Raw genomic sequence first — 57671 nt, 5'->3', positions numbered from 1 at the left:
AACGACCGGCTCCGCGACGCGGTGCGCGGTGGCGGCCCGTTCGACGGCAACCCGCGGATCCAGGGCTTCGCGTCCGGGCTCCTCACCGACCCGAACGGGGACGACGTCAACGGGTCGGCCGCCGAGCAGAAGGCGCGGCTGCTGCACCAGCAGGACCTCATCAAGGTGGGGCTGACCGGCAACCTGCGCGGCTACCGGTTCACCGACTCGTCCGGCCGGCCGGTCACCGGCGCGCAGGTCGACTACAACGGCTCGCCGGCCGGCTACACCGCGGCGCCGGGCGAGGCGGTCACCTACGTCGACGCGCACGACAACGAGATCCTGTACGACGCGCTCGCGTACAAGCTGCCGCAGGGGACCTCGGCGCAGGACCGTGCGCGGATGCAGGTGCTCGCCCTGAGCACCGTGGTGATGGGGCAGGGGACCGGGTTCGTGACGGCCGGCTCGGAGCGGCTGCGCTCCAAGTCGCTGGACCGCAACTCGTTCAACTCCGGTGACTGGTTCAACCAGATCCGCTGGGACTGCGGCCAGGGCAACGGCTTCGGCGCCGGCCTGCCACCCGAGCAGGACAACGAGGACAAGTGGCCGTACGCGAAGCCGCTGCTGGCCGACCCGAAGCTGGTGCCGGACTGCGCCGCGATCGACCTGGCCGACGCCCGGTACGCGGAACTGCTGACCATCCGGCGTTCCTCCCCGGTCTTCGGGCTGACCACGGCCGACCAGGTGCAGAAGCGGGTCGCCTTCCCGCTCTCCGGCGACCGGGAGACCCCGGGCGTGATCACCATGACCCTGGACGCCCGCGGGCTGGGCGGACAGTGGAAGTCGGTCACCGTGGTCTTCAACGCCACCCCGGAGACGGCGACGCAGACCGTCACCGGCCTGCGCGGGGCGAACGTGGCACTGCACCCGGTGCTGAAGAACTCCGCCGACCCGGTGCTCCGGACGGCGTCCTTCAACCGGGCCGGTGGCACGTTCACCGTGCCGGCGCGCAGCGTGGCGGTCTTCGTCCAGAGCTGACCCGACACCGGTCCGGCCCCCTGCCACCTCGGTGGCAGGGGGCCGGACGCTTGTGTCGAGCCGTTGCGTTGACCGTGGGTCAGTTGAAGCAGTCCTTGACGGTGCCGGCGCAGTTGGTCGGGTCGTTGTTGCTGACGGTGGACTTGTCGTCGAGCTTGACCTTGCCCTCGTTGTTGAGGATGCCGCCGGCGACGCGGTGGAGCTTGGCGGTGTCGGTGGCGGTGTTCTTGGTGACGTGGGTGTTGGTCAGGGTGACCTTGCCCTTGTTGTTGAAGATGCCGCCGCCGTTGAGGGCGGTGTTGCCCTTGACCTCGCTGTCCCGCAGCGTCAGGGTGGCGTTGTCGTCCTCGCCGTCCTCGTGGTCTTCCTTGAAGCCGTCCTTGAGCTTGACGTCGGTGTCGCCGTTGAAGATGCCGCCGCCGAAGCGGTTGGCGGTGTTGTCGACGATCTCGCTGTCGGAGATGGTGGCGGTGGCCTCCGACTCCTTGTTGTCGCGCTCCCTGTTGTCGCCGCCGTTGGAGGACCAGTCCTTCTTCTTGTCCTCGCCGCCGGTGTTGACGATGCCGCCGCCGTCCTTGTCGGCGTGGTTCTTGGCGACGACGACCTTGTCGAGCTTGAGGTCGGTGTCGACGGCGTAGATGCCGCCGCCGCTGTCGCAGGCGGTGTTGTTCTTGATCACGGTGAGGGTGATCGTGACGGTGCCGCCGGAGCTGAACAGGCCACCGCCGTTCTTGCCGGCCTTGTTGTCCTCGATGACGCTCTTGACCTCGTCCTTGCCGTGGTCGGAGCCGGTGATCTCGACGGTGCCGCCCTCGTCGCGGTCCTTGCGGTCCTTGTCGTGGCCGTCCTTGTCGTAGCTGCTGTTGCCGTAGCCGTCGTTCTCGTGGCCGTTCTTGTCGTGGTCGTCCTTCTTGCCCTTGCCGTTGGCGATGCCGCCGCCGTTGCCGCCGGCGGTGTTGTTGCTGATCTGGGTGTCCTTGACCTTGAGGATGCCCTCGTTGAAGATGCCGCCGCCGTCCTTCTGGGCGTGGTTGTTCTCGACCTTGCTGTCTTCGAGGTCGACCCGGCCGAAGTTGGCGATCGCACCGCCGTTGTTCTCGGCGTTGTTGCCGGTCAGCTTCACGTCCTTGAGGTGGGCGCTGCCGCCACGCTCGACCAGCAGGCCGCCGCCGTCGCCCTCGCCCTCGTCCTTCTTGCGGTCGTCCTGCTTGTCCTTGTCGCCCGACCACGAACCCGAGCCCGAGCCCTGTGCGCCCGGTCCGTTCTGCGCGGCCGGCGCGGCCAGTGCCACCGGCGCGGCCTGCACGGCCACTCCGGTCTGGGCGGCGGGCGCCATCTGCATGCCTGGCCCGCCCTGTGCGGCCGGGGCAGCCGCGGCGCCCGGCACGCCACCAGGCGCGCCCGCGGCACCCGGCGCACCGCCTGGCGCGCCACCGGGCGCCCCCGCGGCACCCGGCGCACCGCCCGGTGCGCCCTGCGAGCCGGAGCCCTGCCAGCCGGAGCCCGAGCCGGAGTCCGACCCCGAGCCGTACTTGAACTCGGCGGCATTGCCGTCCTTGATGGTGAGGTCCTTCAGCTTCAGGTCACCACCGTCGGCGACCCGGAAGATCCGGAACGCGTCCTCGGAGTCCCGCTTGATCGTCGAGCCGTTGCCCTTGATCGTGATGTCCTGCTCGATCGTCGGCAGACCGGTACCCGACTTCTTGTCGGCGAAGCTCAGCTCGTAGGTGCAGCGCTCGGCCAGCTTCAGCGTGCCGCCGTGATCCCGGTTCGCCAGATCGACCGCCTCGACCAGCTCCTCGTCGTCACACGGCACCTCCCGGACCTTCCCGTGATCCTCGCCGTCCGGGTCCCACTCACCCCGGTCCCGGCCCTCCTCACCCTTGTCCCGGTCCTTGTCCTTGTCCTTGTCGTCACGGCCCTTCTCGCCGTCGTCACTGGTGAGCTGGGCGGTCGACCACTTCACGTCGGCGAGCCGGTGCGGGCCCGTGACCCCGGTGGTCGCGTACGCCACGCCCGCGAGGCTGACCGCTCCAGTCAGGCCCACGACGCCGGTGGCGAGCCACAGCCGGCGGCGCCGGAGCGGGGAGATCGTCTCACGGGAGGCGTCATCGTTATTGCGAAGGTAGTTGGACATCGGAGCTCTCTGCCCTCTCCTTGTACCCGACAAGGTCGCTTCGCCACAGCGAGGCGGCCTCCGCTACAAATCGGTTGTAGCTGCTGAAGACCAACGTATGAGAAGGTTCTTCACCTCGTGCCCATATACGAAAAAAACCCGCAAACGGGGTGGGTCGGGCGGCGGGGGGTGCAGAGGGAACCGCAGGTGCGGGAGGGCGCCGGTCGGCGAAGGAGGCTCGGTGCAGGCGTAAGGCCGCCGGACGCTATGGAGGGCCCGTACGGGACGGGAGCACGACGAACCACCCGGTGGTGACGCGGGGGGCAGGGGAGCCCCTCCCCGCCGTGGCGCGGCGGAAAGGGACTCCCCGGGTTATGTGGTGGTTCAGTTGAAGCAGTCTTCGACGGTGTTGGCGCAGTTGGTGGGGTCGTTGTTGGTGATGGTGGACTTGTCGTCGAGCTTGACCTTGCCCTCGTTGTTGAGGACGCCGCCGGCGACGCGGTGGAGCTTGGCGGTGTCGGTGGCGGTGTTCTTGGTGACGTGGGTCTTGGTCAGGGTGACCTTGCCCTTGTTGTTGAAGATGCCGCCGCCGTTGAGGGCGGTGTTGTTCTTGATTTCGGTGTCGCGCAGGGTGAGGGTGGCGTTGTCGTCCTTCTGGTCGTGGCGCTCGGTGAAGCCGTCTTCGACCTTGACGAGCCATTCGCCGTTGAAGATGCCGCCGCCGAAGCGGTTGGCGGTGTTGTCGACGATGGTGCTGTCGGAGATGGTGGCGGTGGCGTCTTCCTTGTCGTTGGGGTAGCCCCAGTGCTTGCCGCCGGTGTTGACGATGCCGCCGCCGTTGCCGTCGGCGTGGTTCTTGGCGACGAGGACGTGGTCGAGCTTGAGGACGGTGTTCTCGGCGTAGATGCCGCCGCCGTTCTCGCAGGCGGTGTTGCCGGTGATGGCGGTGAAGCTGATGGTGACGAAGCCGCCGGAGCTGAACAGGCCGCCGCCGCTCTTGCCGGCGCGGTTGTCCGACAGGGTGCTCTTGACGGCGTCCTTGCCGTGGTCGGAGCCGACGATTTCGACGGTGCCCTCGTCGTGCTCGTCCTTGTTCTTGTCGTAGGGGTTCTCGATGCTGTTCTGGCCGTACGGGTCGTGCTTGGTGTTGTCGCCCTTGCCGTTGGCGATGCCGCCGCCGTTGCCGCCGGCGGTGTTGTTGTCGATGTGGGATTCCTCGACCTTGAGCACGCCGCGGTTGAAGATGCCGCCGCCGTCCTTCTGGGCGTGGTTGTTGGTGACCTTGCTGTCTTCGAGGTGGACGCGGCCGAAGTTGGCGATGGCGCCGCCGTTCTCCTCGGCGTTGTTGTCGGTCAGCTTCACCTTGATCAGGTTGGCGCTGCCACCCCGCTCGACCAGCAGGGCGCCACCGTCACCCTCGCCCTGCTTGTCCTTGTCCTTGTCCTTGTCCTTGTCCTTGCCGTTGTCCGACGACCCCGAACCCTGGGAGCCGGAGTCCTGGCCCACCGGAGCACCCTGGCCCACCGGAGCACCCTGGGCGACCGGCGCCCCCATGACGACCGGCGCCCCCATGACGGCCGGCGCGTCCATGACGGCCGGCCCGCCGGGAACCTGCGGTCCGCCGCCGCCGTACTTGAAGGCGGTGGCGTTGCCGCCCTTGACCGTGAGGTCCTTCAGGGTCAGGTCGCCGCCGTCGACCACCCGGAAGATCCGGAAGGTGTCCTCGGAGTCCCGCTTGATCGTCGAGCCGTTGCCCTTGATCGTGATGTCCTGCTTGATCTCCGGCAGGGCCGCGCCGAACTTGCGGTCCTTCTCGCCCAGCTCGTAGGTGCAGTTCTCGGCCAGCTTCAGCGTGCCGCCGTGATCCCGGTTCGCCAGATCGAGCGCCTCGACCAGCTCGTCGTCGTCACACGGCACCTCCCGGACCTTCCCGTGATCCCCGCCGTCCGCGTCCCACTCACCGCGGTCCCGGCCGTCCTTGCCCTTGTCCCCGTCCTTGCCGTCCTCGTGGTCGCCCTTGTCGGCGTCGGAGGCGTGCTGCGGCGCGGCCACGCGGTTCTCGGCCACGCGGTTCGGAGTGCCGGACTTGTCGTTGTCGCGGGCCGCGAGGCCACCGAGTGCCGCCAGCCCGACGACGCCGGTCAGTCCGGCCACGCCGGTGGCGACCAGGAGGGCCCGCCGCCTGTTCGTCGACGGGGTCATCGGGGCCCCGCCGTCGCTGTTCGTTACGTCGTTGGACATCAGAGCCTTCCGCCCTTTCGGTCTACCTAAAGGGGTCGCACCGCCCCAGGTCGAGCGACCAGCTACAAATCGGTTGCAGCCTCTGATTGCCACCGTATGAGAAGGATCCTCGCGACGCGGACGGATCCGAAGAAATCGCGCATTTGACTCACATCCGGCTGCGTGGCCTCAGCGGGGGGCGTAGCGACACCGGGCGGCCGTGAGGGGCGCAAACGACGACGGGCCCGGCACCGGCGTCGTTACCGCGAGAAACCTCGCAGACGCCGGCGGCGGGCCCGCCGGGGGTCGTGCCTGTCGGTCAGCCGGGCAGGCGGGGGCCGGCCTCGCGCTGCTCGGCCAGCCAGGTCTCCACCTCGTCGGATCGGCGCGGCAGGCCGGCCGAGAGGTTCACCGGGCCGTCGGCCGTGACCAGGATGTCGTCCTCGATGCGTACGCCGATGCCGCGCAGCTCCTCGGGGACCAGCTCGTCCTCGGGCTGGAAGTAGAGCCCCGGCTCGACGGTGAGCACGTAGCCCTCGCCGAGCGGCCCGTCCCGGTAGGTCTCCTTGCGGGCGTTGGCGCAGTCGTGCACGTCGATGCCGAGCATGTGGCTGGTGCCGTGCAGCGTCCAGCGGCGGTAGACCGTCGACGCCGGGTCCATGGCCTCGTCGACGCTCACCGGCAGCAGGCCGAGGTCCTTCAGCGCCTCGGCGAGCACCCGCATGGCGGTGAGGTGCACCTCGCGGAACGCCACGCCCGGCTTGATCACGTCGATACCGGCCTGCTGGGCGGCGTAGACGGCGTCGTAGACCTGGCGCTGGAGCGGGGTGAACCGGCCGTCGACCGGGAACACCCGGGTGACGTCGGCGGTGTAGAGGTTGCGGTTCTCCACGCCCATGTCCATGAGCAGCAGCTCGCCCGGGCGGGTCGCGCCGTGGTTGTGCACCCAGTGCAGGATCGTGGCGTGCTCGCCGGCCCCGACGATCGAGCCGTAGCCCACGTCGTTGCCGTCGTGGCGGGCGCGCAGCGCGAAGACGCCCTCGAGGAGCCGCTCGGAGACCGCCCGGTCGGCCGGGAGCGCCCGGGCCACGTCCTCGAAGCCGCGGACGGTGGCGTCGCACGCCTCCTGGAGCTGGGCGATCTCCCACTCGTCCTTGACCAGCTTCAGCTCGGAGATCGCGATGGCGAGCTCCCGGTCGCGGCCCGGCTGCCCCTCGGCCCGCGCCCCGTCGTACGGCCGCACCGCACCGTCCACCCGGGCGTCGAAGCCGCGCAGCACCCGGGTGCGGCCCGGCGCCAGCTCGGCCAGCGCCGCGTCCAGCTCGGTCAGGTCGGCCGTCGGCAGCCCCAGCTCGGTCGACTTCTCCTTCAGCGTCGGCCGCCGGCCCACCCACAGCTCGCCGTGCCGGCTGCGGAAGAACTCGTCGGTCGCGCGGGACGACCGGGGCCGCATGAACAGGGTGGCCTCGCCGCCCGGCCGGAGCACGAGCACGCTGTCCGGCTCCAGGTCGCCGGTCAGGTACGCGAAGTCGCTGCCCGGCCGGAACCGGTGGTCGGTGTCGTTGGCGCGTACCTTCTCGGTGCCGGTCGGGATGACAAGTGTCTCGCCCGGGAAGGCCTCGGCCAGCGCGGCCCGCCGCTTGGCGTGGTTGGGCACCTCCGGCCGGGGACCGACCGGCAGCTCCGTGTCCCGCCAGCCCTGCCGCATGAAGGACAGGAACGCCTCCGGAAAGTCCGGGTCGTGCGATTCGGTGCCGTCCGCCGGCTTGCCCTGCTGCTGTGCCCGCTCCTCGGCCATGATCCGCCTCCTTGCGCCTCGTCGCTGGTGCAGACGGTACCGTGCGCGTGGGAGCGGGAAGTGCCTGCGGTGCCGCGACGGTGGCTTCCGGCGCGTGGAAAGATGACCACCATGTGCGGACTCCTGGCCTTTTTCAGCGCGCGCGGTGACGCCGCCGCTCACCGCGACCACATCGCCGGAGCACTGGAGTGCCTGCATCACCGCGGCCCGGACGAGACCGGGGTCGAGGTGGTCGGCGACGCCTCCGGGAGGTACGCGGACGGGGTGTTCGCGCACAAGCGGCTGGCGATCATCGACGTGGCGCTCAGCCACGAGCCGCTGCCCTACGCGAACGAGCGTTACCTGCTCACGTTCAACGGCGAGATCTACAACTACATCGAACTGCGGGACGAGCTGATCCGCGACCACGGCGCGCAGTTCGCCACCAACGGCGACGGCGAGGTGATCGTGGCCGGCTACCACTACTGGGGTGAGCAGGTGCTCACCCGGCTGCGCGGCATGTTCGCCTTCGTGATCTGGGACCGGCAGGAGCGGCGGGCCTTCGGCGCGCGGGACTACTTCGGCATCAAGCCGCTGCACTACCTGGAGACCCAGGACGGGCTCTACCTGGCCTCGGAGAAGAAGGCGCTGCTGCCCTTCGCGCACTCGGCGTACCAGGGCGACGCGGGCATCGACGCCGCCAACCTGAGCCACTACCTGACCCTCCAGTACGTCCCGGAGCCGGGCACGCTGCACAAGGGGATCAGCCGGATCGGGTCGGGGGAGTACCTGACCTGGACGCCGGGTGGCCGGATCGAGGTGCGCCGGTGGTACCGGCCGGTGTTCCGGCCGGCCCCGGTCTCCGACGAGCAGAAGCTCTACCACGAGATCCGGGAGACGCTGCGGGAGAGCGTCCGGATGCACATGCGCTCCGACGTGCCGGTCGGCTCGTTCCTCTCCAGCGGCATCGACTCGACGGCCGTGGTGGCCCTGGCCAGGGAGTTCAACCCGAACATCCTCACCTTCACGGTCGGCTACGACGTGCCGGGCTACTCCGAGATCGACGTGGCGCAGGACTCGGCCCGGCACCTCGACGTGACCACGATCCCGACCAAGATCGGGCCGCAGGACATGATCGACGCGTTGCCGAAGATCGTCTGGCACCTGGACGACCCGGTGGCCGACCCGGCCCTGGTGCCGCTCTACTTCGTGGCGAAGAAGGCCGCCGAGCACGTCACCGTGGTGCTCTCCGGCGAGGGCGCGGACGAGTTCTTCGGCGGCTACACGATCTACCGGGAGCCGCTGTCGCTCAACGCGGTCAACAGCCTGCCGGGCGGCGTGCAGAAGGGCCTGCGGGCGGTTTCCAAGGCGATCCCCCAGGGTGTGAAGGGCAAGAGCTTCCTGGAGCGGGGCACCACCCCGATCGAGGAGCGCTACTACGGCAATGCCCGGATGTTCACCGAGGAGGAGAAGCAGCACCTGCTGCGCCGCTACGACCCCTCGGTCCGCTACACCGACGTCACCGCGCCGATCTACGCCGAGGCCACCGAGCTGGACGACGTCACCAAGATGCAGTACGTCGACCTCTACACCTGGCTGCGCGGCGACATCCTGGTCAAGGCCGACCGGATCTCGATGGCGCACTCGCTGGAGGTCCGGGTGCCCTTCCTCGACCGCGAGGTGTTCAACGTGGCGGCCGGGATCCCGGTCGACCTGAAGCTGCCGCCCCGCTCCGAGGCGACCAAGTACGCGATGCGCCAGGCCCTGCAGGGCGTGGTGCCGCCGGCCATCGTCAACCGCAAGAAGCTGGGCTTCCCGACGCCGACCCGGGTGTGGCTGCGCGGCGAGATGTACGAGTGGGCCCGGCACGTGCTGGCCACCTCCGGCGCGGGCGACCTCATCGACCTGTCGTACGCCATGCGGCTGCTGGAGGAGCACAAGCGGGAGGAGGCGGACCACTCCCGCAAGGTGTGGACCGTGCTGATCTTCTGCATCTGGCACGCCATCTTCGTGGCGAAGACCCTGGACCCGGGCATCCAGCGCAACCAGTCCGCCCTGCTCACCAAGCCGGTGGTCGGCAGCATGGTCCGTTGACGCGGATGTGACGGAAGGGCCCCCGGGGACGTGTCCCCGGGGGCCCTTCTCAGGTCCGGGTCACCGACCGGTGCAGGTGACCGTGGGCAGGGTGTTCGTGCCGGAGACGTTCGCGGTGAAGCCGAACGTGGTGGTGCCCTCCGGTGGGACGCTCCCGTTGTACGCGGCGTTGGTGACCGTCACCGCGGCCCCGCTGCCGCTCACCGTGCCGTTCCAGAGCTGGGTGATGCTCTGGCCGCTGGGCCAGGTCCAGTTCGCGGTCCAGCCGGCGTAGGTCCGGGTGCTGTGGTTCATGATCATGACCTCGCCCTGGAAGCCGCCCTGCCAGGCGCTGACCACCTTGTACACCGCCATGCAGGTGCCGGACGGCATGGTCGGGGTCGGCGTCGGGCTCGTCGGGGTCGGGGTGGGCGTCGGGGTGGTGGGCGTCGGCGTGGGCGTCGTGGGGGTCGGTGACGCCGTCCCGCCGGAGCCGATGCCGGTCACCTCGCCGTTGCCGCCGTCGAAGGTCACGTCCGAGCAGCCGAAGAAGTTCTCCTGGCTGTCCGAGCGGACCCAGCGGGAGTAGATGATGTGCCGGCCGCTCTTGTTGGCCGGCAGGTTGCCGGTGAAGTAGTAGTGCCCGTCGTTCGTGCCGGGCGAGCCGACCGACGGCGGGTTGGTCACCTGGAGGAACGGCTGCTCCTCCAGGTCGCTCCAGGCCAGCGGCCGCGTCGGGCTCCAGCTGTCCTTCGTGACGTAGAAGTAGAAGGTGCCCGGGTGGTGGGCCCAGTTGCTGTAGCGGAACTCCATGCTCCGCCCGGCCGTCAGGTGGGTGACCGGCCAGTCGGTGCGGGCCTGGTCGTAGCCGGTGAAGTTCGGGTTGCCGCCGCTGCACAGCTTGCCGTCGGGGATGAACCCGACGGTCCGGCCGCCCGCGTCGGAGCGCAGCACGCTGAACCAGTTGTAGAGCGAGTTGGTGCCGCTCTCGGCCACCGCCGCCGAGCAGGCGGGGTTGCTCGGCCTGATCTCCCCGGTCGGGGTGAGGCCGTCCTTCCAGCACAGGTAGGTCCGGGCGCCCGGGGTCATCGCCGCGCCGTGCGCGGCGGCCGGGTCGGAGCCGGTGGCCAGGGCGAACGCGCCCAGGGCCAGGGTGGCGGCCGCGGCGAGCAGCGCGGCCGTACGGGATCGGTGCACGGAATCTCCTGACTCGCGGGACGCGACCCGCACGGCCGGCCCCGCTGCGACGAGCGGATGCGACGATCGCGGTGCCACGCCCGGCGGCCGGAGTGCGGCCGGGGCCGTCGGGGGGACGCGCACCGCCTCGGTCCATGCCACGGACCGTCAGTGCCCTCGCGTCGGCTCGACCCGGCGGCGCGGCAGCCCCCGCGCCCTCCCGGCACGCGCAATCCCATCACGTCCGGTCATCCCGCGCAATAGCCATCCGTCGATGCGGGAGTCTCGTCGCGCCGGGACCCCGCCATGCGCCAGGATCGGAGGTACACCGACGGAGGGAGCCAGGATGGGGTACGCGGTGGTGCTCGGCGAGGCGCTGGTCGACCTGCTCGACGCCGAGCACGACGGGGAGCCCGTCTTCCGGCAGGCGATCGGCGGGGGGCCGTTGAACGTGGCCGTGGCGGTGGCCCGGCTCGGCGGTGACGTCCAGTTCGTCGGCTCGCTCGGTGACGACCCGCTCGCCGCGCGGATCCGCGCCTTCCTGGGCGCCGCCGGTGTGGGGCTGGACGGGGCGGTCACCGTGCCGGCGCCCACGGCGCTCGCGGTGGCCACCTTCGCCGGCCCGGAACCGGACTTCCGCTTCTACGGCGAACCCCGGTCGTACGCGCTGCTCACCGCCGACGACCTGGACGTCGCCCTGGTCGAGGGCGCGCAGGTGCTCTACTGCGGCTCGATCGTGCTGCTCGACGCGCCGGTGCTGGCCGCCGCCCGCCGGGCCTGGGCGATGGCCGGTGCGCTGCGGGTGTTCGACCCGAACGTGCGCCCGAGCCTGCTCACCGGCCCGGGCGCGCTGGACGACCTGCGTGCCGTGGTCGCCGAGTTCGCGGCGAGCGCCCACCTGGTCAAGCTGAGCGCCGCCGACGCGCGCCACCTCTACCCGCGTGAGCCGGTCGAGGGCGTCGCCGCGTACCTGCGGGAGTTGGGCGCGGGGACCGTGGTGGTCACCCTGGGCGCGGACGGCGCGCTGGTCGCCGCCGCCGACGACGTGGTACGCGTTCCCGCGCCGAAGGTCGACGCGGTGGACGCCACGGGCGCGGGCGACTCGGTGATGGGCGCGCTCGTCGCCGACCTGCTGCACGCGGGTGAGCCGGTGGACCCGACCGGCTGGCGGGACCGGGTGGCCTTCGCCCTGCGGGTGGCCGGCCTGGTCTGCGAGTCGCCCGGCGGGGCCACCGCCATGCCCACCCGGGAGGCGGTCGCCAACCGGTTCCGCTGACCCGCCGTGCGGATCAGCGGGGGCGGGCCAGGGCGAGCACGGCGGTGACGGAGAGGGCGGCCGCGGCGGCCAGCACCACGGCCATCGGCACGGCGCTGCCCTCGCCGCCGAGCCCGACCAGGGGTGCGGCGACCGCGCCGAGCACCGACTGCACGCCGCCCATCAGCGCGGCGGCGGTGCCGGCGTGCCGGGCGTGCGCGTCCAGCGCCAGCGCGGTGCTGTTCGGCGTCACCATGCCCAGCGAGCCGACGAAGGCGAACAGCGCCACCGCGACCACGGCGACGCTGCCGGCGAGCGCCCCGGTCAGCACCCCGGCCGCGGCCACCACGCCGACCACGAGCGCGGTGACCAGCAGCCGGCGTGGGCTGAACCGGTCGAGCAGCCGGGCGTTCGCCTGCCCGGTGGCCACCAGGGCGAGCGCGTTGAGGCCGAAGATCAGGCTGAACGCCACGGCGGAGACGCCGAAGACGTCCTGGAACACGAACGACGACCCGGAGATGTACGCGAACAGCCCGGCGAAGGCGAAGCCCTGGGTCAGCGCGTACCCGAGGTAGACCCGGTCGGCGACCAGCGACCGCATGGTCCGGGCGGTGGCGGCCAGGCCGCCGGTGCTGCGGCGCTCGGCCGGCAGCGTCTCGGGCAGGCGCAGGGCCACCGCGACGGACAGCAGCAGCCCGATGGCGGCCAGGGTGAGGAAGACCGCCCGCCAGTCCCCCCACCGCAGCACCAGGCTGCCCACGCTCGGCGCGGCCACCGGCGCGACGCCGAAGACCAGGGTGAGGCGGGAGAAGTACTTCGCGGCCTCGCGGCCGGCGTAGAGGTCGCGGACCACCGCCCGGGCGACCACCACCCCCATGCCGCCGGCCAGGCCCTGGACGAACCGCGCGGCGGCCAGCAGCGGCGCGTTCGGTGCCAGGGCGCAGACGAGCGCGAGCACGGTGTACGCGACGACGCCGATCAGCACCGGGCGGCGCCGCCCCCACCGGTCGCTGAGCGGGCCGGTGACGAACTGGCCGACCGCGAGGCCGATCAGGCAGGTGGTCAGCGAGAGTTGGATGCCGGCCTGGTCGGCGTTGAGGTCGCGGGTCATCGCCGGGAACGCCGGGAGGTACATGTCCAGCGAGAGCGGGCCGATCGCGGTGAGCGTGCCGAGCAGCACCAGCAGGGTCGCGCCGCCCCGTGCTTGCCGTGGATCGATGGTCGGGCGCGCGACGGTCCGCACGGTCTGGCTCACGAAGGTTCCCCCTGAAATGGACGATTCCGGGTAACCTTAACTCTGTATCCAGAACTATTGCGATGTGAAGAAGGTGACCCCGTGCCGACCGACGAGGCCGTCGCGCGCTTCGGGGCCGTGCTGGGGGAACTGCACCGGCTGGTCCGCCGCAAGGTCGTCGCCCGGGCCAACCGGGACGCCCTGCCCGAGGCGCAGGTGGAGGTGTTGCACCTGGTCCGGGGCGAGCCGGGGATCAGCGGCAAGGAGGTCGCGCGGCGGCTGGGCACCGCGCCGAACACGGTCAGCACCCTGGTCCGCGACCTCACCGACGCCGGGCTGCTGGCGCGCGACCGCGACCCCGAGGACCGCCGGGTGGTGCGGCTCACCCTCACCGAGGCCGCCAGCGTCCGGATGGCCGACTACGCGGCCCACCGCAGGGCCCTGCTCACCGAGGCCCTGGCCACCCTCGACCCGCCGGCCCGTGCGGCGATCCTCGCCGCCGCCCCGCACCTCGACGCCCTGCTCGGCGCCCTGCGCGCCCGCCCCTGACCCCGCCCCGGGCGGTCAGGCGGTGCCGTCGAGCTCGGCGTAACCGCGCCGGGCCGCGATGAGGCCCGGCCGGGCGCCGAACGGCGACTCGGCGGCCACCCGCTCGGGCGGGGCGGAACCGGTGTGGCCGGCCCGGATCAGCCACGCCTGTCGGGCGAGGTCGGCGTGCTGGGCCCGGACGAACTCCACGTCGACCGGTTCGCCGTGCCCCGGCACCACAAGCGTGGCCGGCGTGGTCAGCCGGAGCAGCGCGGCCACCGCGTCCGGCCACTGCACCGGGTACGACTCCTCGAAGGCCGGCGGGCCGCTCTGCTCCACCAGATCGCCGGCGACCAGCACGTCCGCGTCCGGGACGTGCACCACCAGGTCGGCGTCGGTGTGGCCGTGCCCGGGATGGTGCAGCACCACCCGCCGGCCGCCCACGTCGAGCACCGCCTCCCCGTGCACCGGGTGGGTCGGGGCCAGCAGCTCGGTGCGGGCCAGCTCGGCGGCGAGTTCCGGCTGCTCCGCGCGCATCTCCTCGGACGCGGCCCGGCGCAGCTCGTCCGGATGGTCGCGGAGCACCGCGGCGGCCTGGGCGTGCGCGTAGACCGGGCGGGGCGGGTCGGCGGCCAGGGCGGCGTTGCCGAAGCAGTGGTCGAAGTGGTGGTGGGTGTTGACGACCGTCCACGGGTGCGGGGTGACCGCCCGGGCCGCCTCCGCCAGCTCCCGGGCCTGCCCGGCGGTGGAGAGGGTGTCCACGATCAGCGCCGCGCCGTCACCCACCACCAGCGTCACGTTGACGTGCAGGAGCGGGTCGCGCAGCACGTGCACGCGGTCGGCGACCTCGACGAACCGGGCGGTCATGACGCCCGCACGGTGCGCTCGACGAAGCGCTGCCGGTCGACCAGGGCCCGCTCGACCCGCCCGGTGGCCACCACCTCGTTGCCGTCGGTCACGATCACCTCGAAGGCCAGCCGCCGGCCGTCGACCTTGACCAGTTCCGCCCGGGCGGCCACCGTCCGCCCGACCGGCGTGGCCGCGCGATGTTCCAGCTCGACGCGGGTGCCGACCGTCGTCGACCCGGACGGCAGCCGGGTCGCGACCGCCGCCACGGTGGCCGCCTCGGCCAGCGCGAGGACCCGGGGCGTGCCGAGCACCGGCACGTCGCCCGAGCCCACCGCCTGCGCGGTGTCCGTGTCGGTGACGGTCAGCTCGACCCGGGCGGTCAGGCCCGGGGCGAAGGGCGAGTCCGGCTGCTCCTGCATGGGCCGAGCCTAGTGCAGCGGCCCCGGGGCCCGGGCGGCGTCCGGACCGGCGCAGCGGCCCCCTCGCCGGAGCCCGGACAGGGGTGACCGGCCCCGGCGGCGGGCGGTCGGCGTCGGCGGTCCCGTCGCACGCCGTTAACCTTGTCCGCGATGGCCGTGCTGACTGACCCCCCGCCCCCCGCCCCCGCCGGACCGACCGCGTCCCCCGACGGCGGGCGCCGTCGCGTGGTGGCGATGGAGATCTGGGGATTCGCCTTCGTGGCGGCCTGGTTCGCCATCGGCCTGCCGACCGACCCGGCGTACGCGTTCCTCTGGATCTGGGCGGGCACCATCGCCTGGCACTCGTCCCGCCCGTGGCGCAGCCACCTGCGCTTCGCCCGGGACTGGATCCCGGTCGTGCTGCTGCTGGCCGCGTACAACCTCTCCCGGGGGTTCGCCGACAACGGCGCGACGCCGCACGCCATGGAGCTGATCGTCGCCGACCGGTTCCTGACCGGCTGGGCCACCGGCGGGGAGGTGCCCACGATCTGGCTCCAGCAGCACCTCTACCGGCCCGACCAGGTGCACTGGTGGGACGTGGCGGTCAGCTGGATCTACTTCTCGCACTTCGTGGCGACGCTCGCCGCGGCCGCGGTGCTCTGGCTGCGCGACCGGACGCGCTGGGGCGCGTACATGCGGCGGTGGGGCTTCCTCTGCGCGGCCGGGCTGGCCACCTACTTCCTGTACCCGGCCGCCCCGCCGTGGTGGGCGGCCCAGAACGGGCTGCTCTCCGACGTCGCGCGGATCTCCACCCGGGGCTGGAAGGAGATCGGCATGCACGGCGCGGGCAACCTGCTCAACGCCGGCCAGATCGCCTCCAACCCGGTGGCCGCCATGCCGTCGCTGCACACCGCGTTCGCCCTGTTCGTGGTCCTGTTCTTCCTGCGCGCGACCCGGAAGCGCTGGTGGCCGCTGCTGCTGGCGTATCCGCTGGCGATGACCTTCACGCTGATCTACAGCGGCGAGCACTACCTGATCGACGTGCTGGTCGGCTGGGCGTACGTCGGCCTGACCTTCCTGGTGGTCGGGCTGGCCGAGCGCTGGTGGGCGGCCCGCCGGGCCCGCCGCGCCCCGCTCGCCCCGGCCACGCAGGCGGCACCGACCGCCGACCCGACCCAACCGGTCGACACCGAGCCGACCAGGCCGGCCGACGCCGAGCCGACCAGGCCGGCCGAGGCCGAGCCGACCCGACCGGCGGGCGCCGATCCGGCCACCGTGCCGGCGGAGCACTGACCGTCCGCCGGCTCCGAGCGGCTCATGCCCGCCCGGTGGTGCCGGCGGAGCGCTGACCGGCCGGCTCAGCCCGGCCGGCCCGGGCCGCTCCGCCGGGCGGTGTGCGCCCGCGCGGTCAGCTCCGCCGCCAGCTCCCACGCCTCGGCCAGGTCCCGGTCCAGCGCCGCCGCGCCCGAGCCGCCGGCGGTGTCCGCGTGCACGGTGGCCAGCCGCAGCCGCCGCTGCGCCGGGCCCTGGGTCACCCGCACGCTCTGGATCCGGGCGTACGGCACCATCGTCAAGCGGCGGGTCAGCAGCCCGGACCGGGCCACGAAGACCCGCTCGTCGAGGCCGGCGCCGACCCTCGTCCGGCTCAGCGGGCGCAGCCAGCGGGCCCGCCGGGGCGGCAGCGTGGCGGGCAGCGCCCCCAGCCGGACGCCGGGGAGCACCTCCGCGACGACCAGCTCGCCGGTGGGCGCGTCGCCGACCGGCAGCAGCCGGTCCGGGCGGTTGCGGTCGTCCGGCTCGGCGCCCGAGTAGCCGGCCACCTCCAGCCGCAGCCGCAGCCAGCCCTTCATCCGCCAGAGCAGCGGCCAGGTCACCCCGACGGTCTGCACCCGGTGCAGCGGCACGGTCTGCACCCGCGTCTCCAGCAGCCCGTTGCGCACCCGCAGCGTGTCGCCGTCCCGGTCGAGCCGGAAGCTCCAGTCGTCGAGCACCCGGCGGACCGGTTGCAGCAGGACGCCGGCCATGGCGGTCAGCGTGCTGGCCACCGCGATGAACGACCAGGACCCCTCGGAGAGGAACTGCGCCACCACGAACGCCACACCGAACGGGAGCAGGAACGCCTGCGGGGTGAGCAGCTGGCTCACCAGCAGGTCGCGGTTGCGGACGTGGTGCAGCAGCCGCCCGGCCGGGGCGGGCGCGGGCGGCGTGCCGGCGGCGGGCGGGGCGGTCTCGGGGGCGCGGCCGGCCACCGCGAGCAGCCGGTGCCGCAGCGCGCTCGCCTCGGCCACGCTCAGGTACGCCAGCGGCGCCTCGGTCTTGCCGCCGCCGACCACCTCCAGCCGCAGCTCGGCCAGCCCGGTGAGCTGCGCGAGCAGCGGCCGGACCACCTCCACGGCCTGCAGCCGCTCCAGCGGGATCGCCCGGGTACGCCGCCAGAGCAGCCCCTCGTGCACACGCAGCTCCCGCCCCACCACGTGGTAGCCGGTGTTCCACCAGCTGATCACCGACAGCACGGTGGCGCCGAGGACGAAGACCGCGACCAGCACGGCGAACCAGCCGAAGCCGACCCGGGACAGCGTCGACCAGGAGAGGCCGGCGATCACCACGACCAGCGACTTCGCGCCGTGCAGCGCCGGGCTCAGGGGGTGCAGCCGCTGCCGCGGCTCCTCCCCGGTCGGCTGCGGGGCCCCCGGGCCGCCGGGCGGGTGCGTCGCGAGCGGCCCCCACGGGCCGGCCCCGGGCGGCGCGGGATGACCCGCACCCGGCCAGGGTGGCACAGGTGGCCCGTAGCCGGGTGGCGGCGCCGGATGCCCGGCACCCGGCCAGGACGGCGCGGGTGGCCCGTAGCCGGGCGGCGGCGCGGGTGGTCCGTACCCGGGTGGGGGCGCGGGTGGCCCGTGGCCGGGAGGGGGCACCGGGTGGGCGTACCCCGGTTGCGGTGGCCAGGGGTGGCCGTTCCGGGGCGGCTCGGCGGCCGGCGGCGGTGCGGCGGCGGGCGGGTGCGGCGGCGGCGGGGCGCCGGGGTCCGGCTCGGCCGGGCCGTCGCTCACAGCCCCTCCGCCCGGTCCTCGCCCAGCGCGGTGAGCCGGTCCCGCAGCCGGGACGCCTCGGCCGGCCGCAGGCCCGGCACCCGGGCGTCGCTCGCCGCCGCGGCGGTGTGCAGCTGCACGGTGGCCAGGTCGAAGGCGCGCTCCAGCGGCCCCGCGCTCACGTCGACGAACTGCATCCGGGAGTACGGCACGATGGACAGCCGCCGCACCAGCAGGCCGTGCCGGACCAGCAGGTCGTCGGCCCGCTCGGCGTAGCCCCAGGCGCGCACCGCGCGGACGATGGTGACCGCCCGCCAGGCGGCCAGCAGCAGCGCCAGGCCCAGGGCGGCACCGAGCAGCCAGTGGCCGGCGACCGCCCAGGCGACGCCGAGCGCCACCAGCGCCACGGCGAGGCCGATGCCGAGCCGGATCAGCTCCACCCAGATCAGGTCGCGGGAGATCGGCTGCCACCGGACGGTGTCCGGCCAGGGCTCAAGAGGTCCGGTCGGGGCCGGCGGCCGGCCGGCGAGGTCGTCACCGTTCACCGGCTGATCCCGCTGCGCTCGCTCACGATCCGAGCGTAGGCGATCCGGGCACCGGTACGACCTCGCGCAGGAAGCCGCGTGCGTCGAGGAAGTCGCCCAGCGACCCGCGATGGGCGGGGCAGGCCAGCCAGGTCTTGCGCCGCTCGGGCGGGTGCAGGCGGGGATTGTTCCAGCGCAGCTCCCACACGGCGGGCGCGCGACACCCCCGCGCCGAGCAGACGAGCGCGTCGTCGGGGGGAGTGGGAGTGGTCACCGGGGCGAGTCTAGAGCCGCACGCCGGGAGCTTTAGCGCCGGGCGGCCACGGGGGGAGCCGCCCGGCGACGGGGTGAATCGTACACACGCCGGACCCCTTGTTGTCCACCCGTGTTCAGGGTTTTCCGTGCCGGAGGACGGCGCGGCGAAAATCGTCCCTCTCCCGCCCTCGCCTCTCAGCAAGGCATGACAGTCTTGATACGCACCACGCCCGACGACGACCATGCTGTGGAGGACCGGTGGCCCAGCCGACCACGCCCGACGCCCCGACCCCGACCGAGGCCGCGCCGGACGCGCCGCCGCCGGCGACCACCACCCCGGCGCAGGACGCCACCCTGCTGGAGCGGGCGCTGTTCGAGATCAAGCGGGTGATCGTCGGTCAGGACCGGATGGTCGAGCGGATGTTCGTGGCCCTGCTCGCCCGGGGCCACTGCCTGCTGGAGGGGGTGCCCGGCGTCGCCAAGACGCTGGCCGTGGAGACCCTGGCCAAGGTGGTCGGCGGGTCGTTCGCGCGGGTCCAGTTCACTCCCGACCTGGTGCCGGCCGACATCATGGGCACCCGGATCTACCGGCAGTCCAGCGAGAAGTTCGACGTCGAGCTGGGCCCGGTCTTCGTCAACTTCCTGCTCGCCGACGAGATCAACCGCGCTCCGGCCAAGGTGCAGTCGGCGCTGCTGGAGGTGATGAGCGAGCGGCAGGTGTCCATCGGTGGCGAGACCCACCGGGTGCCCGACCCGTTCCTGGTGATGGCCACCCAGAACCCGATCGAGCAGGAGGGCGTCTACCCGCTGCCGGAGGCGCAGCGGGACCGGTTCCTCATGAAGATCGTGGTGGGCTACCCGACCGACGCCGAGGAGCGCGAGATCGTCTACCGGATGGGCGTCGCCCCGCCCGAGCCGGCCCGGGTCTTCGACACCCCGGACCTGATCGCGCTCCAGCACAAGGCCGACCAGGTCTTCGTGCACAACGCGCTTGTCGACTACGCGGTCCGGCTGGTCCTGGCCACCCGCGCCCCCGCCGAGCACGGCATGCCCGACGTGGCGCAGCTCATCCAGTACGGCGCGAGCCCGCGCGCCTCGCTCGGCCTGGTCCGGGCCACCCGGGCGCTGGCCCTGCTGCGCGGCCGGGACTACGCCCTGCCGCAGGACGTGCAGGACATCGCCCCGGACATCCTGCGGCACCGGCTCGTGCTCAGCTACGACGCGCTCGCCGACGACGTGCCGGCCGACCACATCGTGCACCGGGTGATGTCGACCATCCCGCTGCCCGCGGTCGCGCCCCGCCAGCAGGCCACGCCGCCCCCACCGGCCGTCCCGCACGGCGGCTGGCCCGGGCAGCGGCCGTGACCCCACCCACCCGGCTGCCGGCCAGCGGCGAGCGTTCCGGGGCCGTCCTCGCCCGGCTGCAGCTCATGGTCACCCGCAAGCTCGACGGGCTGCTCCAGGGCGACTACGCCGGGCTGCTGCCCGGCCCGGGCAGCGAGGCGGGGGAGTCCCGCGAGTACCGCCCCGGCGACGACGTGCGCCGCATGGACTGGCCGGTCACCGCCCGCACCACCATGCCGCACGTCCGGCGTACGGTGGCCGACCGGGAGCTGGAGACCTGGCTGGCGGTCGACCTCTCGGCCAGCCTGGACTTCGGCACCGGGCAGTGGCTCAAGCGGGACGTGGTGGTCGCCGCGGCGGCCGCCCTGGCCCACCTGACTGTCCGGGGCGGCAACCGGATCGGCGCGGTGGTCGGCACGGGCACACCGGCGCCGGCCGGCCGGTGGCGGGGCGGCTCCCCGCCGGCCGGGCCGGGGACGCTGCGGCGGCTGCCCGCCCGGGCCGGGCGCAAGGAGGCGCAGGGGCTGCTGCGGGCCATCGCCGACACCGAGATCCGGCCCGGTCGCAGCGATCTCGGCGCCCTCGTCGACATGCTCAACCGCCCGCCGCGCCGGCGGGGCGTCGCCGTGGTGATCTCCGACTTCCTCGCGCCGCCGCAGCAGTGGAGCCGGCCGGTCCGTAAGCTGCGGGTCCGGCACGACGTGCTGGCCGTCGAGGTGGTCGACCCGCGCGAGCTGGAACTGCCCGACGTGGGGGTGCTGCCGGTGGTCGACCCGGAGACCGGGGAGCTGCACGAGGTGCAGACCGCCGACCCGGGCCTGCGCCGGCGGTACGCCGAGTCGGCGGCCGCCCAGCGCGCGGCGATCGCCGCCGAGCTGCGCAGTGCCGGCGCGGCACACCTGCGCCTGCGTACCGACCGAGACTGGCTGCTGGACATGGTGCGTTTCGTGGCCGCGCAGCGGCACGCCCGTACCCGAGGGACGACTCGATGATCCGTTTTCTCCAACCGTGGTGGTTGCTGGCCGTGCTGCCGGTGCTCGCCCTGGCCGCCGCGTACGTCTGGCGGCAGCTGCACCGCCGGCAGTACGCCATGCGGTTCACCAATGTGGACCTGCTGCGCACCCTGGCGCCCAAGGGGCTGGGCTGGCGGCGGCACGCGGCGGCCACCGCGTTCCTGCTCTGCCTGCTGGTGCTCGCCACCGGGCTGGCCCGGCCGGCGATCGACACCAAGGAGCCCCTCGAACGGGCGACCGTGATGCTCGCCATCGACGTGTCGCTGTCGATGCAGGCCGACGACGTGGCGCCGAACCGCCTGGAGGCGGCGCAGGAGGCGGCCAAGCAGTTCGTCGGCGAGCTGCCGGAGAGCTACAACCTCGGGCTGGTCTCGTTCGCCAAGTCGGCGAACGTGCTGGTGCCGCCCACGAAGGACCGGGGCGCGGTGACCACGGCGATCGACGGGCTGGTGCTGGCCGAGGCGACCGCCACGGGCGAGGCCGTCTTCACCTGCCTGGAGGCGATCCGCTCGGTGCCGGCGGACGGCGCGGCCGGCATCCCGCCGGCCCGGATCGTGCTGCTGTCCGACGGCTACCGGACCTCGGGCCGTTCGGTGGAGGAGGCGGCCGCCGCGGCGCAGGCGGCCAACGTGCCGGTGTCGACCATCGCGTTCGGCACCGACTCCGGGCAGGTGGACATCGGCGGCCAGCTCCAGCGGGTGCCGGTGGACCGGATGGCGCTGTCGCAGCTCGCGGAGACGACTCAGGGCTACTTCTACGAGGCCGCCTCGGTCAGCGAGCTGAAGCAGGTCTACCAGGACATGGGCAGCTCGATCGGGTTCCGGACCGAGCCGCGGGAGATCACCCAGTGGTACGCGGGGATCGCGCTGCTCCTCGCGCTCTGCGCGGGAGGGCTGAGCCTGCTCTGGTCGTCCCGCCTGATCTGAGGCGGGCGGCCGGTGCCCGGCCGGCGGTGGTCAGTGACCGCCGCCGGCCAGGACGAAGAGGACGGCCACCCAGACGGCGGCGAGGGTGAAGCCCAGCGGGGCGACGTAACGGCTCATGGGACTGCTCCGTGGCGACGGCGGTCCGGCGGGCCGGACCGCGGGGGTGGATCAGGGCGTACGCACACGAAGTCGTGACCGGGGTGCTCTGCCGGCCGCGCGCCACGGTCCCCGGCGGACGGCCGGGGAGACGGGGTGGTGCGGCGGGGCGGGGGAGCGGGGTCAGCCGCGCCGACTGAGTCGTGGCTCAGCGGGACTGACGGTCGGCCCGGCCACGACTGGGAGGATCGCTATCTCGCACAGCGATCACCTCCTGCGGTCGGCGGGGCTCGACGATGCGGGCGATCGACTGCCCGCAAACGTCGATCATCGTACACCCGGCACAGCGGCGGCACGCACTCGGCCGACCGGTCCACCGCGCTCGCCCGACCGGCCGCCGGACCGGCCGCCGACCTGGCACGGGTTAGCGCTTACCCCCCGGTAACCCCTAGGCTCGCCAGCGATTGGGAGATCAGCTGAGCAGAGGGGGAACCCGTGGCCCGTACCGTGCTGGTGACCGGCGGAAACCGGGGAATCGGCCTGGCCATCGCGCAGGCCTTCGCCAAGCAGGGCGACCGGGTGGCGGTGACCCACCGCGGCGGCGAGGCCCCGGCGGGGCTGTTCGGCGTGAAGTGTGACGTGACCGACGCCGAGGCGGTGGACGCGGCCTTCGCCGCCGTCGAGGCCGAACTCGGCCCGGTCGAGGTGCTGGTGGCCAACGCCGGCATCACCGACGACACGCTGCTCCTGCGGATGTCCGAGGAGCAGTTCACCCGGGTGCTCGACACCAACCTGACCGGCGCGTTCCGGGTCGCCAAGCGGGCCTCGACGAAGATGCTCCGGGCCCGGTGGGGTCGGATGATCTTCATCTCCTCGGTCGTCGGCCTGGCCGGCGGTGCGGGGCAGGTCAACTACGCGGCCAGCAAGGCGGGCCTGGTCGGCGTGGCCCGGTCGATCACCCGCGAGCTGGGCAGCCGCAACATCACGGCGAACGTGGTGGCGCCCGGCTTCATCGACACCGACATGACCGCCGGCCTCCCCGAGGAGCGCAAGGCGGAGATCCGCAAGTCGATCCCGGCGGGCCGGATGGCCAGCCCGGAGGAGGTCGCGGCGGCCGTCACCTGGCTCGCCTCGGACGCGGCCGCGTACATCTCCGGCGCCGTCATCCCGGTCGACGGCGGCCTGGGCATGGGTCACTGAGAACGTACGGAGGGAACTGCACAATGTCCGGACTCCTGGCCGGTAAGCGGCTGCTGGTCACCGGCGTCATCACCGACGCCTCGATCGCCTTCTCGGTGGCGAAGCTCGCCCAGGAGAACGGCGCGCAGGTCGTGCTCACCGGCTACGGCCGGCTCTCCCTGGTCGAGCGGATCGCCAAGCGGCTGCCCGAACCGGCGCCGGTGATCGAGCTGGACGTCACCAGCACCGAGCACCTGGCCGGCCTGGCCGACAAGGTGCGCGAGCACGTCGACGGCCTCGACGGGGTGGTGCACTCGATCGGCTTCGCCCCGCAGAGCTGCCTCGGCGGCGGCTTCCTCGACGCGCCGTGGGAGGACGTGGCGACCGCGCTCCAGGTCTCCACCTACTCGTACAAGTCCCTGGCCATGGCGGCGCTGCCGCTCATGTCGGCGGGCGGCGCCGTGGTGGGCCTCACCTTCGACGCCACCAAGGCGTGGCCGGTCTACGACTGGATGGGCGTGGCCAAGGCCGGGCTGGAGTCCGCCTCCCGCTACCTGGCCCTGCACCTGGGCAAGCAGGGCATCCGCAGCAACCTGGTGGCCGCCGGTCCGCTGCGCACCATCGCCGCCAAGTCCATCCCCGGCTTCGACCAGTTCGAGGACGCCTGGGCCGAGCGCGCCCCGCTGGGCTGGGACCTCACCGACCAGGAGCCGGCCGCCCGGGCCTGCCTGGCGCTGCTGTCCGACTGGTTCCCCGCCACCACCGGCGAGATCGTCCACGTCGACGGCGGCTACCACGCCATCGGCGCCTGAGACCCGGACCGCACGTCCCGGGGTAGCCGCCGGACCGTCCCGGCCGTCGGGGGAGAATGGGGCCATGGCGTACGACGCGTTGGTGCTGGTCTCCTTCGGCGGCCCGGAGCGGCCCGAGGACGTGCTGCCCTTCCTGCAGAACGTGACCCGGGGGCGGGGCGTGCCGCCCGAGCGGCTCGCCGAGGTCGCCGAGCACTACCTGCACTTCGGCGGGGTGTCCCCGATCAACCAGCAGTGCCGCGACCTGCTCGCGGCGATCCGCGAGGACTTCGCCGCCAACGGCGTCGACCTGCCGGTCTATTGGGGCAACCGCAACTGGGACCCGATGCTCGCCGACACGGTGGCGCAGATGCGCGACGACGGCGTCCAGCGGGCCCTGGCCTTCGTCACCAGCGCCTACGGCGGCTACTCCTCCTGCCGGCAGTACCAGGAGGACATCGCCGCGGCCCGGGCCGCGGTCGGCCCGGACGCCCCGCTCATCGAGAAGCTGCGCCAGTTCTGGGACCATCCGGGCTTCGTCGAGCCGCACGCCGACGCGGTGCGGGCCGCGCTCGCGCAGCTCGACCCGGCCCGGCGGGACAGCACCCGGCTCGTGTTCACCGCGCACTCCGTGCCGGTGTCGGCGGCCGCCACCGCCGGTCCGCACGGCGGCCGGTACACCGCCCAGCTCGCCGAGACCGCCCGGCTCGTGCACGCCGCCGCCGCGCCCGACCTGCCGTACGACCTGGTCTGGCAGAGCCGCTCCGGGCCGCCGCAGGTGCCGTGGCTGGAGCCGGACATCAACGACCACCTGGCCGCGCTGGCCGGCGAGGGCGTCACCGGCGTGGTGGTCAGCCCGATCGGGTTCGTCTCCGACCACCTCGAGGTGGTCTGGGACCTGGACACCGAGGCCCTCGACACGGCCAAGCAGCTCGGCCTGGACTTCGTCCGCGCCGGCACGCCGGGCACCGACCCGCGGTTCGTGGCGATGGTCCGCGAGCTGGTGCGGGAACGGAACGACCCGGACGGCCGGCGGTACTTCCGCCGCCTCGGCGAACTGCCCACCTGGGACACCTGCCCGGCGCTGTGCTGCGTGCCCCCCTCCCGCCGGCCCTGAGCCCGCCACCTTCGACAACCCGTGGGGACGACACATGCATGACCGCAAGCCGGTGCAGAGCTGGCTCACCGACATGGACGGCGTGCTGGTGCACGAGGGCCAGCCGGTGCCCGGCGCGCCCGAGTTCGTCAAGAAGCTGCGCGCCTCCGGCAAGCCGTTCCTGGTGCTCACCAACAACTCCATCTACACGCCGCGGGACCTGCGGGCCCGGCTGGCCCGGATGGGGCTGGACGTGCCGGAGGAGGCGATCTGGTCGTCCGCGCTGGCCACCGCCCAGTTCCTGGCCGACCAGCGGCCGGGCGGCACCGCGTACGTGATCGGTGAGGCCGGCCTCACCACGGCCCTGCACGCGGTGGGCTACGTGCTCAGCGACTTCGCCCCCGACTACGTGGTGCTGGGGGAGACCCGCACCTACAGCTTCGAGGCGATCACCAAGGCGATCCGGCTGATCAACGACGGGGCCCGGTTCATCTGCACCAACCCGGACGCGACCGGCCCGTCGGTGGAGGGCGCGCTGCCGGCCGCCGGCTCGGTGGCCGCGATGATCTCCAAGGCGACCGGGGTGGAGCCGTACTTCGTCGGCAAGCCGAACCCGATGATGATGCGCTCGGCGTTGAACACCATCGACGCGCACTCCGAGTCGACCGCCATGATCGGCGACCGGATGGACACCGACATCCTCTGCGGCCTGGAGGCCGGGCTGGAGACGATCCTGGTGCTCACCGGGATCAGCAACCGGGCCGAGGCCGAGCGCTATCCCTACCGGCCGTCCCGCGTCGTCGGCTCGGTGGCCGACCTGATCGACGAGGTCTGAGCCCGGCTCAGGGGCGCAGCGGGGCGTTGCAGGCGGCCACCAGGGCCTGCCGGCAGGCGGTGGTCAGCGGCCGCAGCGCGGCGTCCCGCTGCTGCGCCTCGAAGGTGTTCACGGCCCCGCCCGGGGCGCTCTCCCCGGCCAGGGCGAGCACCCGGTCCAGGACGGCCGCGCGGGCGAACAGCCGGCGGGACCGCGGGTCGAAGCCGGGCGGCAGGTCGGTCCCGCCGTCCGGGCGGCGCAGCGCGGCGAGCGCGCCGGCCAGCTCGGGCCGCCACTGGGCCACGTCGAGCCGGGTCAGCGCGGCGGTCGTCTCGGCCAGCGCGACGGCCAGTTCCGCCTCCGCCTCGGCGGCGCCCGGCACGGCGAGGGACGCCTTCGGCGCGTCGGCGGGCAGCGGGTGGACCCGCCAGAGCACCGTCTCCCAGGTCATCCCCGAGCCCGAGGTGTGCGTGCGTACCTCCGGGACGAACCCGAGCCCGCTGGCCACCACGGCCTCGCCGGCCAGCAGCGCCGCCCCCGCGAAGTCACCGGGGCCGGGCAGCCCGCGCGGGTCGCCCGGGGCGGGCAGCACCAGGCGGATCTCGTCCGGGGAGAGCTTGGCCAGGCTGGGCAGCGCCTCCCGCAGGGACACGTCGGTCCAGGTGCCGGGGGCGTCGGCGACCAGGTGCTCCTCGTCGCCGGCGATCTCGTCGGCGACCTCGTCGAAGGGCACCAGGCCGGCGCGCCAGGCGCGTACCCAGGCGACGAACCGGCTCGACCGGCGCGGAGCCAGCGTGGCCGCGCCCGTTGCGGGGGAGGACATGCCGAAAGGGTACGTGCTCGCCGCCGTCGCTGTCTCGGCTGCCGCTCCGGCGGCGTGACCTGGCCCCAACTACCCCCTTCGCCCCTTTCTGTGCCGCCGGTGGGGCGCCTGGTCGGCGCGTCGCCGGGCGACGCGCCGGGCCGGTGGCTAGCGTGATCCACATGGCGGGGCGATACGACGGCGACGTGCTGGCGGGCGACTGGCGGCGGCGGAAGGTGATCCCGGAGGTCGACGCCGAACCGGACCTGGTGGTCGAGGACGCCGACTCCGGCTTCTGCGGCGCGGTAATCGGGTTCGAGTCCGGCGCGGTGGTGCTGGAGGACCGGCACGGCCGCCGGCGGAACTTCCCGCTGCTGCCCGCCGCGTTCCTGCTCGACGGCCGGCCGGTGACCCTGCGCCGCCCGGCCCGTGCCCCGGTGCCCGCCGCCCGGCGGCGCACCGCCTCCGGCTCGATCGCGGTCGACAACGTCCGGGCGCAGGTCGCCAAGGCCAGCCGGATCTGGGTCGAGGGCGTGCACGACGCGGCGCTGGTCGAGCGGATCTGGGGCGACGACCTGCGGATCGAGGGCGTGGTGGTGGAACCCCTCGACGGCATCGACGAACTCGCCGCCGAGGTGCGCGCCTTCGACCCCGGCCCGGGCCGCCGGCTCGGCGTGCTGGTCGACCACCTGGTGCCCGGCTCGAAGGAGAGCCGGATCGTCGCGCGGGTCACCTCGCCGCACGTGCTGGTCACCGGGCACCCGTACGTGGACGTGTGGCAGGCGGTGAAGCCCCGGGCGCTCGGCATCCCGGCCTGGCCCGTGGTGCCGCCGGGGCGGCCCTGGAAGGAGGGCGTCTGCGCGGCGCTCGGGGTGGCCGAGCCGGCGGACATGTGGCGGCACATCCTGTCCCGGGTGGACAGTTTCGCCGACGTGGAGACGCCGCTGATCAACGCCATGGAGCGGTTGATCGACTTCGTCACGTCGCCCGAGTAGCGGCCGCCCCGGCCCGTCGTGCCCGGGCCGCGCCGGTCAGGGTTCCTGCTCGGGGGTTCTCGTGAAGACGAAGGTGGCGATGTCGAGGGCGACCGGGCGGCCGTCGTCGTCGCGGACGACGGTGAGGAGTTCCCCGTCCTGGGAGCCGGATCGGCCGCGCCAGCGGTCGGGGGCCTCCGGCGTGAAGCGGAGCTGCGGGTTGCCCACCAGGCCGCCCACCAGGTCACCGGCCGGGTCCACACGGAACTCGTACTCGTTGCCCATCCACCACCAGCGGCCGGTCAGCTCCACCAGGTCGGCGGCCGGCGCTGCGGCCGGGCGCCACGGGGCGGGCGCGGCCGGCTCGGCGTCGAGCACCCGGGTGAGCACCTCCCGGGCCAGCCCGACGATGTGGTGGCCGCGCAGGCCGTACGAGTTGGCGAAGTCGACCACGGCGGTGCGGGTGGGGCGGTGCACGGCCAGGCCGGCCACGTAGCCGGGCATCGAGCCGCCGTGGCCCACGTACACGCGGTCGCCGACCCGGTAGAGCTCCACACCCAACCCGTGTCCGCCGGTCCAGGCGTCCAGGTCGCTGATCACCACGGGCGCGCACATCTCGGTGAGCGTCGCCGGGGCGAGCAGGTCCGGGGCCGGGTCGGCCAGGAAGGCGGCCCAGCGGGCCAGGTCCTCGACGGTCGACCAGAGCTGGCCGGCGGGCGCCATCGCCCCGGTGTCGGTGCGGGGTTCCTCCCGCAGCGTGTCGTGCCAGGGGTGGACCACGTAGCCGCGGGCGTACGGCTCGGTCGGGTGGTAGGTGGTGCGGCGCATGCCCAGCGGTTCGAACAGCCGCTCCCGCAGCAGGTCGGCCCAGGGCGTGCCGGTGAGCCGCTCCAGCACCCCGCCGAGCAGGCCGTACGCCAGGTTCGAGTAGTGGTAGAGGCGGTGCGGCGGGTGGGCGATCTTCGCCGGGGTGAGCCCGGCGAGCAGGGTCGCCAGGTCGGTGCCCGCGGTCCGCTCCCACCACTGCCCGTCCGGTTCCCGTTGCAGGCCGCTGGCGTGCCCGAGCAGCTGGCGCACGGTGAGCGCGCCGACCGGGGTGGCGGGCAGGTGCCGGTCCAGCGGGTCGTCCAGGTCCAACCGGCCGGCGTCGCGCTGCTGCAGCACCAGCACGGCGGTCATGGTCTTGCTGATCGAGCCGATCCGGTACTGGAGGTCGGCGTCGGGGCGGGGCTGCTCGCCGGCGAGGGCGACGTGTGCCAGGTCGCCGTCCCGGACCACGCCGAGGGCGAGCGAGGGGCCGCGCCCCTCCGACTGGGCCCGCGCGACCAGCAGGTCCACCTGTCGGGCGGTCTCGGGCAGCAGGGCCATGGGTCCTCCTCGGCGGTCGTCGGCGCGCTGCCGAGCTTAGGTGATCATGCGGGTCGTTGTTGTGTGCGTCGGCGTGTCACGATCTAAGGGTGGACGCCGTGTTCTGGATCGTGCTGGGTGTGCTGCTGGCGGTCGCCGAGATCTTCACGACGACGCTCTTCCTGATCATGTTCGCGGCCGGGGCCTTCGCCGCCGCGGGGGCCGCCGCGCTGGGCGCGCCCGTCGCGCTCCAGGCGCTGGTCTTCGCGGTGGTCTCCGCGCTGTCGGTGGCCCTGGTGCGGCCGGTCATCAAGCGGCACGCCATGCCGGCGCTGGAGAGCGGCGACCAGCCGTTCGGGGTCGAGGCGATCGAGGGGTCCAGCGCGCTGGTGCTGGAGCCGGTCGACGCCGAGCGGGGCCTCGTCAAGATCGATGGTGAGCTGTGGACGGCCCGGGCGTACGACGCGACGCGCAGCTACGCGGTGGGCGAGCGGGTGCAGGTGATAAAGGTCCGGGGCGCGACCGCCCTGGTCTGGCAGGACGAGATTTCCACCCCGGGCGGAATGCCCGAAGGGAAAAGGTGAAGATATGGAGTTTGCAGCGATCCTGTTGATCGCCGTCGCCGTGATCGTCGTGGTGACGCTGGTGAAGGCGGTGCGGATCGTCCCGCAGCAGCGCCAGGACGTGGTGGAGCGGCTGGGCAAGTACAAGCGGACCTTGAACCCGGGCCTGAACCTGCTGGTGCCGTACGTCGACGCGGTGCGCACCAAGGTCGACATGCGCGAGCAGGTGGTCAGCTTCCCGCCGCAGCCGGTGATCACCTCGGACAACCTCGTCGTCTCGATCGACACGGTGCTCTACTTCAAGGTGGTCGACTCGGTCCGCGCCACCTACGAGATCTCCAACTTCCTCCAGGCCATCGAGCAGCTCACCGTCACCACCCTGCGTAACGTGATCGGCTCGCTGGACCTGGAGCGGGCGCTGACCAGCCGCGAGGAGATCAACCGGCACCTCTCCGGGGTGCTGGACGAGACCACCGGCCGGTGGGGCATCAAGGTGACCCGGGTCGAGATCAAGGCGATCGAGCCGCCGCCGAGCATCCGCGACTCGATGGAGAAGCAGATGCGCGCCGAGCGGGACCGCCGCGCCGCCATCCTGAACGCCGAGGGCCACAAGCAGTCGCAGATCCTCACGGCCGAGGGCGAGAAGCAGGCCGCCGTGCTGCGTGCCGACGGTGACCGGCAGGCCCGGATCCTCCAGGCGGAGGGCCAGGCCAAGGCGATCCGGACGGTCTTCGACGCGATCCACCAGGCCAACCCGAGCCAGAAGGTGCTCGCCTACCAGTACCTCCAGGCCCTGCCGCAGATCGCCAACGGCACCGCCAACAAGGTCTGGATCGTCCCGACCGAGCTGACCAAGGCCCTGGAGGGCATGGGCGGCGCGCTCGGCGGGCTGGCCAACATGGTCGGCGACGTCCCGTCGCCGGAGGCCACCAAGAGCGCCAGCGAGGTGGAGCGCGAGGCCGCCGAGGCCGCGCACGCCGCCGCCACGGCGGCTCAGGAGATCCACAACGAGGTACGCGTCGCCGAGGCCCAGGCCACCGGCGGCAACGCCCCGCAGGGGCTCCCGGCGCCCGAGCCGGTCTCCCCGCAGAGCCTGCTCAACGACCCGTCGGACCAGCGCGAACGGGGCTGACGGAGGGCCGCCGGCAAATCCGAGAATCGCTCATACGGCGCCCCGGCGCCTGCCACCATCGGTCTGAGGACGGGTGGTGACCAGGACCGGGGCGCCGTTGCGCGTCCCGCGCCGCCCGCACAGTGAGCGAGGTGGCGCATGAAGGATCCGGCGAACCGGCTGTTCTCCAGGACTCCCGTCCCGGGCGCGCACGATCCGGCCGGGCCGCTCGGCAGCCGGCGTACCGGGGGCGGGTTCGGGGTGCTGCCGTTCGTCTCCGAGCCCGGGCCGGCCGCCCCGGCCACCGACGCGAGCTGGGCCTGGTCGGTCCGCCGGTTCGCCCGCGCGGCGGTCTGGCTGCTGCCCGCGTACGCGGTCCTCTACGGCCTGGTGGCGCTGGCCAGCGACGGCGGGGTGGGCAACGACCCGTACCCGGCGGAGGGCCAGCCGCTCTACCTCGTGGGCTGGGTGGCCGCGGTCTGGCTCGGGCTGCTCGCCCTGCTGGCGCTCGCCGGCCTGCTCGCCGCCACCCGGTGCCGGCGGATCGCCCTCGTCGGGCTGCTGGCCAGCATCGGCGGGATGGTCCTGATGCTGCCCTTCGCCGGGCTGGCCGAGCAGGCGCCGGTCTTCGGCACCACCGCGCGCACCCTGGTCCTGGTCGGCGCCACCTTCTACAGCCTGGGCTGGTTCCTCACCGGCTGGTCGGTCGCCCGCTCCGGGATGTTCTCGTACGGGGACGGCGTCATGCTGATGATCGCCGCCCCGCTGCTGGGCCTGGGCGGCGCGCTGATCGGCTCGCTGCAGACCTTCGGCGCGATCTTCGTGCTGATCGCCGGGATCGGCATCGGCTACCGCTCCGGCCGCCTCGTCCCGGCCACGATCGCCCGCGACACCGTCGCGGCCAGCGTCGCGGCCACCCCCGCCCCACCCCCCAACGGCCCCCTGGCCGCAGGCTGACCGCTCCCACCGCCCAGCGCGGTCGATCATGAGGTTGGCGGCACTCAAGGAGATCCACATCGCCGTCAACCTCATGAACAGCGGGTCACGGCGAGCTGGGAGGCTGCCGTGAGGTAACTGACAGTTGCCTGGCGGGGTGGCCGGTTGGTGGCATTCGCGGCAATCCTGGTGTCCATGCCGTCTCCCCGGTCGCCGCTGTCGCGGCTCTTCACCGTGCTCCTCGCCGGCGTGCTCGCCGGGCTCGTCCTCGCGGTCGCCGCACTTCCCGGCGGGCTGCTCGGCGGGCTCGCGGCCCAGGCCGGCCTGGGCGCGTACGCGGAGCTGCCCGACGCGCTGCGTACCCCCGCGCAGCCGCAGCGCTCCTACCTCTACGCGAACGACGGCAAGACCCTGATCACCACGTTCTACGACGTCAACCGCAGCGACGTCCCCCTCGCCGAGATCGCCCCGGTGATGCGGCAGGCGATCATCGCGGCCGAGGACCGGCGCTTCTACTCGCACGGCGGCGCCGACCTGCGCGGCATCGCCCGCGCCCTGGTGGCCAACGTCAAGGGCGGCGGCACCGAGCAGGGCGGCTCGACGCTGACCATGCAGTACGTCCGCAACGTGCTCAAGACCGACCCGACCCGCACCGCCGAGGAGCGGCAGGCCGCCACCGAGCAGACCGTCGGGCGCAAGCTCCAGGAGATCCGGTACGCGAACGCGCTGGAGAAGACGCTCAGCAAGGACGAGATCCTCAACCGCTACCTCAACATCGCGTACTTCGGCTCCGGCGCCTACGGCGTCGCGGCGGCCAGCCAGCGCTACTTCGGCAAGGCCCCGGCCGGCCTGACCCTGGGCGAGGCGGCGCTGCTCGCCGGCCTGGTCCAGTCGCCCGACGAGTACAGCCCGATCGACGGCGACGAGGACCAGGCGCTCGCCCGCCGGGGGTACGTGCTCGACTCGATGGCCGAGACCGGCGCGATCACCGCGCAGCAGGCCGCCGCGGCCAAGGCGGAGCCGCTCACCCTCCACCCGACCGCCCAGCCCAACGGCTGCACCTCGGTCGCCCAGGGGCACGACGACTGGGGCTTCTTCTGCGACTACCTGCGCCAGTGGTGGCTCACCCAGCCGGCCTTCGGCAACACCGTCAAGGAGCGCGAGCAGGCGCTGCGCCGGGGCGGCTACCGCGTGGTCACCACGCTCGACCCGAAGATCCAGCAGACCGCCCAGAAGCAGGCCACCAGCGTCTACGGCTACGGCAACAAGCGCGCCCTGCCGATCGCCGCGGTGGAGCCGGGCACCGGCCGGGTGCTCGCCATGGCGGTCAACCGGCACTACAGCCTCGCCGACAACCCGGCCGGGCAGGCCAACCACCCGAACACCGTCAACCCGCTGATCTCCGGCGGCGCCAGCGTCGACGGCTACCAGGCCGGCTCGACGTTCAAGCTGTTCACCATGCTCGCCGCCCTGGAGGCCGGCAAGCCGCTCGCCACCGGCTTCGACGCCCCGGCCAAGCTGCCCACCCGCTACGCCTCCGACGCCGAGGGCAACTGCGCCGGCAAGTGGTGCCCGGCCAACGCCAACCCCGAGTGGATGGACGGCTACCGGATGATGTGGGACGGGTTCGGCCGCTCCGTGAACACCTACTTCGTCTGGCTGGCCGAGCAGGTCGGCGAGGACAAGGTGGTGGAGATGGCGCAGCGACTCGGCATCACCTTCCGGGCCGACTCCGACGCCGCCTTCGCCAAGGACGACGCCGAGAACTGGGGCGCGTTCACCCTCGGCGTCGCCGCCACCACCCCGCTCGACCTGGCCAACGCGTACGCCACGGTGGCCGCCGAGGGCACCTACTGCACTCCGCTGCCGGTGGTCTCGGTGACCGCGGCCAACGGCGAGAAGGTCGGCGTCGGCCAGCCCTCCTGCCGGAAGGCCCTCGACGCCGACGTGGCCCGCGCGGCCACCGACGCGGCCCGGTGCCCGGTCGGCCAGCAGTCGGCGTACGGGCAGTGCAACGGTGGCACCGCCACCTCCGTGAACGGGATCGTCGACCGCCCGGTGGCCGGCAAGACCGGTAGCTCCGAGCAGAACGCCACCGAGACCTTCGTGGGGTTCACCCCGCAGGTGGCCGTGGCCGGCATCGCGGCCAACCCCGACGACGCCACCGACCTGGTCGGCTCGGCCGTGCAGGCCAGGGTGATCGACGCGGTCGCCCGGGTGATCCGGACGGCGGTGGACGGCAAGCCGGTCAAGGACTTCACGGCGCCGAGCCGCGAGCTGGCCGGCGACCCGCAGCGCCCGCAGCCGCGCCCCACCCCGCGTCCCGAGCGGCGCGACCAGGACCGCGACCTGCCGTCGGACCTGCTCCGCTGGCTCCAGGGCCGCGACCGCGGCTGACCGGGAAGGCAGGGCCCCTACCCGCTGCGCCACCCCGTCTGGCCGGGCACTCCTCGAAAAAGTTCTCCGCCGCCGGTCGGATCCGGCCGGCCGGCTCCGACCCACCGGTGAAGCGCGCCGCCAGGCGCCACCGGAAGCGGAGGACACCATGCGCAAGCTCGTCTACTGGGTGCACCAGTCGGTCGACGGTTTCATCGAGGGGCCGAACGGGGAGTTCGACTGGCCGGTCATGGGGCCGGAGCTGTCCGCGTACTCAATGGAGCTGACCGACCGGGCCGACGCCTTCCTCTACGGCCGCAAGGTGTGGGAGATGATGTCCTGGTACTGGCCGCGCGTCGACCAGATCTCCCAGGACCCCCACGACGTGGCGTTCGCTCCCGTCTGGGCCCGCACCCCGAAGATCGTCATCTCGCGGACGTTGGAGAGCGCCGAGTACGGCGCCCGGGTGATCGGCCGCGACCTGGCCGCCGAGGTCGCCGAGCTGAAGGCGCAGCCGGGTGCGGACCTGCTGCTCACCGGCGGGGCCGGCGCGGCGGCGGCGCTGACCGAGCTGGGGCTGGTCGACGAGTACCAGGTGGTGGTGCACCCGGTCGTGCTGGGCGGGGGCAGCCCCGTCTTCCCCGGCAAGGAGCGCCTCGACCTGCGGCTGACCGGCACCCGGGGCTTCGACGGCCGGTCGGTGCTGCTGCGCTACGAGCGGGCGTGACTCCTCACCGCCCCCGGCGGCGGGGACGGTACGTGGCGAGGACCGAGGGCAGACCGCGCCGGACGATCTCCGTCCGGTCGCTGTCCCCGCGCAGCACCGCGGCGGCCGTCTTGCGGGCCTGCTCGGCGGTGAAGTGCGGGGGCAGCATCAGCTCCGCCGGGTCGACGACCGCGTTCACCACCACCGGCCGGTCGGCGGTGAGCGCCCGCTGCCACAGGTCGGGCACCTGGTCGGGGGAGTCGACCAGCACGCCGTCGAGCCCCAGCACCTCCGCCCACCGGTGGTACGCCACGTCCGGCAGGTCCTGGCTCGCCGGGAACATCGGCGTGCCCTCGCCGGAGCGCTGCTCCCAGCTCACGAAGGACAGGTCGCGGTTGTTGAGCACCAGCACCACGAACCGCGGGTCCGCCCACTCCCGCCAGTACTTCGCCACGGTGATCAGCTCGTTGACCCCGTTCATCTGCATGGCGCCGTCGCCGATCAGCGCGACCAGCGGGCGGTCCGGGTGGGCGAACTTCGCGCTGATGGCGTACGGCATCGCGCCGCCCATCGAGAGCAGGGTGCCGGAGAGGCTGGCCAGCATCCCGGGGCGGACCCGGACGTGGCGGGCGTACCAGGCGGTCGCCGTGCCGCAGTCCACCGCCAGCATGGCGTCGTCCGGCAGGGCGTCGTCCAGGGTCGCGAAGAGCAGCTGCGGGTTCACCGGGTCGGCCGCCTGCTCGGCCACCTCCCGCTGGGACCGCCGCCACTTCGCGGTGGCGTCGGCCAGGGTGGCCCGCCAGGCGGTCGGCACCGGCCCGGTGCCCAGCTCCCGCAGCAGCGCCCGCAGGGTCGGCGCGGCGTCCCCGGTCAGGTTCACCTCGGTCGGGTAGCGCAGCCCCATCCGGCTGCCGTCCAGGTCGACCTGCACGGCCCGGGCCTTGCCCTGCGGCGGATAGAACTCCGAGTACGGCATGTTGCTGCCCACGATCAGCAGCCGGTCGCACTCCTGCATGAGCTGCCAGCTCGGGCGGCTGCCCAGCAGGCCGATCGCGCCGGTCACCCAGGGCTCCCGGTGGTCGACGGCGGCGAAGCCGAGCAGGGCGGTGGCCACCCCGGCGCCGAGCCGGTCGGCGACCCGGCGGACCTCGTCCTCCGCGCCGAGGGCGCCCTGCCCGACCAGCATGGCGACCTTCTCGCCGCCGCGCAGCACCTCGGCCGCCCGGCGCACCTCCTCCTCGGGCGGCACGGTCGGCATGCTGCTGGGCACCGCGCTGGTGTGGTAGTAGCCGTGCGCGTGCGGCGGCTCCGGCACCGCCGGCACGTCCTGCACGTCGGAGGGGAGCACCAGGGCGGTGACCGTACGCCGGGCCAGGGCGGTCCGGCAGGCCCGGTCGACCAGGTGCCGCGCCTGCGACGGGTCGTCGAGCTGGGCCAGGAAGGCCGACGCCACGTCCTTGTAGAGGGCGAGCAGGTCGACCTCCTGGTAGTACCCGCCGCCCTCGGCGGGCAGCGCCGTGTGCCCGAGCAGGGCCACCACCGGCTGGTGGTCGAGCTTGGCGTCGTACAGGCCGTTGAGCACGTGGATGGCGCCGGGGCCGCTGGTCACCACCACGCACCCGAGCGGACCGCCGCCGTACTTGACGTGGGCGCTGGCCGCGAAGCCGGCCGTCTCCTCGTGCCGCACCTGGATGAACTCGGCCCGCCCGGCGGCGCGTTGCAGCGCCGAGGTCATGCCGTTGATGCCGTCTCCGGGGTAGCCGTAGTAGCGGTGCACGCCCCACTCGGCCAGCCGGGCCACGATGTAGTCGGCGACCGTGGCGTCCCGGGGCAGCCGGCCGTCGCCGGTGGGGTCCGCGCTCATCGTGGTGATCCCTTCGTCGCTGTCCGCTTTCCCGGGCTCCGTTCCCCGCCCGGGACGGCGGAAACCCGGGCCGTGCCGGACCGAACGGGCGGACCAGGCAGAATCGTCCGGTGCCCGTCCACGAGATCACCGACCCCGACGACGACCGGATCGCCGACTACCGCGCGCTGACCGACGTGGAGCTGCGCACCCGCTGGGAGCCCCCGCACGGGCTGTTCATCGCCGAGGGGGAGCTGGTGCTGCGGCGGGCGCTGCGGGCCGGCTACCCGGCCCGGTCGTACCTGGTCGACGCCAAGCGGGTGGACCAGCTCGCCGACCTGGACACGGGGGACACCCCCGTCTACGCGGCCACCCAGGAGGTGCTCCAGCGGGCCACCGGCTTCCACGTGCACCGGGGCGTGCTCGCCTCGTTCCGCCGCAAGCCGCTGCCGTCCGCCGCCGAGGTGCTGGCCACCGCCCGCCGGGTGGTGATCCTGGAGGACGTCAACAACCACACCAACCTGGGTGCGATCTTCCGGGCCGTGGCGGCGCTCGGGGTGGACGCCGTGCTGCTCTCGCCGACCTGCGCCGACCCGCTCTACCGGCGCAGCGTCCGGGTCAGCATGGGCGAGGTCTTCGCCATCCCGTACGCGAAGCTGGAGCCCTGGCCCGACGCGCTCGGCCAGGTCCGGGCGGCGGGTTTCACCGTGCTGGCCATGACGCCCGCCCCGGACGCGGTGCCGATCCAGCGGCTGGACGCCGGGCAGCGGGCCCGCGCGGCCCTGCTCATGGGGGCCGAGGGCGCGGGCCTGACCGGGGCCGCCATGGCCGCCAGCGACGTGCGGGTGGTGATCCCGATGCGGCGCGGGGTGGACTCGCTCAACGTGGCCGCCGCCACCGCGGTGGCCTGCTGGGAGCTGGGCCGCGACGACCCGCTGTGACCGCCGGGGCGGCCCGGCACGCTCGGCATCGGCGGTGACGCAGGGTAGCGTGTCGCCCGTGTTCCCTACCGTCCGTGAGGTGCTCGCCCTGGTGCCGGTGCGCCACGGCGCGCCGCGCCTCGTCGCCGGGGACGCGGGCCTGGACCGGCCGGTGCGCTGGGTGCACGTCGCCGAGGTGCCGGACATCGCCACCCTGCTCCGGGGCGGCGAGCTGGTGCTCACCACCGGGATCGGGCTGCCCGCCGACGACGCCGGCCTACGGGCGTTCATCGGCGACCTGGCCGACGTCGGGGTCTCCGGGCTGGTCGTGGAGCTGGGCCGGCGCTACGTCAGCGCCGTGCCCCGGGTGATGGCGGCCGCCGCCGAGCGGCGCGGGCTGCCCCTGGTCGAGCTGCGCCGGGCCACCCCGTTCGTGCGGATCACCGAGGCGGTGCACGCGCTGATCGTGGACGCCCAGCTCACCGAGCTGCGCGCCACCGAGGAGATCCACCAGCGGTTCACCGAGCTCTCCGTGGAGGGCGCCGAGCCGGCCGAGGTGGTCCGGCAGGCCGCCGAGCTGGCCGGCTGCCCGGTGGTGCTGGAGAACCTGTCCCGGCAGGTGCTCGCGTACGACCCGGCGGGGGAGAGCGCCGAGCTGCTCCTGGACGGCTGGGAGCAGCACTCCCGGCGGATCCGGCCGGCCGGGCGGACCGCGTACGACCCGGACAGCGGCTGGCTGGTGACCACCGTCGGCGCCCGGGGCCAGGACTGGGGACGGCTGCTGCTGCGCTGGCCGGCCGGCGCCGAGCTGACCACCCGCGGCGCGGTCCCGACGCGGGCCGGGGCGCACCTGGAACCGGTGGACACCGCCGGGGCGACCGACCTGGCGGCAGGTCCCACCGGCGGCATCCCGGTCGACGGCGGGCCGGCACCGCACCGGGGTCCCGGGACGGACGCCACCCCGCCCACCCGGCTCACCATCCTGATCGAGCGGGCCGCCTCCACCCTGGCCCTGGGCCGGCTGATCCGGCGCGACGCCGAGGGGCTGGAACGGCAGATCCACCGCACCCTGCTCACCGCCCTGATCGACCACTCCCGCCCGGTGGACGAGGTGGCGCTGCGCGCCAAGGCGCTCGGCGTGACCCTGGACCGCCGGCACCTGGTCGGCGTGGTGGTGCGGCACCGGGCCGACGACCCGGGCGAGGGCGGCGGGTCGGGCTCCGACACCGGCCCGGACGCCGGCCAGGCCCGGCTGCGCGACCTCGCCGAGGCGGTCGGCCAGGCGCTGCGCGAGGCCAAGCTCACCGCGCTGACCAGCGCCGTCGACGACCAGGCGGTGGGCGCGCTGCTGGCGCTGCCGGACCCGGCCGCGGAGGAGAAGGCGCTCGCCGCGTTCGCCGCCGCGCTGCGCCGGGTACGCCTCGACGCCGACCCGCCCCGGCCGCCGGCGCCCCGCTCCACCCGCCCCGGCGAACCGGCCGCCCGGACGGTGGCCGCCGGCGCCGTGCGCGCCGCGGACCCGGCGTCCCGCCCGCGCCCGGCCGGCCCCGCGTTGATCGTGGCGGCGGGTTCCGGGGTGGGCAGCCTGCGGGAGGCCCGCCGCTCGCTGGTGGAGGCCCGGCAGCTCGCCGAGGCGGCCCGCCGGGACCGGCGCGACCTGCCCTACTTCCGGCTGCCGCACGTCGGGCTGGCCGGCCTGCTGCACCTGCTCCGGGACGAGCCGCGGTTGCAGACCTTCGTCGAGCGCGAGCTGGGCGGGCTGCTGGCGTACGACGCCCAGCACCCGAGGGAACAGCTGCTCGGCACCCTCCGGGCGTACCTGGAACAGGGCCGCAACAAGTCCGCGGCGGCCGCCGCGGCGCACCTGTCCCGCCCGGCCTTCTACGAGCGGCTGGCCCGCATCGGCCGCATCCTGGAGGTCGACCTCGACTCGGTGGAGGCCTGCCTCTCGCTCCACGTGGCCCTGCTCGCCCTCGACGCCGTCCGCACCCCCTGACGGCGCAGGGGTCAGGTCAGGGCCGTCAGGGCCTTGGCGTAGGGGGTTGGGACGTAGGTGGGGCCGCCGGGGGTGAAGACGTCCGAGGTGGCGGCCGTCGACCAGGCCGTGGGCGGCACGGCGTCGACCAGGGCGCGGACCACCGGGGCGTCGCGCCACTGCTCCTGCTCGGCGAGCAGGCTCAGCGCGACCACCGACTCCTCCACCTCGCCGACACACTCGAACGGCTTGTGCCCGTCGACGCCGAGCAGCTCCCGGTAGCCGGGGATCTGCGACTCGTCGGCCAGCAGGTCACCGCCGAAGATCGTGGTGATCCGTTCCCGGGACATGAACGGGGCCATGGCCAGGAAGACGAACCGGCACTTCGGGCAGTCGCGGCACCAGCGCTCGCTCGCATCCCGCAGCTTGAACGCGGCGTTGCAGCTGGTCACCACCGCGTCGTAGCGGTCGGTCTCGGCGAAGAGCCGGGCGATGTGCAGCTCGGACAGCGACCGCAGCAGCGAGAAGTACGGCTCGGTGAGCCCGGCGTGCTCGGCCAGCGCGGCCCGCAGCAGCCCCTCCGCCTCGACGCCCTTGGACCACTGGTGGTTGATCTCGTGGCCCTGCCAGACGAGGTTCGGGTCGGACGCCGAGCGCTCGTTCGACATCACCACCGGCCCGAGCCCGTGCAGCACGGCCGTGGCGACCGCGATGAGCGAGTTGATGGCGGTGACCGGGATGTGCCCGTTCAACGCGCCGGCCGCGTTGAGGTCGAACAGCACCGGGTCGATCCGCCGGCGCGCGGCCAGCGGCACCAGGTCGGACGCCTCGTTGACCGAGACGATGACGTGGTTCGGGTTGACCGAGAAGGGCACCGGGTCGAAGCCGGCCCGGCGCAGCGCCTCCAGCGTGACGATCGAGTCCTTGCCGCCGCCGACGGCCGACAGCGGCCGGCGGTCCGAGTCGTCGTACACCCGGGGCGGGGTGACCTCACCGGCCGGCACCTCGGGGCGCAGCTCCAGCACGTGCGGCAGCTGGTTGCGGTACGCGTACTCGGCGAGGCCCTTCGTGTAGACGGCGGTGACGAGGTCGGCGGCGGCCGCGCCCAGGGGCGCCGGCAGCACCAGCCGGGGCGGCGCGGCGGTCTTGTAGTAGCTGACCCCGGCGACCACGTGCAGCAGCTCGAGGACCCGGGCGAGGGTGGCCGCCGTGTCGTCGGACACCGGCTCCGCCGGCAGGGGCAGGGTGACCACCTCGGTGAACCGCTGCTCGCCGTCGGGGCCGGTCAGGGCGTAGTCGAACAAGACCTCGCCCGTGGCGAAGTCGATCGAGTAGGACGGGAAGGTGAAGGCGTCCATCCGCCGCAGCTGCTCGTTGGGCACACGCCATACTAGGCCCTGGTTCGTCCGGCCGTGTCCGGCTGTGCCGGACCGCACCCGCCCACCCGCCGACCCGATCCCCGAGGAGAGCCCGTGCGCCTGTCTGATCTGCGCGGACGTCATGTCGCCGTCTGGGGCGCCGGCCGTGAGGGCCGGGCCGCGGTGATCGCGATCGCCGCGCACGGCCCGGCCGACCTGGTGGCCGTCGACGACAGCGCGAACTTCCTCACCCTGCCCTGGGAGGGCCCGCTCGCCGCGGCCGCGCCGCTGGTCACCGGGGAGGACGGCTTCGCCCGGCTCGCCGCCGCCGACGTCGTGGTCCGCTCGCCGGGGGTGCCGAACACCCACCCGTGGATGGTGGAGCTGCGCCGCCGGGCCGTGCCGGTGACCCAGGGCAGCGCGCTCTGGATGGCCGACCACGCGGACCGGACCGTCGGGGTGACCGGCAGCAAGGGCAAGAGCACCACCTCCAGCCTGATCAGCCACCTGCTCACCGCGATGGACCGGCCGAACGTGTTCGGCGGCAACATCGGGGTGCCGCTGCTCGACCTGCCCGAGGCGGAGCTGTACGTGCTGGAGCTCTCCAGCTACCAGTGCGCGGACCTGACCGACTCGCCCCGGGTGGCCGTGGTGACCGCGCTGTTCCCCGAGCACCTCGACGCGCACGGCGGCGAGCGGGAGTACTACCGGGACAAGCTCAACCTGCTGGCGCACGGCCCGCACACCGTGGTGGTCAACGGCGCCGACCCGCGCCTGGCACTCGAACTGGGCGACCGGGCGGCGATCCGGGCCGGCTCGCCGGACGCCACCCACGTGGCCGGCGGCCCGGACGGCACCCCGTGGTTCCACCTGCGGGACACCCCGCTCTTCCCGCGCGCCGTGCTGCCCCTGGTCGGCCGGCACAACGAGGGCAATCTCTGCGTCGCCCTCGCGGTGCTCGACGCGCTCGGCGTCGACGTGGCGGCCCGCAAGGACAGCCTCGCCGTCGCGGTCGCCGGGTTCCAGGGCCTCGCCCACCGGCTCACCGAGATCCCCGACCCGTCCGGGCTCACCTTCGTCGACGACACGCTGGCCACCAGCCCGTACGCGGCCATGCACGCCATCGACGCGTACGAGGGGCGCCCGCTGACCGTCATCGTCGGCGGGACGGACCGGGGGCTGGACTACACCCCGCTGCGCGACCATCTGGCCGAGCGGGACCTCACCGTCATCGGCATCCCGGACAGCGGCCCCCGGATCGTCGAGGCGCTGGCCGGGCTGCCCGCGGTGCGCACCGAGATCGCCGAGGACCTGGTCGCCGCGGTGGGGCTGGCCCGCAAGCTGACCCCGGCGGGCGGGGTGGTGCTGCTGTCGCCCGCCGCGCCGAGCTACGGCCGGTTCCGCAACTTCGAGCACCGCTCCGAGGTGTTCGCGCAGGCGGTCGCCGACACCGTCCGCTGAGTAGGGCGGCCGGGACCTGGTCGTCGCCGGTCCGCCGGACTAACGTCGTGATCATGGCGGTGACGGTGGACGTGGACCCGGAGCGGCTAATGGTCCGGCTCAGCGGGGCCGACCGCTTCTGGGCTCTGACGGCGGGGGTCACGGTGCCCACCGAGGCGGTCACGTCGGTCCGCCCGGTGTCCCGCGCCGAGGCGTACCGGCGGGGCTCCGGCTTCCGGCTGCCGGGCAGCTACTGGCCCGGGCTGATCATGGCGGGCAGCTACGTCTCCCGGACCACCGGGCGGTCGTTCTGGTGCGTGCACCGCGCCGACGAGGTGCTGCTGGTGGAGCTGGCGGGGCAGTCGTACGACCGGCTGGTCCTGGAAATGGACGAGCCGGCGGCGGTGTCCCGGGCGATCGCCCGCGCCCGCTTCCGCTGACTCAGCGCCGGTCGCCCGGCGCCGCCTCCGGCGTGCCCACCCGGGCCTCCGCCTGCGCCGGGCCGGTCTGCGCCGGGGGACCGGGCGCCGGTCCGGGCGCGGGCGTCGGCGTCTCCTCCTGCACCGGCGCCGGCCGCGCGGCCCGGGGCTGCTTGGCCGGGGTCCAGGCGAAGGCGAGCGCCCCGCCGACCAGGGCGAGCAGCATCCCGATCAGGAAGCCGCCCAGGTTCGAGGTCAGCCAGGACACCAGCCCCAGCACGAGGGTGACCAGCGCGTAGAAGACCCGCTGCTGCGGGGTGGCGATGAGCAGCACCCCGCAGAGCACCAGGACGACCGGCACCAGGTACGCGGCCAGGCCCTGCGGCCCGACGTGCAGCAGCACGCCGAGCGGGGCCCGCAGCGTCACGAGCATCTCGGCGCCGCCGAGCGCGACCAGCACCCCGGCGGTGAACGGGCGGCCCCGCCGCCAGCGGCGCCAGCGCCCGGCGGGGCGGCGGACGGCCGGTGCCACCTCCGCCGCCTCGTGTCGTCCGGCGGTCACGTCAGCACCCGCCGGAGCTGAACGGCCGGCGGCCGACGCCGGCTCCGGGGCCTCGTGTCGTCCGGCGGTCATGTCAGCACCCGTCGGAGCTGAACGCCATGTGCAGGTTGGGCAGGGTGAAGACGGCGGCCGTGGTGGCGTAGTTGTTCTGCCGCAGGTTGGTGATGGTCACCGTGTCGGCCTGCTGGGCGAAGACGCCCGGGTTGCCGCGCACGCCGGGCACCTGGTCGACGGTGCTGGCGTCCTGCCCGACGTTGATGTTCTTGAACGACGCGTTGCCGCCGACCTCGTCGCCGTCGACCACCAGGGTCCGGGCGGTGACCGGCTTGCCGGCGCCGCCGGCCGTGATCCGCAGGTTGATGCCGCCCAGGCTGATGCTCTGGCAGAGGTTTGTCAGCTCGGCCTTGTCGATGGCCGAGACGATCACCACGACCTGCCCGCCGGTGTCGCCCTGGTTGGGGCTGTCCGGGATCATCTGGTCGAGCGTGGCGAACTGTTCGAACCCGGTGCCGGTGAGCTTGTCGGCGGTGACGGTGAAGGGCATGCCCGAGATGGCGAACTGCGCGCCGAGCACGCCCTGCGCGGTCAGCACGACCATGCCGGCCGCGCCCGCCACGACGGTGCCCATGGTGACGGCGAACCGGCGCCAGCGCACGCCGCTGCGCGGCTGCTCGGGCTCGTACGGTGCGATCTGCTCCGACATGGCGGCTCTCCTTTTCGAGATCAATTCATCGACGACGATGCGGGATGAGATCTGAATTGGTTCGCGGAATTTCTGGCGCCGAGGGCGCACGGCCGAAGTTACCGCTGGGTAAAGAGCGGGTCAACAGCGTGTAGCAGTTCGTTGAGCGGCATGTGCGAATTGCGGCCAAAGTGGAAAACCGCTGCGGTTTCCGACCCGCCGCAGGTCAGGAGTGAACGGTCGGCGCGCACGGTGCGGCCGCGCTGGGACCGTCGTCCGGGCGCACCGGCCGGGTGGCCCGGACCGCGCCGTCCGTGCCGAGGAACGGGGCGGTGGCCGCGTAGGTGAGCACGGGCAGCAGCAGGGGCAGGTCCTCCGCCCGGCCCTGCGCGACCCGCGCGCGGATGGTCGCGTGGAGGCCGCCGACCACGGTGGACACCAGCGCGTCCCGGTCCACGCCGGCGGCGACCGGCCCGGGGCCGGCGTCGGCGAAGAACCGGCGGAAGCTGCCGAGCAGAGCGTCCCGCTCCCGGCGGGCGGCCGGGCCGGCCGCGTCCACCTCGACCAGCGCCATCCGGGCGAACGCCGGCACGCTGGCGAGCACCTCCAGCAGGGTGCGCAGCGCGGCGCGGGCGGCGTCCGGCCAGGCCGGCCCCGCGTCGCGGTAGGCGCTCTCCATCAGCTGCGACACCACGGCGATGCCGTGCCGGTAGGCGGCCAGGAACGCGTCCTCCTTGCCGGTGAAGAGGGCGTAGAAGGCCGGCCGGGTCACTCCGGCGGCGTGGCAGATGTCGCTGACCCGGGCGTTGTCGTAGCCCCTCGTGGCGACCTCCTGCACCAGCCCGTCGAAGAGGCGGTCGCGCTGGGTGGCCGCCACCACCTCGGCGGAGACCTGGCGTGGGCCGCGCTTGATGGCGCGGTCCGGGTCGCGGCCGGGACGCGCGCCGGGCAGCGGGACGGGCACCGGTTGCGGGCGGTGCTGCGTGGTCAACTGATCGACCTCCCTGGATGCATTGACTTTACGACCCTCCGGGGTTTACAACTATCTGCACCCTGAGTTGACGCACCAGTCACCGTTGGTGACCGTCCCGGATGGTCGCCCGGCACGTCGAAGGAGGGCTCGATGGCTGTCATTATCACCGAGCGCGCGTGCCCTCCCAAGACCGGAAAGGCGCAGGTGACGCGGCTCCGCCGCAGTGCACCACGCCGGCCCGGCCGCTGACGTCGCGGCAGCTCGGCCACCGCCGCCGGCCCTCGACGGGCCGCCCGGCCCCCTCCACCGCGGCCGTCCCGCCCGGACGGCCGCGCTCACCGCCCGGCCCTCCCCGCCGGGTGGGGACCGCCTGTGCGGTCCGACCGTCCCCGTCCCACCGCCGGAAGGAAGAACCATGCCCAGGTACGGACGAATCGGCGCGGGCCTCGCCGCCCTGGCGCTGCTGACCGGCGTCGTCGGCGCCACCCCGGCCGTCGCCGCCCCGTCGTCGTCGCTCGCCAGCGCCGTGCTCACCTACCCGACCACCGCCGGCACCGCCGTCGCCGTCAACGACGTCATCCAGGCCAGCCTGAAGACCGGCACCAACGCCACCTTCTACTCCTCGGCCACCGGCACCACCGGCGTGCGGTGCGCCGCGTCCAGCTTCAGCGCCAAGGTGCTGAGCAACCCGGCCGCCCCGGGCACCGCCACCGAGAGCCTCACCGGGCAGAGCTTCACGAGCTGCACCACCAACGTGTTCGGCACCACCGGGGTGCAGAGCGTGACCGTCAACAACCTGCCGTACGCCACGTCGGTCACCAGCGGCGGCGTGGTCACCATCTCCGGCACGGCGACCGCGCCGATCCAGAGCACGGTCGTGCTGAACAGCCTGCTCGGCCCGATCACCTGCGTCTACCGGACCGGCACGAACACCCTCACCGGCACGGCGGCCAACGCCACCAACTCGATCACCTTCACCAACCAGGTGCTGACCAAGTCCTCCGGGCCCAGCCTCTGCTTCGGCACCGCGTACTTCACCGCGACGTACTCGCCGGTGCGGGACACCAGCCGGACCGGCAGCCCCGCCGTCTACGTCAACTGACCACCCGGCCACGGGCCGGTGCGCGGCGGTTCGCCGGGCACCGGCCCCGCCGTGCGCCGGTCAGCCGGACGCGAGCGCCGCGTGCAGGGCGCGCATCGACCGGACCGCCGAGCGGACCTCCTGGAGGTAGCGCCCCGCCGTGAGGGTGGGCTCCGGCACCGGGACCGGCGCGGCGAGAGCCGGGTCCACCCCGACCGTGTCGATCCCGCAGCCGAACGGCAGGGCGAGAGTGCGCAGCGCGTCGCAGTGCTGGAACGGGACGTAGATCGGTGCGGTCACCATGAGCACCGGATCGCCGACCCGCAGCCGGACGTGCTCGGCCCAGAATCGCTGGGTGTCGGCGGTGTGCGCCCGGCGGCGGTCCGGCTCGCCGGAGGGGGCCGCCAGCACCCGGACCGGCGGCAGCCCGACCGGCCGGTAGGTGCGCGAGGACCAGGCCCGGTGCGGGTGGTCGGCGGCCTCGCCGGTCTCCTCGCTCGGCGCGTCCACCCCGAACGCCAGGCGCACCCCGGCGTCCAGCACGTCGACCTCCGTGGCGCAGCCGGGCACCCCGACATCGGCGAGCAATCGCGACTCGACCGGGGAGAGGGCCCGGAAGCTGCCGAGCACCGCCACCTCGCCGGACACCCCGGCGGCCGTCCGGGCCAGGTGCGCGGCGTACGCGGTGCGCCGCAGGCAGGCGTGCGCCAGGCCGCCGAGGACCAGCAGGTGCGCGTACCGGGGCCGGGTGGGCGGGAGGGGCCGGACCAGGCCCAGCGCGGTCGCCGCGTCATGCACGAGCCCGACCGTGGCCGGGTCGAAGGCCGGCTCCCGGGCGTCGGGGCGTTCCCGCCCACCCCGGAAGTCCCAGTGCCGGGCGGAGAAGTCGTCCAGCGCGGCCAGCACCGCGCCCACGTCGCCGGCCGGCCAGTCGCCGCCGAAGTGCCCGACCAGGGCCCGCATCGGGGGCGAGCCCACCCAGGCGTCGATGCCCGCCGCGAGGCCCGCCCGGGTCGTCCCCGCCGCGCCGGCCGGCAGCGCCACCTCCGTCGTCCGCACCTGGCGGATGCTACCGGCGGCGGGCGCGTGCCGGCCGACCGTTGTGGATCGTGGCTACCCTGAGCGCACGGAGTGACCGGGGGTGGCCGATGGCGGGTGCGGCGATGCGGCGACGGGCGCGGGGCCGGGCCGGCTCGGGCGAGAACCTGGTGCGGCTGGTCACGCACGCGGACCCGGTGGCCCTGGTCGGCATCACCCTCTCCATCCTGCTCTCCGTGACGCTCGACCTCACCAACGCGGCCACCGGGGTCGAGTCGCTGCTGGCCGGGCTCATGGGCATCACCATCTCGCTGGTGCTCGACTCGCTGGCCCGGGCGGAGCGCCGGTTCCACCTGCGGACGCTGCTGGACGGGCCGTCCTGGCTGGTCGGCGCCACCCCGCAGCTCGCCGGCGCGCTGCGCGAGGCGGCCGAGCGGCACGCCGGGACCCGGGTGGCGGCCGAGGCGCAGCGCCGCTTCGAGGAGTTCCGCCGGGAGGCCGAGCAGCTCGCCGCGGGCCGCATCGTCCGGCCCGGCGACGACGCCGAGGACCTGATCGGCGCCACCCGGGACTGCGCCCGGGAGCTGGTCGCGCTGACCAACGTGATGCCCCGGGTCAGCGGCGAGCTGAGCTGGTGGCGCGGTGACGTGGGCCGGCGCTACTGGGAGGCGAACCTCGCCGCCCTGGCCCGGGGCGTACGGATCACCCGGATCTTCACCTACGCCACCCTCACCCCCGAGCTGTCCGAGCTGGTCGAGACGCACCGGCGGGCCGGCGTGCGGGTGGGGCTGCTGCCGCTCGGCGGGGTCGGCGCGCACCTGCACGTCAACCTCGTGGTCTGGGACGGGTCGAGCTGCTGGGAGGGGAAGATGACCGCGCACGGCGAGATCAGCGAGCACGAGTTCTCCGTCCACCCGGCGGACGTGCAGCGGCTGACCCGGATCTTCGGGCTCTGCGCCGACACCGCCACCTTTCCGGGCTGACCGCCGTGACGTGGACCGCGGTGCTGCTGGTGACCGCCGTGGTCTGGGTGGTCAGCGTGATCCGCTCGGTCCGGCTGCGCGCCTTCGTCTACAGCCTGCCGCTGCCGATGACCCTGGCCCTGGTCACCACCGGGCACCCGGTGGACGGGCCACAGCTGCTCGGCGTGGTCGGCCTCAATCTCTTCTTCGTCACGGTGGCGGTCACCCACCGCCGGCTGCGCTGGCCGATCCTGCCGGCCGACCTGGCCGGCGTCGCGGTCTACGTGGCGTTCAGCACCGGCGTGCTGGCGGTGCCCGTGCCGTTCGAGGCGGCACTGGCCGGCACCGGGGCGCTCTGGGCGCTGACCATGCTGCTGCTGCGCCGCCAGGCCGCCGGCGCGCCGGACCCGGAGCCGGCGGACGTCCGGCGGGACGGTCTCGCCGCGCCGGCCAAGCTGCTGGTGATCTTCGTTGGCGCGCTGCTCACCGGGCTGCTCGGCGGGCTGCTGCGCGGCATGGTGGTCACCTTCCCGTACTCCGGGGTGCTGGTCGCCGTCGAGGCCCGCCGTCAGCTCGCCGAGTTCAGCCGGCACTTCGCCCGCAACAGCCTGGCCCTGGTCGGCTTCCTCGCCGGCCACCACTACTTCCAGGACATCTCCTCGCCGGGCCTCGCGCTGGCCGCCGGTTGGGCCGTCTTCGCGCTGGTCGCCGCGGCCCTGCACCTGCCTCGCCCGGCTGCGCTGCTGCGGATCGAGTGGCCGAAGAGCCGTCTGACCAGCGGAAGGGCGGGCAACGGACGTATTCCGCTCCGGAAACCGCAGCGGAACGGTTGACGTGGTGTCAGGTGGGCAACCCCCCTGCGCTACACAGTGACAGTTGTCCCTGCCTCCGCGTGATGAGAGCGTGCGGGGACCAACCGCCGCTGAAGGGTGCGCCGATGACCTCCGACGACCTGCTGGCCCGGCACCGGGCCGTGCTCCCGTCCTGGATGCCGCTCTACTACGCCGAACCGCTGGAGCTGGTCTCCGGCTCCGGCCGCCGGGTGACCGACGCGGCCGGCCGCAGCTACCTGGACTTCTTCGGCGGCGTACTGACCAACATGATCGGCTACGACATCCCGGAGATCCGGGAGGCGGTCGAACGGCAGCTGCGCACCGGCATCGTGCACAGCTCGACGCTCTACCTCATCCGGCAGCAGGTCGAGCTGGCCGAGAAGGTCGCCCGGCTCTCCGGCATCCCCGACGCCCGGGTCTTCTTCACCAACTCCGGCACCGAGGCCAACGAGGCGGCCCTGCTGGTCGCCACCAACCACCGCCGCTCGCACCAGATCCTGGCCGTGCGCAACAGCTACCACGGCCGGTCGTACGCGGCCATGGGGATCACCGGCAACCGCGCCTGGTCGGCCAGCGCGCTCAACCCGCTCCAGGTGGCCTGGCTGCACTCCGGCGAGCGGCTGCGCGGCCTGCTGGCCCGGCTCGACGAGGGCGACCGGATCGACGCCGCGGTGGAGGACCTGCGCGAGGTGCTCGCCACCCAGACCGCCGGGGACGTGGCCTGCCTCATCGCCGAGCCGATCCAGGGCGTCGGCGGTTTCGTGCACGGCCCGGACGGGCTCTTCGCCGCCTGGAAGAAGGTGCTCGACGAGCACGGCATCCTGCTCATCTCCGACGAGGTGCAGACCGGCTGGGGCCGCACCGGCGAGCACTTCTGGGGCTACGAGGCGCACGGCGTCACCCCGGACCTGCTCACCTTCGCCAAGGGCATCGGCAACGGCTTCGCCCTGGCCGGCGTGGTCGGCCGGGCCGACGTGCTGGAGGCGGTGCCGGCGATCAGCTTCTCGACCTTCGGCGGCAACCCGGTCTCGACGGCGGCCGGCAACGCCGTCCTCGACTACCTGCTCGACCACGACCTCCAGGCCAACGCGGCGCGGGTCGGCGCGATCCTCGGCGACGGCCTGCGCGCCGCCACGGCCGACCTCGACGCCGTCGCCGAGGTCCGCGGCAAGGGCCTCATGCTCGGCGTCGAGTTCGTCCGGCCGGGCACCACCGAGCCGGACCCGGCGCTCACCACCCGGATCTTCGAGGCGTGCCGGGAGGGCGGCCTCCTCGTCGGCAAGGGCGGCCTGCACGGCAACGTGGTGCGGATGGGGCCACCGCTCACCCTCACCGAGGACGAGGCCCGGGAGGGCCTGGCCATCCTGGTCGAGGCCATCCGCTCGTCCGTCGCCGCGGAGGTGACCGCATGACCACCATCGGGCACTTCGTCGACGGGAAGCGGATCACGGGGGACTCCGAGCGGCGCGGGGACGTCTTCGACCCGGCCACCGGGCGGCGTACCGGGCAGGTGGCGCTGGCCTCCGCCGCCGACGTGGCCGGCGCCGTCGAGGCCGCCGAGCGGGCCGCCCGGACCTGGCGGGACGCCTCGCTGGCCAAGCGGACGGCCGTCATGTTCGCCTTCCGCGAGCTGGTCAACGCCCGGCGCGACCGGCTCGCCGAGGTGATCACCGCCGAGCACGGCAAGGTGCTCGCGGACGCCGCGGGCGAGGTGCAGCGCGGCCTGGAGGTGATCGAGTACGCCTGCGGCATCCCGTCCGCGCTGCGCGGCGGCTTCAGCGAGAACGTCTCCACCGAGGTCGACTCGTACAGCCTGCGGCAGCCGCTGGGCGTCGTGGCGGTGATCTCCCCGTTCAACTTCCCGGTGATGGTGCCGCTCTGGTTCGTCCCGGTCGCCGTCGCCTGCGGCAACGCCGTGGTGCTCAAGCCCAGCGAGAAGGACCCGAGCGCGGCGCTGCTGATGGCCGAGTGGTTCACCGAGGCCGGGCTGCCGGACGGTGTGCTGAACGTGGTCAACGGCGACAAGGAGGCGGTCGACGCCCTGCTCGACCATCCCGGCGTCAAGGCCGTGTCGTTCGTCGGCTCCACCCCGGTGGCCCGGTACGTGCACCAGCGCGGCTCGCTGGCCGGCAAGCGGGTGCAGGCGCTGGGCGGGGCGAAGAACCACATGGTGGTGCTCCCCGACGCCGACCTGGACCTGGCCGCCGACGCGGCGGTCAACGCCGGGTTCGGCTCGGCGGGGGAGCGGTGCATGGCCATCTCCGCCCTGGTCGCGGTCGAGCCGGTGGCCGACGCCCTGGTCGCCCGCATCGCCGAGCGGATGGGCCGGCTGCGCACCGGGGACGGCCGGCGCGGCTGCGACATGGGCCCGCTGGTCACCGCCGCGCACGCGCAGCGGGTCCGCTCCTACGTGGAGTCCGGTGTCGCGGCCGGCGCCGTGCCGGTGGTGGACGGGCGGGAGGTCACCCCGGACGGGGACGCCGACGGGTTCTGGCTGGGCCCGACCCTCTTCGACCACGTCACCCCGGAGATGTCGATCTACACCGACGAGATCTTCGGCCCGGTGCTCAGCGTGGTCCGGGTCGGCTCGTACGACGAGGCGGTCGAGCTGGTCAACGCCAACCCGTACGGCAACGGCACGGCGATCTTCACCAACGACGGCGGGGCCGCCCGGCGCTACCAGCACGAGGTGGAGGTCGGCATGGTCGGCGTCAACGTGCCGATCCCGGTGCCGATGGCCTACTACTCCTTCGGCGGCTGGAAGGCATCCCTCTTCGGTGATCTGCACGCGCACGGCGCCGACGGCGTCGCCTTCTTCACCCGGGGCAAGGTGGTCACCAGCCGCTGGCTCGACCCGCGCCACGGCGGGGTCAACCTCGGCTTCCCCACCCAGACCTGAGCAGCCGCAGCAGCCCCGCCCCGGCCAGGTACGCCACCAGCGCCGGGGCGGGCAGCCCCAGCGGCTCCGGCGCGGTCTTGGGGGTGAGGCTGTTCAGGAGCAGCCCGGCGACGAGCCCCGCGTACCCGAGGACGGCCAGCGTGGTGCGGAGCCGGCGGGCGCCCTCGCGGGCCGGACCGGTCGCGGGCGGGCGGCGGGTGCGGGCCTCGATCGGGCCGAACACGGCGACCAGCGCGGCCAGCACCATGGCGAGGGCGAGCAGCCAGGGGATCCGCCAGCCCCACCAGGCGGCCGAGCCGACCGGGGGAGTGGGCAGCGCGCCGAGCGCGTCGAGCAGCCCGACCAGCAGCACGGCCGCGGTCAGGTGCCAGAGGAAGACGGTGAGCACCACGGCGTTCACCGCGATCACGGCCTGCCAGGGGCCGGGCCGGCGCAGCCAGCGTCCGGCCGGCTCCCGCAGCAGCACGATCAGCCCGAGCTGGGCGGTGGCGACGGCCAGCAGCGCGAGGCTCGGGGGCGCCAGGTTGTCGAGGCGCTCGCCGGGCACGTTCAACATCGCCACCGGGTACGGCCCGACCACCGTCAGCAGGATCAGCGCGACCAGCCCACCGGTGAGCATCGCCGTCCCGGCGGTGCGGGAGAGCGGCAGCCGGCGCCGCCGCAGGCCGCGTGGCCCGGCGCCGGCCCGCTCCTGGGCGCGGGTGTCGTACCAGGCGAAGCCGAGCTGGTGGACGGCCAGCCAGCCGAACAGGTAGTTCCCCGTCGCCAGCCCCGCCGGGCCCCAGATCCGGCCCAGGTCGCCGAGCGCCACCAGGCCGGCCAGCACGACGGGCACGGCGAGCCCGAAGCGGCGGTGCAGCGCGTACAGGGGCGGGGTCAGCGGCACCACCACGAGGTAGGCCACCAGGAACCACAGCGGGATGGTGGCGAACCAGACGACGGTGCGGACCTGCGTGGGGTCGGCGCCCCGCAGCGTGGCCACCGCGGCGCCGGCCGCCAGCACCACCAGCAGCGCGGTGGTCGGCCGGACCAGCCGGGCGCTCCGGTCGACCAGCCACCCCGTGGCGGTGCCCGCCCGCTGCCGGCGGGCGGCCAGGGAGGCGGCGTTGGCGTAGCCGCCGACCAGGAAGAACACCGGCATCACCTGGGCCACCCAGGTCAGCGGCCAGGCCCAGGGCAGGTCACCGAGGGCGGAGTGGCCGGTGGGACGGCCGGCCCGGTCGTACCCGATGACGGTCACGCCCCAGTGGCCGAGCACGACCATGGTGATGGCGAGCGCCCGGAGCAGGTCGGCGTAGCGCTCCCGGGTGGCCGGCGTGCGGTCGGCGAGCTGCCGCAGGCGGCGCATGGGCCCAGGCTATGCCAGCGGCCAACGGCTGGTATGGATAACGGTTCGGTCGTGAGGTCTTGTGATCCGCGCCGCGCTGCCGTAGAAATTCTTCAGCAACATCAAGTTAAGTGAAGACAAGCGACAGCTGACACCCAGAGCCTCGACGTCGCGGCCGCCGTTCCCCCAGACTCCGGCGGGCCGCGCGCACCCGAACCGAGGAGATGCGATGAACAGGCGTGAGATCCTCCAGCGCACCGCCGCCGCCGGACTGCTGGCCACCCCCGCCGCCGGCCTGCTCGCCGGCTGCGCCACCTCCGGTGGCGACGACGACAAGGGCAACTCCGGCGCCTACAAGGGCACCAAGAGCGACCAGAACCCGCTCGGCGTCAAGGAGGACGCCCCGCTCGAGGTGGTGATCTTCAACGGCGGCTTCGGCGAGGAGTACGCCAAGGCCCACGAGGCCATGTACAAGGAGAAGTACCCGAAGGCGAAGATCAATCACTCGGCCACTCAGGAGATCAACAAGACTCTCCAGCCGCGCTTCGTCGACGGCACCCCACCCGACGTCGTGAACAACTCCGGCGCCGGTCAGATCGACTTCAACGGTCTGGTCAGCCAGAGCGCCATCGCCGACCTGGGTGACCTGCTCACCGCGCCCAGCCTGGACATCCCCGGCAAGTCGGTGAAGGACACCCTGCTCCCCGGCGCCGTCGAGGTCGGCTCGTACGACGGGAAGTTCCTGGTCCTCAACTACACGTACACCGCCTACGGCATCTGGTACTCCACCAAGACCTTCGCCGAGCGCAACTGGCAGTACGCGAAGACCTGGGACGAGCACATCGCCCTCTGCAAGCAGATCAAGGCCGCCGGTGTCGCCCCCTGGACGTACGCGGGCAAGCACCCCCGCTACATGAGCTGGCCGCTGATCGCCACCGCGATCAAGTTCGGTGGGCCGTCGGTGGCGATGGCGATCGACAACCTCGAACCCAACGCCTGGAAGTCCGACGCCATGAAGGCGGCGGCCGACGCCTGGTACCAGATCGTCAAGGACAAGTACATCCTGGACGGTTCGCCGGGCCTGGACCACATCCAGTCGCAGACCGCCTGGTGCCAGGGCAAGGCCGCCTTCATCTCCTGCGGCTCCTGGCTGGAGAACGAGCAGGCCAAGGTGACCCCGGCCGGCTTCAACATGACCATCGCGCCGACCCCGAGCCTGGGCAGCGGTGACAAGCTGCCGTTCGAGGCGATCCGGGGCACCGCCGGCGAGCCGTTCATGGTGCCGTCGAAGGCGAAGAACGTCGCCGGTGGCCTGGAGTACTTCCGGATGATGCTCTCCAAGAAGGGCGCGCAGGACTTCACCAAGAAGGTCGCCAGCCTGACCGTGGTGGCCGGCGCGACCGACGGGGTCGAGCTGCCGTTCGGCCTGACCAGCGTGGTCAAGGCGCTGGAGACGTCCGGCAGCAACGGCTTCAACTGGGTCTACAACAACTACTACCGCAAGCTCGAGCGCGAGCTGGTCGACGCCGCGTGCGGCGAGTTCTTCAGCGGCCGGAGCACCCCGGCCGCGTTCCTCGACGCCTGCCAGAAGGGCGCCGACTCGATCGCCCAGGACAGCTCGATCAAGAAGTACAAGCGGGCCGCGTGACATCCGGCCGGTGGGGGAGTAGGTCCATCTCGTGAAACATGGCAAGTACCCGCTGATCATCACCTTCCTGGTACCGCCGCTGCTGCTCTACGGCATCTTCGTGCTGTCGCCGTACCTGCAGGCGTTCCAGATCTCCACCACCAACTGGCTCGGCTACTCCGCGCAGGCCGACCCGGTGGGGATGGCCAACTTCCGGACGCTGCTGCACGACGGCCAGGTGTGGAACGCGATCAAGAACAACGCGATCATGCTCGCCGTGGTGCCGGTGCTCACCATCGGCCTCGGGCTGTTCTTCGCCACCATGCTCAACATGGGCGGCCGCAAGGGACGGGCCGGGGTCACCGGCGTCCGGGGCACCTCCGTCTACCGGATGGTCTACTTCTTCCCGCAGGTGCTCTCGGTGGTGATCATCGCCCTCCTCTGGAAGGAGGTCTACCACCCCAACAACGGCCTGCTCAACGGCGCGTTGCGGGCGTTGGGCCTGCCGGCGCCGACCTGGCTGGGTGACCCGCGTACCGCGTTCTGGTGCGTGCTGGCGGTGATGGTCTGGAGCAACGTCGGGTTCTACGTGGTGCTCTTCGGCGCCGCCATGTCCGCCGTCCCCCGGGACATCTACGAGGCGGTGATGCTCGACGGAGCGTCCCGGTGGACCACCCTGCGCCGGATCACCGTGCCGCTGCTCTGGGACACCGTGCAGGTCGCCTGGATCTATCTGGCCATCGCCGCGCTGGACGGCTTCATCCTGGTCCAGCAGATGACCAACGGCGGACCCAACTTCTCGTCGGACGTGATCGGCCTGCGGATGTACGAGACGGCGTTCGGCAGCGAGAGCAAGTTCGGGTACGCCTCCGCCATCGGCGTGGTGATGCTGTTCCTGACCCTGTCGGTCGCGGTGCTGGCGCTGCGTACCGCCCGTCGCGATCGGATCGAATACTCGTGACCACGCTGGATCGGCCCACCACGACGGCGGCGGAGAAGCCCGGGGCCGCCCGCGGCGAGGATCGGCGGCTGCGCCGCGAACTGGGCGTCGCCAACCTCTTCTCGCACGGTTTCCTGCTGCTCTGGGCCGCGCTGACCGCGCTGCCGCTGCTGTGGATGTTCATCAGCTCGTTCAAGAGCGACGGCGAGATCCTCTCCGACCCCTGGGGGCTGCCGGGGGCGCTGCGCTTCGAGAACTGGTCCCGGGCCTGGACCGAGGCGCACATCGGCCGGTACTTCCTGAACAGCGGCATCGTGGTGGCCGGCTCGCTCACCCTCACCATGCTGCTCGGCGCCACGGCGGCGTACGTCTTCGCCCGGTACGAGTTCCGGGGCCGGCAGGTCGTCTACTACCTGTTCGTCGGCGGGATGATGTTCCCGGTGTTCCTCGCCCTCGTGCCGCTCTTCTTCGTGGTGCGCAACGCCGGGCTGTTCGGCAGCTGGACCGGGCTGATCCTGGTCTACGCCGCCTACTCGCTGCCCTTCACGGTCTTCTTCCTGACCGCCTTCTTCCGGACGCTCCCGACGTCCATCGCCGAGGCGGCGCTCATCGACGGCTGCGGGCACTTCCGGCTCTTCTTCCGGGTGATGCTGCCGATGGCGCGACCAGGATTGATCAGCGTGGCGATCTTCAACTTCCTCAGCCACTGGAACCAGTTCATCCTGCCGCAGGTGCTGATGCAGGGCGACGACTCCAAGTGGGTGCTGGCGCAGGGCCTCACCGCGCTCGCGGTCAGTCAGGGCTACCAGGGCGACTTCAGCGGCCTGTTCGCCGGACTGACCATCGCCACCCTGCCGGTGCTGGCGGTGTACGTCGCGTTCCAGCGGCAGATCCAGACCGGCCTCACCGCCGGGCAGCTCAAGTAGGGTGCCGGTGGCCCGTCCGGTGGTGGTTGCCACAGGCAACGGGGCAGCGCGACCGCTGAGGGCTCCTCTATCGTGGGCCGGCACCTTCACCGATTGACAGGAATCACATGTTCTTCCTCATCTACGACCTCCTGCTGCTGCTCGGTGGCATCGCGATGGTCGCCATCGGCATCGCCATCAAGGAGCAGGGCACCGGAGCCCGGATCCTCAACGTGGTCGTCGGCCTGGCCTTCTTCGCCTACGGCTTCTACCTGATGTTCCTCTTCGAGGGCGGCTCCTACCGGATCTTCATCTACGTCTTCATCCTGCCGATCCTGCTGATCGTGCGCGCGGTGAAGGCCCGCAAGGAGGCCCGCGAGCAGGCCACGGCGCACCAGTTCGCCGGCGCGCCCCAGCCCGGCCAGTTCGCCCCGTCCGCCACCGACCAGCCGGGCCAGGGCTGGCCGGCCCCGCAGGGTCAGCCGGCCCCCTACGGCCAGGCGCCGCAGGGCCACTACGGCCAGGCCCCGCACCAGCCGGGCCACCCGGCGCCGTACGGCCAGCAGGCCGCTCAGGGCCAGTACGGCCAGCAGGCCCCTCAGGGCCAGTACGGCCAGCCCGCCCCGCAGGGCCAGCAGTACGGCCAGCCGGCGCCGCAGGGTGCGGCTGCTCATGTTCAGTTCGGCGGAAATCCTTTCGATCTGGCTGCCCAGGCTGAGGTCGCGGGCGATGGCCCGTTCCACCGCCTGGACCAGGTCGAGTTTCCGGTGCACCTGGGTGCTTTCCTGCTCCAGCAGGGCCAGCGCCTGGCGCAACGCCGGCAGGTTGTGGTTGGGCAGGCGCATGTCCAGCCAGTGGCTGGCGATCGCCATGCGGTTGTGCAGGCAGCCGAAGCGTACCTGGGGGCCCAGCAGGCGCAGGTACTCGCCCGCGTAGGGCGGAGCGGCATGGATGAGTTCGATGCCCAGCGGTTCGAACGCCGGGCTGACCAGGGCACGCCCATACACCAGCAGGCTGGCGAAGAACTCCTCGATGGCAAACACCTGCACCTCACTGCTGGGCAGGTGGCATTCGACCTCGACGAAGAAGGTTTCGCCCTGCTGGTAGACGCTGGAGGTGACGATCCCGCCCGAGCTGTGCTGGTAGCGCACGCCGATGTCGAACGCGTCGCGCAGGGTCCGGCACAGCGACAGCACATGGCCCAGCAGGCCAAGGGTGCCGAGCACGTTCTGGTGTCCGACCCACAGCCCCAGTCCCCGCTCCGGCAGGGCCTGGAGGGCACGCTGGATCATGCTCACGGCCTGGCGGTAGGAGATGCGCTGGGTAGGGTCCTGCAGGTCTTCGACGGTGAAGCCCAGGCCC

At 73.3% G+C, this 57671-nt stretch carries 49 protein-coding genes and 1 pseudogene (1 of these 50 running past the window's edge); 30 read left to right on the top strand and 20 right to left on the bottom strand.

The genetic code is table 11. From position 1 onward, the window contains the following. Positions 1–1017: the end of a pullulanase-type alpha-1,6-glucosidase gene (gene pulA / locus NFX44_RS25905; RefSeq protein WP_262286208.1), read on the top strand. It extends 4482 nt beyond the left edge of the window; the window shows 1017 of its 5499 coding nt (coding positions 4483–5499); its start codon lies off the left edge, out of view; the stop codon is at positions 1015–1017. Positions 1018–1096: 79 nt separating this feature from the next. On the opposite strand, the gene NFX44_RS25900 is transcribed toward pulA, so the two are convergent. The 3 genes from NFX44_RS25900 to NFX44_RS25890 form a co-directional block, all read right to left on the bottom strand. Beyond that, a complete protein-coding gene (locus NFX44_RS25900; RefSeq protein ID WP_262286207.1) occupies positions 1097–3154 on the bottom strand; it encodes a hypothetical protein in 2058 nt (685 codons plus the stop codon). 363 nt (positions 3155–3517) lie between these two features. Beyond that, positions 3518–5374: a hypothetical protein gene (locus NFX44_RS25895; protein ID WP_262286206.1), complete on the bottom strand. Its 1857-nt coding sequence runs from the start codon at positions 5372–5374 to the stop codon at positions 3518–3520. 298 nt (positions 5375–5672) lie between these two features. After that, positions 5673–7151, bottom strand: a complete 1479-nt coding sequence (locus tag NFX44_RS25890; protein WP_262286205.1) for an aminopeptidase P family protein — start codon at positions 7149–7151, stop codon at positions 5673–5675. Positions 7152–7262: 111 nt separating this feature from the next. Between NFX44_RS25890 and asnB the strand changes: the two genes are divergently transcribed. Then, entirely contained in the window at positions 7263–9224 is a 1962-nt protein-coding gene (gene asnB, locus NFX44_RS25885; protein ID WP_262286204.1) for an asparagine synthase (glutamine-hydrolyzing), read from the top strand. 60 nt (positions 9225–9284) lie between these two features. On the opposite strand, the gene NFX44_RS25880 is transcribed toward asnB, so the two are convergent. Further along, complete coding sequence (locus tag NFX44_RS25880; RefSeq protein WP_262286203.1) at positions 9285–10400, bottom strand: lytic polysaccharide monooxygenase; 1116 nt, start codon at positions 10398–10400, stop codon at positions 9285–9287. A 325-nt stretch (positions 10401–10725) separates the two neighbouring features. On the opposite strand from NFX44_RS25880, the gene NFX44_RS25875 reads away from it, so the two are divergent. Beyond that, the gene (locus NFX44_RS25875; protein WP_262286202.1) at positions 10726–11655 is read left to right on the top strand and encodes a carbohydrate kinase; all 930 of its coding nucleotides are present in this window, start codon (positions 10726–10728) and stop codon (positions 11653–11655) included. A gap of 13 nt (positions 11656–11668) precedes the next feature. Here the strand turns inward: NFX44_RS25875 and NFX44_RS25870 are convergent, their stop codons facing one another. After that, entirely contained in the window at positions 11669–12877 is a 1209-nt protein-coding gene (locus NFX44_RS25870) for a multidrug effflux MFS transporter (protein WP_262286282.1), read from the bottom strand. A 93-nt stretch (positions 12878–12970) separates the two neighbouring features. On the opposite strand from NFX44_RS25870, the gene NFX44_RS25865 reads away from it, so the two are divergent. After that, entirely contained in the window at positions 12971–13417 is a 447-nt protein-coding gene (locus NFX44_RS25865) for a MarR family winged helix-turn-helix transcriptional regulator (protein WP_262286201.1), read from the top strand. A gap of 15 nt (positions 13418–13432) precedes the next feature. On the opposite strand, the gene NFX44_RS25860 is transcribed toward NFX44_RS25865, so the two are convergent. Together NFX44_RS25860 and NFX44_RS25855 are read right to left on the bottom strand one after the other, a co-directional pair. Beyond that, on the bottom strand, positions 13433–14263 hold the full coding sequence (locus NFX44_RS25860) for an MBL fold metallo-hydrolase (protein ID WP_262286200.1): 831 nt from the start codon (positions 14261–14263) through the stop codon (positions 13433–13435). After that, positions 14260–14664: a thioesterase family protein gene (locus tag NFX44_RS25855; protein WP_262286199.1), complete on the bottom strand. Its 405-nt coding sequence runs from the start codon at positions 14662–14664 to the stop codon at positions 14260–14262. Before NFX44_RS25855 ends, NFX44_RS25860 begins: the two co-directional genes overlap by 4 nt. Before the next feature lie 150 nt (positions 14665–14814). Between NFX44_RS25855 and NFX44_RS25850 the strand changes: the two genes are divergently transcribed. Continuing rightward, a complete protein-coding gene (locus NFX44_RS25850; protein WP_262286198.1) occupies positions 14815–15936 on the top strand; it encodes a phosphatase PAP2 family protein in 1122 nt (373 codons plus the stop codon). 65 nt (positions 15937–16001) lie between these two features. Here the strand turns inward: NFX44_RS25850 and NFX44_RS25845 are convergent, their stop codons facing one another. The 3 genes from NFX44_RS25845 to NFX44_RS25835 all read right to left on the bottom strand — a co-directional run bounded on the left by NFX44_RS25845 (position 16002) and on the right by NFX44_RS25835 (position 18470). Further along, positions 16002–17420 (bottom strand): PH domain-containing protein, encoded by a 1419-nt coding sequence (locus NFX44_RS25845; protein ID WP_262286197.1) that lies wholly within the window; start codon positions 17418–17420, stop codon positions 16002–16004. A 269-nt stretch (positions 17421–17689) separates the two neighbouring features. Beyond that, positions 17690–18217 carry a PH domain-containing protein gene (locus NFX44_RS25840; protein WP_262286196.1) on the bottom strand — a complete coding sequence of 176 codons (528 nt, stop codon included), beginning with the start codon at positions 18215–18217 and terminating at the stop codon, positions 17690–17692. 22 nt (positions 18218–18239) lie between these two features. After that, entirely contained in the window at positions 18240–18470 is a 231-nt protein-coding gene (locus NFX44_RS25835; protein WP_262286195.1) for a hypothetical protein, read from the bottom strand. 239 nt (positions 18471–18709) lie between these two features. Here NFX44_RS25835 and NFX44_RS25830 point away from each other — a divergent pair, with 239 nt between their 5' ends. The 7 genes from NFX44_RS25830 (at position 18710) to NFX44_RS25800 (ending at position 25731) form a co-directional block, all read left to right on the top strand. Continuing rightward, positions 18710–19816 (top strand): MoxR family ATPase, encoded by a 1107-nt coding sequence (locus tag NFX44_RS25830; protein WP_262286194.1) that lies wholly within the window; start codon positions 18710–18712, stop codon positions 19814–19816. Continuing rightward, entirely contained in the window at positions 19795–20787 is a 993-nt protein-coding gene (locus tag NFX44_RS25825) for a DUF58 domain-containing protein (RefSeq protein WP_262286281.1), read from the top strand. Before NFX44_RS25830 ends, NFX44_RS25825 begins: the two co-directional genes overlap by 22 nt. Then, a complete protein-coding gene (locus NFX44_RS25820) occupies positions 20784–21734 on the top strand; it encodes a VWA domain-containing protein (RefSeq protein WP_107079102.1) in 951 nt (316 codons plus the stop codon). The genes NFX44_RS25825 and NFX44_RS25820 overlap by 4 nt, the downstream gene beginning before the upstream one ends. A 591-nt stretch (positions 21735–22325) precedes the next feature. Next, positions 22326–23030, top strand: coding sequence for a 3-oxoacyl-ACP reductase FabG (gene fabG / locus NFX44_RS25815; protein WP_262286193.1), 705 nt, complete (start codon positions 22326–22328; stop codon positions 23028–23030). Between the two features lie 23 nt (positions 23031–23053). Continuing rightward, positions 23054–23821 carry an enoyl-ACP reductase FabI gene (fabI, locus tag NFX44_RS25810; protein ID WP_262286192.1) on the top strand — a complete coding sequence of 256 codons (768 nt, stop codon included), beginning with the start codon at positions 23054–23056 and terminating at the stop codon, positions 23819–23821. A gap of 64 nt (positions 23822–23885) precedes the next feature. Further along, positions 23886–24917, top strand: coding sequence for a ferrochelatase (locus NFX44_RS25805; RefSeq protein ID WP_262286191.1), 1032 nt, complete (start codon positions 23886–23888; stop codon positions 24915–24917). A gap of 34 nt (positions 24918–24951) precedes the next feature. After that, positions 24952–25731, top strand: a complete 780-nt coding sequence (locus tag NFX44_RS25800; protein WP_262286190.1) for an HAD-IIA family hydrolase — start codon at positions 24952–24954, stop codon at positions 25729–25731. Between the two features lie 7 nt (positions 25732–25738). Here the strand turns inward: NFX44_RS25800 and NFX44_RS25795 are convergent, their stop codons facing one another. Then, a complete protein-coding gene (locus NFX44_RS25795; protein ID WP_262286189.1) occupies positions 25739–26533 on the bottom strand; it encodes a hypothetical protein in 795 nt (264 codons plus the stop codon). 161 nt (positions 26534–26694) lie between these two features. Here NFX44_RS25795 and NFX44_RS25790 point away from each other — a divergent pair, with 161 nt between their 5' ends. Next, positions 26695–27507 carry a DUF3097 domain-containing protein gene (locus tag NFX44_RS25790; RefSeq protein WP_262286188.1) on the top strand — a complete coding sequence of 271 codons (813 nt, stop codon included), beginning with the start codon at positions 26695–26697 and terminating at the stop codon, positions 27505–27507. Positions 27508–27543: 36 nt separating this feature from the next. On the opposite strand, the gene NFX44_RS25785 is transcribed toward NFX44_RS25790, so the two are convergent. After that, positions 27544–28854 (bottom strand): serine hydrolase, encoded by a 1311-nt coding sequence (locus NFX44_RS25785; RefSeq protein WP_262286187.1) that lies wholly within the window; start codon positions 28852–28854, stop codon positions 27544–27546. Positions 28855–28943: 89 nt separating this feature from the next. On the opposite strand from NFX44_RS25785, the gene NFX44_RS25780 reads away from it, so the two are divergent. From NFX44_RS25780 to NFX44_RS25760, 5 genes are all read left to right on the top strand, one after another. Next, positions 28944–29417: an NfeD family protein gene (locus tag NFX44_RS25780; RefSeq protein ID WP_262286186.1), complete on the top strand. Its 474-nt coding sequence runs from the start codon at positions 28944–28946 to the stop codon at positions 29415–29417. A gap of 4 nt (positions 29418–29421) precedes the next feature. Next, positions 29422–30528, top strand: coding sequence for an SPFH domain-containing protein (locus NFX44_RS25775; RefSeq protein WP_262286185.1), 1107 nt, complete (start codon positions 29422–29424; stop codon positions 30526–30528). A 138-nt stretch (positions 30529–30666) separates the two neighbouring features. After that, complete coding sequence (locus tag NFX44_RS25770; RefSeq protein WP_262286184.1) at positions 30667–31464, top strand: hypothetical protein; 798 nt, start codon at positions 30667–30669, stop codon at positions 31462–31464. 174 nt (positions 31465–31638) lie between these two features. Continuing rightward, a complete protein-coding gene (locus NFX44_RS25765) occupies positions 31639–33840 on the top strand; it encodes a transglycosylase domain-containing protein (protein WP_262286183.1) in 2202 nt (733 codons plus the stop codon). Between the two features lie 148 nt (positions 33841–33988). After that, entirely contained in the window at positions 33989–34546 is a 558-nt protein-coding gene (locus tag NFX44_RS25760; RefSeq protein ID WP_262286182.1) for a dihydrofolate reductase family protein, read from the top strand. Between the two features lie 4 nt (positions 34547–34550). Here NFX44_RS25760 and NFX44_RS25755 read toward each other — a convergent pair whose 3' ends face one another. Then, positions 34551–36389: a thiamine pyrophosphate-requiring protein gene (locus NFX44_RS25755; RefSeq protein ID WP_262286181.1), complete on the bottom strand. Its 1839-nt coding sequence runs from the start codon at positions 36387–36389 to the stop codon at positions 34551–34553. A gap of 110 nt (positions 36390–36499) precedes the next feature. On the opposite strand from NFX44_RS25755, the gene NFX44_RS25750 reads away from it, so the two are divergent. Continuing rightward, positions 36500–37309 carry an RNA methyltransferase gene (locus NFX44_RS25750; RefSeq protein WP_262286180.1) on the top strand — a complete coding sequence of 270 codons (810 nt, stop codon included), beginning with the start codon at positions 36500–36502 and terminating at the stop codon, positions 37307–37309. A gap of 49 nt (positions 37310–37358) precedes the next feature. Continuing rightward, positions 37359–39284 (top strand): PucR family transcriptional regulator, encoded by a 1926-nt coding sequence (locus tag NFX44_RS25745; RefSeq protein ID WP_262286179.1) that lies wholly within the window; start codon positions 37359–37361, stop codon positions 39282–39284. 11 nt (positions 39285–39295) lie between these two features. Here NFX44_RS25745 and NFX44_RS25740 read toward each other — a convergent pair whose 3' ends face one another. After that, positions 39296–40645, bottom strand: coding sequence for a hypothetical protein (locus NFX44_RS25740; protein ID WP_262286178.1), 1350 nt, complete (start codon positions 40643–40645; stop codon positions 39296–39298). 90 nt (positions 40646–40735) lie between these two features. Between NFX44_RS25740 and murD the strand changes: the two genes are divergently transcribed. Both murD and NFX44_RS25730 read left to right on the top strand, forming a co-directional pair. Further along, a complete protein-coding gene (gene murD, locus NFX44_RS25735; protein WP_262286177.1) occupies positions 40736–42082 on the top strand; it encodes a UDP-N-acetylmuramoyl-L-alanine--D-glutamate ligase in 1347 nt (448 codons plus the stop codon). A gap of 53 nt (positions 42083–42135) precedes the next feature. Further along, the gene (locus tag NFX44_RS25730; protein ID WP_262286176.1) at positions 42136–42501 is read left to right on the top strand and encodes a hypothetical protein; all 366 of its coding nucleotides are present in this window, start codon (positions 42136–42138) and stop codon (positions 42499–42501) included. 1 nt (position 42502) lies between these two features. Here NFX44_RS25730 and NFX44_RS25725 read toward each other — a convergent pair whose 3' ends face one another. The 3 genes from NFX44_RS25725 to NFX44_RS25715 form a co-directional block, all read right to left on the bottom strand. After that, complete coding sequence (locus NFX44_RS25725) at positions 42503–43042, bottom strand: DUF6114 domain-containing protein (protein WP_262286175.1); 540 nt, start codon at positions 43040–43042, stop codon at positions 42503–42505. Between the two features lie 73 nt (positions 43043–43115). Then, the gene (locus NFX44_RS25720) at positions 43116–43745 is read right to left on the bottom strand and encodes a DUF6230 family protein (RefSeq protein ID WP_262286174.1); all 630 of its coding nucleotides are present in this window, start codon (positions 43743–43745) and stop codon (positions 43116–43118) included. Between the two features lie 205 nt (positions 43746–43950). Beyond that, complete coding sequence (locus tag NFX44_RS25715; RefSeq protein ID WP_262286173.1) at positions 43951–44715, bottom strand: TetR/AcrR family transcriptional regulator; 765 nt, start codon at positions 44713–44715, stop codon at positions 43951–43953. A gap of 397 nt (positions 44716–45112) precedes the next feature. Here NFX44_RS25715 and NFX44_RS25710 point away from each other — a divergent pair, with 397 nt between their 5' ends. Continuing rightward, positions 45113–45799, top strand: a complete 687-nt coding sequence (locus tag NFX44_RS25710) for a Tat pathway signal sequence domain protein (RefSeq protein ID WP_262286172.1) — start codon at positions 45113–45115, stop codon at positions 45797–45799. A gap of 60 nt (positions 45800–45859) precedes the next feature. Here the strand turns inward: NFX44_RS25710 and NFX44_RS25705 are convergent, their stop codons facing one another. After that, positions 45860–46837, bottom strand: a complete 978-nt coding sequence (locus tag NFX44_RS25705) for a hypothetical protein (RefSeq protein WP_262286171.1) — start codon at positions 46835–46837, stop codon at positions 45860–45862. A 104-nt stretch (positions 46838–46941) separates the two neighbouring features. Between NFX44_RS25705 and NFX44_RS25700 the strand changes: the two genes are divergently transcribed. The 4 genes from NFX44_RS25700 (at position 46942) to NFX44_RS25685 (ending at position 51510) form a co-directional block, all read left to right on the top strand. Beyond that, a complete protein-coding gene (locus tag NFX44_RS25700) occupies positions 46942–47799 on the top strand; it encodes a hypothetical protein (protein WP_262286170.1) in 858 nt (285 codons plus the stop codon). 5 nt (positions 47800–47804) lie between these two features. Then, positions 47805–48611, top strand: a complete 807-nt coding sequence (locus NFX44_RS25695; RefSeq protein ID WP_262286169.1) for a hypothetical protein — start codon at positions 47805–47807, stop codon at positions 48609–48611. A 104-nt stretch (positions 48612–48715) separates the two neighbouring features. After that, positions 48716–50023, top strand: coding sequence for an aspartate aminotransferase family protein (locus NFX44_RS25690; protein WP_262286168.1), 1308 nt, complete (start codon positions 48716–48718; stop codon positions 50021–50023). After that, on the top strand, positions 50020–51510 hold the full coding sequence (locus NFX44_RS25685; RefSeq protein ID WP_262286167.1) for a CoA-acylating methylmalonate-semialdehyde dehydrogenase: 1491 nt from the start codon (positions 50020–50022) through the stop codon (positions 51508–51510). The genes NFX44_RS25690 and NFX44_RS25685 overlap by 4 nt, the downstream gene beginning before the upstream one ends. Here the strand turns inward: NFX44_RS25685 and NFX44_RS25680 are convergent. Further along, the gene (locus tag NFX44_RS25680) at positions 51482–52858 is read right to left on the bottom strand and encodes an acyltransferase (protein WP_262286166.1); all 1377 of its coding nucleotides are present in this window, start codon (positions 52856–52858) and stop codon (positions 51482–51484) included. The two genes, NFX44_RS25685 and NFX44_RS25680, sit on opposite strands and share 29 nt — an antisense overlap. 208 nt (positions 52859–53066) lie before the next feature. On the opposite strand from NFX44_RS25680, the gene ngcE reads away from it, so the two are divergent. Genes ngcE through NFX44_RS25665 form a run of 3 tightly spaced genes read left to right on the top strand, consistent with a single transcriptional unit; the run spans position 53067 to position 56330 of the window. Then, positions 53067–54485 carry an N-acetylglucosamine/diacetylchitobiose ABC transporter substrate-binding protein gene (ngcE, locus tag NFX44_RS25675; RefSeq protein ID WP_262286165.1) on the top strand — a complete coding sequence of 473 codons (1419 nt, stop codon included), beginning with the start codon at positions 53067–53069 and terminating at the stop codon, positions 54483–54485. A gap of 31 nt (positions 54486–54516) precedes the next feature. Continuing rightward, positions 54517–55425, top strand: a complete 909-nt coding sequence (locus NFX44_RS25670) for a carbohydrate ABC transporter permease (protein ID WP_262286164.1) — start codon at positions 54517–54519, stop codon at positions 55423–55425. Beyond that, positions 55422–56330 (top strand): carbohydrate ABC transporter permease, encoded by a 909-nt coding sequence (locus NFX44_RS25665; RefSeq protein WP_262286163.1) that lies wholly within the window; start codon positions 55422–55424, stop codon positions 56328–56330. Before NFX44_RS25670 ends, NFX44_RS25665 begins: the two co-directional genes overlap by 4 nt. A 620-nt stretch (positions 56331–56950) precedes the next feature. Here the strand turns inward: NFX44_RS25665 and sphR are convergent. After that, positions 56951–57671 (bottom strand): annotated as a pseudogene (gene sphR / locus NFX44_RS25660) (AraC family transcriptional regulator SphR); the annotation flags it as partial.

The sequence above is a fragment of the Micromonospora sp. MA102 genome (assembly GCF_025460765.1).
GTDB classification, from domain to species: Bacteria; Actinomycetota; Actinomycetes; order Mycobacteriales; family Micromonosporaceae; genus Micromonospora; species Micromonospora halotolerans.
Note: the sequence above shows the minus strand (reverse complement) of the source record. Positions and strands in the feature narration are given on the sequence as shown.

Coding starts and splice junctions, on each gene's coding strand:
- NFX44_RS25860 (WP_262286200.1), bottom strand. CDS start 14,263: ATGACCGCCCGGTTCGTCGAGGTCGCCGACCGCGTGCACGTGCTGCGC.
- NFX44_RS25680 (WP_262286166.1), bottom strand. CDS start 52,858: ATGCGCCGCCTGCGGCAGCTCGCCGACCGCACGCCGGCCACCCGGGAG.
- NFX44_RS25730 (WP_262286176.1), top strand. CDS start 42,136: ATGGCGGTGACGGTGGACGTGGACCCGGAGCGGCTAATGGTCCGGCTC.
- NFX44_RS25795 (WP_262286189.1), bottom strand. CDS start 26,533: ATGTCCTCCCCCGCAACGGGCGCGGCCACGCTGGCTCCGCGCCGGTCG.
- NFX44_RS25685 (WP_262286167.1), top strand. CDS start 50,020: ATGACCACCATCGGGCACTTCGTCGACGGGAAGCGGATCACGGGGGAC.
- ngcE (WP_262286165.1), top strand. CDS start 53,067: ATGAACAGGCGTGAGATCCTCCAGCGCACCGCCGCCGCCGGACTGCTG.
- NFX44_RS25900 (WP_262286207.1), bottom strand. CDS start 3,154: ATGTCCAACTACCTTCGCAATAACGATGACGCCTCCCGTGAGACGATC.
- NFX44_RS25790 (WP_262286188.1), top strand. CDS start 26,695: ATGGCGGGGCGATACGACGGCGACGTGCTGGCGGGCGACTGGCGGCGG.
- NFX44_RS25765 (WP_262286183.1), top strand. CDS start 31,639: ATGCCGTCTCCCCGGTCGCCGCTGTCGCGGCTCTTCACCGTGCTCCTC.
- NFX44_RS25710 (WP_262286172.1), top strand. CDS start 45,113: ATGCCCAGGTACGGACGAATCGGCGCGGGCCTCGCCGCCCTGGCGCTG.
- NFX44_RS25755 (WP_262286181.1), bottom strand. CDS start 36,389: ATGAGCGCGGACCCCACCGGCGACGGCCGGCTGCCCCGGGACGCCACG.
- NFX44_RS25850 (WP_262286198.1), top strand. CDS start 14,815: ATGGCCGTGCTGACTGACCCCCCGCCCCCCGCCCCCGCCGGACCGACC.
- NFX44_RS25820 (WP_107079102.1), top strand. CDS start 20,784: ATGATCCGTTTTCTCCAACCGTGGTGGTTGCTGGCCGTGCTGCCGGTG.
- fabI (WP_262286192.1), top strand. CDS start 23,054: ATGTCCGGACTCCTGGCCGGTAAGCGGCTGCTGGTCACCGGCGTCATC.
- NFX44_RS25785 (WP_262286187.1), bottom strand. CDS start 28,854: ATGGCCCTGCTGCCCGAGACCGCCCGACAGGTGGACCTGCTGGTCGCG.
- NFX44_RS25720 (WP_262286174.1), bottom strand. CDS start 43,745: ATGTCGGAGCAGATCGCACCGTACGAGCCCGAGCAGCCGCGCAGCGGC.
- NFX44_RS25895 (WP_262286206.1), bottom strand. CDS start 5,374: ATGTCCAACGACGTAACGAACAGCGACGGCGGGGCCCCGATGACCCCG.
- NFX44_RS25800 (WP_262286190.1), top strand. CDS start 24,952: ATGCATGACCGCAAGCCGGTGCAGAGCTGGCTCACCGACATGGACGGC.
- NFX44_RS25855 (WP_262286199.1), bottom strand. CDS start 14,664: ATGCAGGAGCAGCCGGACTCGCCCTTCGCCCCGGGCCTGACCGCCCGG.
- NFX44_RS25760 (WP_262286182.1), top strand. CDS start 33,989: ATGCGCAAGCTCGTCTACTGGGTGCACCAGTCGGTCGACGGTTTCATC.
- NFX44_RS25770 (WP_262286184.1), top strand. CDS start 30,667: ATGAAGGATCCGGCGAACCGGCTGTTCTCCAGGACTCCCGTCCCGGGC.
- NFX44_RS25890 (WP_262286205.1), bottom strand. CDS start 7,151: ATGGCCGAGGAGCGGGCACAGCAGCAGGGCAAGCCGGCGGACGGCACC.
- NFX44_RS25775 (WP_262286185.1), top strand. CDS start 29,422: ATGGAGTTTGCAGCGATCCTGTTGATCGCCGTCGCCGTGATCGTCGTG.
- NFX44_RS25805 (WP_262286191.1), top strand. CDS start 23,886: ATGGCGTACGACGCGTTGGTGCTGGTCTCCTTCGGCGGCCCGGAGCGG.
- NFX44_RS25690 (WP_262286168.1), top strand. CDS start 48,716: ATGACCTCCGACGACCTGCTGGCCCGGCACCGGGCCGTGCTCCCGTCC.
- NFX44_RS25875 (WP_262286202.1), top strand. CDS start 10,726: ATGGGGTACGCGGTGGTGCTCGGCGAGGCGCTGGTCGACCTGCTCGAC.
- NFX44_RS25700 (WP_262286170.1), top strand. CDS start 46,942: ATGCGGCGACGGGCGCGGGGCCGGGCCGGCTCGGGCGAGAACCTGGTG.
- asnB (WP_262286204.1), top strand. CDS start 7,263: ATGTGCGGACTCCTGGCCTTTTTCAGCGCGCGCGGTGACGCCGCCGCT.